Genomic DNA, 55443 nt, shown 5'->3' with positions numbered 1-55443 from the left:
CTGATTCGCGACACCACCTGCCGCCTGTTCGGCTACCATGGCTGCCTTGCCGCCGGTGACAGCGCCTTCAGCCTCGACCATATGTTTGGCTTCTAGAACCGTTCCAATCGCGAACTCCCTTCTGCCGATCACTGCGGGATCAGACCCATGGCCACCACGCACCACACCAAGGTCCTCATCATCGGCGCCGGCCCGGCCGGCTATACCGCCGCCATCTATGCCGCGCGCGCCAATCTGGAACCGCTGATGGTCCAGGGCATGCAGCCGGGCGGCCAGCTGATGATCACCACCGATGTGGAGAACTACCCCGGCTTCGCCGATCCGATCCAGGGCCCCTGGCTGATGGAGCAGATGCAGAAGCAGGCGGAACATGTCGGCACCAAGATGGTGTTCGACCTGATCACCGACGTCGACTTCACCCAGCGCCCCTTCGTCTGCAAGGGCGACAGCGGCGACACCTACACCGCCGACAGCGTCATCATCGCCACCGGCGCCCAGGCGCGCTGGCTCGGCATCTCGACCGAGGAGATCTACCGCGGTTTCGGCGTGTCAGCCTGCGCCACCTGCGACGGCTTCTTCTTCCGCGGCAAGGAGGTCGCGGTGATCGGCGGCGGCAACTCGGCGGTCGAAGAGGCGCTGTACCTGACCAACCATGCCACCAAGGTGACGGTCATCCACCGCCGCGACAGCTTCCGCGCCGAACGCATCATGCAGGACCGCCTGTTCCGCCACCCGAAGATCGAGGTGGTGTGGGACAGCACGGTGGAGGAGATCGTCGGCGAGGGCGACGGCACCATGGGCAACCCGCGCAACGTCACCGGCGTCCGCGTGAAGAACGTCAAGTCGGGTGACGAGCGCGTGATCCCGGTGACCGGCGTCTTCGTCGCCATCGGCCACGAGCCGGCGACCGGCATCTTCAAGGGCAAGGTGAAGATGGACGAGTCGGGCTACATCATCACCGCCCCCGATTCGACCGCCACCGACATCGCGGGCGTCTTCGCCGCCGGCGACGTGAAGGACAAGGTCTATCGTCAGGCGGTCACCGCCGCCGGCATGGGCTGCATGGCCGCGCTGGAGGCCGAACGCTGGCTCGCCCACCACGAGCCGGCCGCCGGCGCCCATGGCGACCCCAGCCCGGCGGGGACTTGGTGAGCTGAGGGTTTAGCGCAAGCGGCGGATGCCCCCTCCCTAACCCTCCCCCACCGTCGGTGGGAGAGGGAACTCCGCCTCTCATTTGCGAATCGTCACGGCACCTAGCATCCAATCCCCTCTCCCGCGGAACGCGGGGGAGGGATAGGGAGGGGGCAAGCGGCGCATCCACAGCACCCACTTCCCTTTCATACCCCCCTATGCCCTTGACGGGCTTTGCACAAAGCCCCGACTGTGATTCCCTAGCGCCTCCAAATCGCGAGGGAGTCCACTTGCCTACGCTGAAACGCGGCCTGACCCTGCTGGTCACGGTCGCCGCCACCCTGCTGGGCCTGCTGCTGGTCACGTTCCTGATCGGCCGCGTCGTGCCGATCGACCCGGTGTTGTCCGCGCTCGGCGACCGGGCGAACGCCGAAAGCTATGCGCAGATGCGCACGCAGCTCGGCCTCGACCTGCCGCTGTGGCAGCAGTTCCTCCGCTATGTCGGCGATGTGCTGCAGGGCGACCTCGGCACCTCGGTGCTGACCTCCCGCCCGGTGCTGGAGGATGTGCTGCGCGTCTTCCCGGCGACGTTGGAGCTGGCGACGGTCGCCGTCGTGCTCGGCGCCCTGCTGGGTGTGCCGGCCGGCGTGTTCGCCGCCACCCACCGCGGGCGCTGGCCCGACCATGCCATCCGCCTGCTCGGCCTGATCGGCCATTCGGTGCCGATCTTCTGGCTCGGGCTGATGGCGCTGCTGCTGTTCTACGCCAAGCTGGACTGGGTGCCGGGACCGGGGCGGGTCGACGTCTTCTACGAGGGCATGGTCGATCCGGTGACCGGCATCGTCACCGTCGACGCCCTGCTGGCTGGCGAGACCGAGATGTTCTGGAACGCCGTCCAGCATCTGGTTCTGCCGTCGGCCATCCTCGGGCTCTACAGCGTCGCCTACATCGCGCGGATGACGCGCGGCTTCATGCTGGACCAGCTGCGTCAGGAATACATCACCACCGCCCGGGTGAAGGGCCTGTCGGAGACCCGCGTGGTCTGGCGCCATGCGCTGGGCAACATCGCGGTGCCGCTGATCACCGTCATCGCCCTGTCCTATGCCAGCCTGCTGGAAGGGTCGGTGCTGACCGAGACGGTGTTCGCCTGGCCCGGCCTCGGGCTCTACATCACCAATTCGCTGCTCAGCGCCGACATGAACGCGGTGCTGGGCGGGACGCTGGTGGTCGGTGCGGTCTTCATCGCGCTGAACCTGCTGTCCGACCTGCTCTATCGCCTTCTGGATCCGCGTGCCCGATGACCGCGCATACCGACACCCGATCCGCCGGCTGGCGGGACTGGCTGACCACCGACACGCCGCAGTCCCGGGCGCAGGCCCGGCTTGGCCGCGCCTGGGCCGGCTGGACCGCCTTCCGCCGCAACCGGCTGGCCGTCGCCGGGCTGCTGATCGTGCTGGCCCTGGTCGTCGTCGCAGCGCTGGCCCCGGTGCTGGCGCCCTACCATCCCTATGCCCAGAATCTGGACAACCGGCTGATGCCGCCGAGCGCGGCCCATTGGCTGGGCACCGACGCCTTCGGCCGCGACATCCTCTCGCGCCTGATCCACGGCGCGCGGCTGACGCTGATGATCGTGGCGCTGGTGGCGGCGACGGCGCCGCTGGCCGGGCTGGTGATCGGCACGGTCGCCGGCTATTTCGGCGGCTGGGTCGACACCGTCCTGATGCGCATCACCGACATCGCGCTGGCCTTCCCCAAACTGATCCTGGCGCTGGCCTTCGTCGCCGCGCTCGGCCCCGGCATCGAGAATGCGGTGATCGCCATCGCCATCACCTCTTGGCCGCCCTATGCCCGCATCGCGCGGGCGGAGACGCTGACCGTCCGCCGCGCCGACTTCATCAGCGCCGCCCGGCTGCAAGGCGCCTCCAGCCTGCGCATCATCCTCGGCCACATCATGCCGCTGTGCGTCGCCTCGCTGATCGTGCGGACGACGCTGGACATGGCCGGCGTGATCCTGACCGCCGCCGGGCTGGGCTTCCTCGGCCTCGGCGCCCAGCCGCCGCTGCCGGAATGGGGGGCGATGATCGCCAGCGGCCGGCAATATGTGCTGGAGCAATGGTGGGTCGCCGCCATGCCGGGCTTCGCCATCTTCATCGTCAGCCTGGGATTCAACCTGCTGGGCGACGGGCTGCGCGACGTGCTCGACCCGAAGGGGGACTGACAATGACCGATAATACCCCCCTGCTCGAAGTCTCCAACCTCCGCGTCGCCTTCCCCACCCGCACCGGCATGGCCGAGGCGGTGCGCGGCGTCTCCTTCACGCTGGGGCGGGAGAAGCTGGGCATCGTCGGCGAATCGGGATCCGGCAAGTCGATGACCGGCCGCTCCATCCTGCGCCTCGTGCCCCCGCCGGGCCGGGTCACCGCCGACCGGCTGGCCTTCAACGGCGAGGATCTGCTGGCGGCCTCGGCCAAGCGCATGCGCGACATCCGCGGCCGGCGCATCGCCATGGTGATGCAGGACCCGAAATACTCCCTCAACCCGGTGATGACCGTCGGCCACCAGATCGCCGAGGCCTACCGCGTCCACAGCAAGGCCGGCGCCGCCGAGGCCAAGCGCCGCGCGCTGGAGATGCTGGCCGCCGTGCGCATCCGCGATCCGGAGCGGGTCTATGACCGCTATCCGCACGAGGTGTCGGGCGGCATGGGCCAGCGCATCATGATCGCGATGATGCTGATCCCCGACCCCGACCTGCTGATCGCCGACGAGCCGACCTCCGCCCTGGACGTCACCGTGCAGATGCAGGTGCTGGCGATCCTCGACGACCTCTGTTCCCAGCGCGGCATGGGCATGATCTTCGTCAGCCACGACCTGAACCTTGTCGCCTCCTTCTGCGACCGCATCCTCATCATGTATGCCGGCCGGGTGGTGGAGAGCTGCCGCGCGTCGGAGCTGCACGCCGCCCAGCACCCCTACACCCGCGGCCTGCTGGCCAGCCTGCCGAAGATCGACGAGCCGCCGGGCGACCTGCCGGTGCTGAGCCGCGACCCCGCCTGGATGGAGGCGTAAGGACGATGATGATCGACATCCAGGACCTGCGGGTCAGTTTCGGCGACGGCGCCGATGCCGTCACCGCGGTGGACGGCGTCACCCTGTCGGTGCGGGAGGGGGAAAGCTTCGGCCTCGTCGGCGAGTCGGGCTCCGGCAAGTCGACCGTCCTGCGCGCGGTCAGCGGCCTGAACGACGACTGGACCGGCCGCATCGCCGTCGCCGGCACGGAGCAGGGACCGAAACGGCAAAAGGGCTTCTACAAGCTCTGCCAGATGGTGTTCCAGGACCCCTACGGCTCGCTGCACCCGCGCCACACGGTGGACCGCATCCTGGCCGAGCCGATCGCCATCCACGGGCTGGGCGACGCCGACGCCCGCATCGACCGGGTGCTGCGCGACGTCGGTCTCGGCCCGGCCTTCCGCTTCCGCTACCCGCACCAGCTGTCGGGCGGCCAGCGCCAGCGCGTTGCCATCGCCCGCGCCCTGGTGCTGGAGCCGCGCGTCCTATTGCTGGACGAGCCGACCTCGGCGCTCGACGTGTCGGTCCAGGCGGAAATCCTGAACCTGCTGCGCCGGCTGCGGGCGGAGCACGGCCTGACCCTGGTGCTGGTCACCCACAACCTCGCCGTCGTCGCTAATCTGTGCGACCGGTTGGCCGTGATGAACCGCGGCCGGCTGGTCGAGGAGATGAGCGTCGAGGAGTTGCGCCGGGGTGCCGCGCGTGAGCCCTACACGCTGCAACTCCTGCGCGCCAGCCTGGGCTACGACCGCGCGACGGCGGAAAGCTTCCGGGATTATGCGTGAGGGAGTTGGGTGCCGTTTTGCCGTCACTCGGCTGCCAGAACCTGGGCGACCATGTCCGGTTCCTTTTCGATGACACGCAGATAGGACGCGACGGCGGCGTCCGGCTCCCGCCGCCCTTGCTCCCATTCCTGGAGCGTGCGTAGCGGAATGCCGAAACGCTCGGCGAACGCCTCCTGCGACAGGCCGGTCGAACGGCGAACCCGCTTCGCCAAGGGCGGATGCCGCATGGCGGCGAGTTGCTGATCGGTGAAGCTATCGTGGTCGCTCATCGGAATCACCATGGGGCTAGGATGCCGTTGCTCAGAAGTTGGCTGTGAAATAGTAAGCCGCCTCGCGTTTGTCGGCCTCCCGCACGGAAATGAACCTTATCCCCTCCGCACGCTCAGTGTAGGTGACTGCGTAGATCCTGCCATTGACCATGCCCAGCGCGTTGAAGCGCTCCTCGCCATAATCCATGGACAGATCGGGCGCTTCGATCAGATTGCGGTCGCGAAGGACCTCGGCCCCAAAGGACAGGTCCAAGCCGTGCTTGCGGCGGTTGAGCAGGTTCTTAACGGGATCGAATGGCTCACCCGTGGAAAGTCATTCTACGTCATTGACGGAGTTCATGCCAGAGGCATGTCAGCTCACCCCAGCCGCACCACGCACAGCTTGTCCTCAGCACCCTTGGCGGCGGCCTTATGGTCGGCGATGGCGGCGTTGACGGCGTCGGGGGTCAGATGGCCGCAGCCGGGCGGGATCACCACGGCCACCCCGCTGGCCGCCAGCAAGGGGAAGCGCCGCAGCGCCCCATAGCGGTCTTTCGCCAAAAACCCGCCGCTGACCCGCGTTTCGGCGTCGTACAGGCTCTCGGCATCCGAACGGAACAGGGCCAGCAGTTCCACCAGCCGGGCCAGCACCTCGCCCTCCTCGCCGCCGCTGACGCCCAGGAAGAAGTCGTCGCCGCCGATATGACCGGCGAAGGCGTCGGCAGTCCTGGCGGCCGTCCCGGCGCTGCCGGCCCAGGCCTTCAGCCGCTCGCTGAACATCAGGATGGCGCGGTCGCCCTGGCGGAAGCCGAAATTGTCGTTGAAGGGTTTGAAGTTGTCGAAATCCAGATAGGCCAGCACATGGCCGCGCCCCGCATCGGCCAGCGCACCTTCGATGTGGCGCAGGATCGCCGCGTTGCCCGGCAGCCGGGTCAGCGGGTTCTGGTCGGTCGCCATCGCCAGATTGCGCTCATGCACCAGCCGCAGCAGGGCACCGCTCGACAGCACGCCGGCATAGGCGCCGCCCTCGACGATCACGATCCCGTCGGCGGCGGATTCGGTGGAGAAGGCCTCGATCACCCGGTCCAGCGGGGTGGAGATGTCGCAGACGGGGGAGCGGATGACCAGATCGTCCAGCCGGTCGCCCAGGCCGCGGTTGCGCAGCAACTCCCCGCCGAAGCGCGAATAGACGTAACGCTTCAGGTCGCGCTCGCGGATCAGGCCGAGCGGCCGGTCATGCTCGTCGGAGATCGGTGCGATGGGGGCGCTGCCGTCGCGGCGGAAATAGTCCAGCAGTTCGGTCTTGCGCGACTCCACCCGCAACGGCGGCAGCCGTTCGATCACCTCCGACAGGCGGCGGTGCGACTCGCTGGGCTGGCGGCGGTCCTGGCGATTGAGATCCTCGACCATCGCGTAGCGGTTGGGCAGCCCGGTCAGATCCACCCGCGGCCGGGCGATCAGGAAGCCCTGTGCGAAGTCGCAGCCCAAATCGCGACAGGTGTAGAACTCGGTCGCGGTCTCCACCCCCTCCGCCACGATCTGGATGCCCAACGCATGGGCGTGGCCGGCCAGCGCCGCCACCAGCGCCCGCTTGCGCGAGTCCGCATCGATGCCGGCGATGAAGAAGCGGTCGATCTTCACATAGTCCGGCCGAGCCTCGTACAGCGTGCGCAGGCCGGAATGGCCGACGCCGAAATCGTCGATGGCGATGCCGACGCCGCTCTGGCGGTAGCGGTCCACCGCCGCATCCACCGCGACGCCGCTGGGCACCGGCCGGCTTTCCGACAGCTCCAGCACGATGCCGCTGTTGCGCGATGCTGCCGGATCACGGGCGAGCCAGGGCGAGTCGGGCCGGCCGATCAGCCGGGCGTCCAGGTTCAGGAACAGCTTCGCCTCGCTCCACCCCGACAGCGCGCGATAGGCGGCGACCGCCTTGGCATGCAGCGCCGTCTCCACCGTGGCCAGCAGGCCGGCGGCCTCGGCGGCGTCCAGCAACTCGCCCGCATTGGCGAAGCCGGTGCGCTCGAACCCGCGCAGCAGCGCCTCATAGCCATGGCAGCGGCCGGACCGCAGCTGGACGATCGGTTGGAAGGCATAGCGCAAGAGCCCGACCGCCGATGCCCAATCGAACGCCGCGGCGGCACCCTCGGCGGAGCGGACGGCGGTCCAGTTCGCGCCATAGGCCCCGGCGGCATCGATTGCCGTCCGCCCGGTTTTGGCCCCGGCTATAGTCGTGGTCAGCACAGTCATCGCTCGGTCCGCCAGCGCCGATCCGGCATGAGATCAGCATCCGCTTGTAACAGAGCTTGTTTGCGGTTTCATGACCGCAGCGTCACGGTGTTGCGCAACGCGCCCTCCCGCCGCAGACGCGGAGGAACGGGCAGGATCTGAATTTCGGTTGATCACGGGCCGGCCACGCACACGGTGCGGTGGAATGCGCATTGCCCGCACCACCATGCATCGCTATGCATGCAATTGTGGGAACCGGGCGGCGGAATGGCCACCGCCCGCGTCCCACCTACCTGGGAGCACAGAGTGGAAAAAGCACTCGTCCTCCTGGTCCTGGTGCTTCAACTGCTCAAGGCAATCCTTGACCTGCTGAAGTAACCGGACCGGACGGGGGGTGCGGTGCCAGCCGCACCCTCCTGTCCGCAACAATATGGGCAAAATCGCTCTCCACCGCAAGACCCGCCCCACCACCGGAGCGCTCATCCGGGCCGTTACCACTCAATCGGGCGGAGAGTGGCTCCCCGTCCGCGGCCCAGCTGTCCCGAATCGAATCCTCGTATCGCCGCGCCCGCCTGCGCTATAGGAAGGCCCCGCCATTTATGGAGGCGGTCCGGGTGAGTGGGAGGCGAGCGGGATGAAGGTCGGCATCGACATGGGGGCGACGAACGCGGGCAGCGCCGCGACGCTCGACCTGGAAGAGCTGCTGGCGACCCGTCTGCTGGTGCAGGGCAATTCCGGCTCGGGCAAGTCGCACCTGCTGCGCCGGCTGATCGAGCAGAGCGCCCAATGGGTGCAGCAGGCGGTGATCGACCCGGAGGGCGACTTCGTCACGCTGGCCGAACGCTTCGGGCATGTGGTGGTCGAGGCCGACGAGCACAGCGAGGCGGCCCTGCAATCGGTCGCCGCCCGCGTTCGCCAGCACCGCGTCTCCGTCGTCCTGAACCTGGAAGGGCTGGACGCGGAAATGCAGATGCGCCACGCCGCCGCCTTCCTGGGCGGGCTGTTCGATGCCGACCGCGATTTCTGGTATCCGATGCTGGTGGTGGTGGACGAGGCGCAGCTGTTCGCCCCCTCGGCCGCCGGCGAGGTGTCGGACGAGGCGCGCAAGGTCTCGCTCGGCGCCATGACCAACCTGATGTGCCGCGGGCGCAAGCGCGGGCTGGCCGGGGTGATCGCCACCCAGCGTCTGGCGAAGTTGGCGAAGAACGTCGCCGCCGAGGCGTCGAACTTCCTGATGGGCCGCACCTTCCTCGACATCGACATGGCGCGCGCCGCCGACCTGCTGGGCATGGAGCGCCGGCAGGCGGAGATGTTCCGCGACCTGGAGCGCGGCCATTTCATCGCGCTCGGCCCCGCTTTGTCGCGCCGGCCGCTGCCGTTGCGCATCGGCGCGGTGGAGACCCAGGGCCGCACCGGCAGCCCGACCCTGATGCCGCCGCCCACCACCCCGGTCGAGGACGCCCGCGACCTGATCTTCACCACCACCGAGCCGGAGCCGCCGCGCTACGTCCGCCGCCCCTCGACCTCGGCCAGCGCCGACCTGATGGCGCAGCTGGCGCGCGTCCGTCCCGCCGCCCCGCCGCCGTCAACCGACGAAAGCGCCGCCGAACAGCCGGCCCTGCTGCCGCTGGAGCCGGAGGAAACGCCTGAGCAGGCCGCCGAGCGCGAGGCCGGTTATGACGAGGTGCTAGCCGAGGTTCTGGCCGATCCGGAAGCGCCCTACCGCTCGCTGGCCGTGCTGTACCAGGATTTTCTGGTGCGCTGCCGGGGCCGCGGGGTGGATGGCGACCGGCTGGCCCTGCCCGCCTTCCGTCGCCGTCTGGCGACCGCCCGCGCCGGGGCCGGCAGCGGCGACGATCCCGCCTGGCAGCGCGCGACGGAGGTCGCCGCCACCCTGGCGGAGGACATCCAGCCGGTCTTCCTGCTGCTGGCCCGCGCCGCGCTGGACCACGCCCCCTGCCCGTCCGACGCCGATGTGGCGCGCGCCTGCGGCAGCCGGTCGAAGGGACGCGGCCGCCGCCTGCTGACCTACATGGAACAGCGCGGCTTCATCACCAGCCGCAGCGGCCTGGGCAACACCCGCGCCATCACCCTGCCGGCACTGGGCTGGGAAACCGCGCTCGGCGACCCCAACGCCGACGACGCGGCCAACGCCCCCGACGAGGGCGGGCTGTTCGCGGCGGGGTGATCCGCCTCAGCTCCCCGCCGTCGGTGCGCTCACCGGCTTGCCGGTCTGGCTCCAGCTGGTGACGAAGTCGTTGACGCCGGGCACCGCCATCATGTGCGAGTCCTTGACGTAGACGAAGCGCTTCGGCCCGAAATCATACTCGGTCAGCGTGATGCCGGCGGCGCGGCAGCGCTTGTATTCGGCGGCGCTGATCGGACGGTCGGAGGCCACCATATCGGGGTGGTCCAGCCCGACCCCGGCGCAGAAGGCGCGGAAGCCGGCGGCGGTGCCGCGGGCGTCGAGATGCGGCTTGGTGTCGGGACCGCCGTTATATTTGGCCGCCGCCTGATCGACGGTGCCGCGCAGGGCCGGACTGCCGACGATCCAGATGCCGCGGGCTTCCGGCGGCGGCTTGGGCACGGCCGGCGGCGGCAGGGCGGCGGTCTGTTGCTGCGGCGGCATGGAACCCGGCATTTGACAACCGGCGAGCAGAGCGGCAGCGGCAAGCGCAAAGACCAAGCTGCCGGCCAGCGCGGAAAAACGGATCATCGGGCGTCTCTCTCCTCAAGCAACGTCAGGCATGCGGGCGGCAAGGCCCGGGGGCTGACAATGAGGACGCTCCCGCCCGGCTTCAACGGCCCGGCCGCCGCTTGTCCCACAGGCCGCCCGGATGCGCCGCTCGCCATCCATGAGTGATCGCGATAGGATGAGCCCCACCAATGACCATCCGGAATGCATCCTCATGTCCCTGCCCGACTTGGAGATCGACGCTCTGCGCGCCTTCGTCACCGTGGCGGAGGCCGGCGGTTTCACCGCGGCGGCCGAACGGCTGGGCCGGACGCAGTCGGCGATCAGCGTCAAGGTCAAGAAACTGGAGGATCTTCTCGGCCGTCGGGTGTTCGAGCGCACCAGCCGGTCGCTGGCGCTGACCCATGACGGCGAACTGCTGATGGGCTATGCCCGTCGCATGCTGGACCTGAACGACGAGACGGTGCGCCGCTTCACCGAACCGGCGGCGGAGGGCGAGCTGCGGCTGGGCGTCGCCGAATATTTCCTGTCCGACCACCTGCCCCATGTGCTGCGCCGCTTCGCCAAGCTGCACCCACGCCTGCACATCGACGTGCGGGTGGGCATGTGCAGCGATCTGGTCTCGGCGCTGGATGGGGGCGATCTCGACCTCGTGATCTCGCGCCGCGATGCCGGCGACGGCCGCGGCCGCGCCATCTGGACCGAGCCGATGCGCTGGATCGCCGCCCCCGGTCTGGAAATCCCGGCCGATGGCCCCCTGCCCTTCTGCGCCCTGCCGGCGCCCTGCGTCTTCCGCAACCGCGGACTGGCGGCGCTGGGCGAGACCGGCCGGTCCTGGCGGGTGGTCTACACCAGCGCCAGCGTCATGGGGGTACAGGCCGCCGTCCGCGCCGGGCTGGGGGTGGCGGTGCTCAGCGAATCCTCGGTGCCCGACGGTGTGCGCCGGCTGGGGGTGGAGGACGGCCTGCCCGAGTTGGGCAATGTCGAAATGGCGATCTTCGGCGAGACGCCGCGCAACCGCCGCCTCGCCGAACCGCTGGTCGGCTTCATCGTGGAGAGCTTGGCGGCGATGCGCCCGGCCCGCCCGCCGCTCGCCCTGGCGGGGTAAAGCGGCGGGGGAGCGGACGGCTCGGATCAGAAACCTTCCAGCACGACCTTGCCGCGCGCCTTGCCCGATTCGATCAGGGCATGGGCCTTGCGCAGGGTGGCGGCGTCGATGCGGCCCAGCGTCTCCGTCAACGTCGTGCGCAGGGTTCCGGCATCGACCAATCGCGACACCTCGGTCAGCAGCTCGTGCTGGGCGATCATGTCGGCGGTCTGGAACAGCGACCGGGTGAACATCAGCTCCCAATGGAGCGAGACGCTCTTGCGCTTCAGCAGGCGGACGTCGATCGGTTCCGGATCGTCGATCAGGCCGATATGGCCCTGCGGCGCCACCAGCTCGACCAGATCCTGGAAATGGCGGTCGGTCGCGTTGGTGGAGAAGACGAAATCGACGCCGGACAGCCCCAGCGCCTTCACCTGCTCCGCCATCGGCCGGCTGTGGTCGATCACGTCGTGGGCGCCCAGCTCGCGCACCCAGTCGGCGGTCTCCGGACGGGACGCGGTGGCCAGCACCCGGACCTTGCTCAGCCGGCGGGCCAGTTGGATGGCGATGGAGCCGACGCCGCCGGCCCCGCCGACGATCAGCAGCGACTTGCCCTCTCCATTATTTTTCTCACTGGCATCACGCGGCAGGCCCAGCCGGTCGAACAGCATCTCCCAGGCGGTGATGGCGGTCAGCGGCAGGGCGGCGGCCTCGGCGACGCTCAGGCTGGCCGGGCGGGCGCCGACGATGCGCTCGTCGACCAGATGATATTCGCTGTTGGTGCCGGGACGGTCGATGGCGCCGGCATAGAACACCGCGTCGCCGGGACGGAACAGGGTCACGTCCGCCCCGACCGCCTCGACGATGCCGGCGGCATCGAAGCCGAGGACGCGCAGGTCACCCTCGGCCGGCGAGGCATTGCGGCGCAGCTTGGTGTCCACCGGGTTGACCGACACCGCCTCCACCCGGACCAGCAGGTCGCGGCCGGTGGCGGCCGGGCGGTCGATCTCGACGTCGATCAGCGCGTCGGCATCGGTGATGGGCTGGGACTTGCGGTAGCCGATGGCTTTCATGATGGCCTCGTCTTCATGCAGTGGAGGAAGTCGAGACACAGGATGACGGCGCCAATCGGATATGTGAAATTCATAGTTCTTGTTTCATCCATCAGAAACCGCGATGGACGATCCGCCGCCGCACCTGCTCCGGACAGGGTGACGCCAAAGAGGTATGGAATAGCCGGCTGGGTTGGGCTGTTTGTACCGATGACCGCTTTCTTCACCGATCCCGGTCCCCGCAAGACAGGAAGCAAGGCCATGAGCACCGTCCGTCCCACCATTCTGCCGAAGATGCTGACCGCCCTGCTTCTGGCCGCGGGTGCCGCCGCGTTGTCCGGCTGTGTCGCCTACGATGGCTACGATCCCTATTATTATCCCACCTACAGCGAGCCGGTGGTGGTGCCGCCGCCCACCGTCTATGCGGTGCCGCCGCCGGTCATCGTGCAGCCCGGTTACCGCTACCGCTCGTGGGATGACGATCACGGCCGGAGGGATCGCGGCCGGGGGGGTCGCGATTGGGGCGATCGTGGCTGGCACCAGCGGGAGCGGGACCACAACGGCGACCCGCATGCCTGGGAACGCCCCGGCGGCCCGCATGGCTGGAGCCGATAAGCCTCGTCAGGCGACCGACGCCGACACCTGATCAGCGCGGTTGCGCAGCACCAGGATGGTGTGGTCGTCGTCGCACACCGCGCCGTCGCGCAGCAGGACCAGCGCCGCCAGCGTCGGGTCGACCGTGCGCAGGTCACGGCGGATGAACAGGGCGGGCAGCCGGGCGCATCCGCCGGTGTAGAGCACGACATGGTCGCCCGGTCCCCACAGCAGATGGACGGCGGCCGGGGCCAGCGGGTTGAAGCCGATCATCGCCCAGCGCGCGCCGAGCGCCGTCAGCTCCTGCGGGCGCACCACCGCCCCGGCCACGGTGCCGAGCGCGGTATAGTCGACGGCCTTGGCGTCGAATCGCAGAACCGCGACGGCGGCCCGTCCGATCTGCACCAGGGTCTTGTCCTCGGAAAGCCCCAGTTCGAGCCGCCCCCTCAAATCGCGCCGGATCGCATTGACCACCATGGGCGCCGGCAGGCCGGGCACCGTGGCGGCAACCACCGTCTCCACCTGCCGGATCACCGCGGGCGTCATCACCGTGGGGGGATAGGGAGGAGGACCATAGACCTCACCTCCCCCGGCATCGGACCCGGCTCCGGCAGCCACGCCTGCTTTGCCGCCGGCCACCGTGTCGCCGTCGATCATCAGCGCGATGCCGCAGGGGCCGTACTCGCCGCGGGCGGGCGCGCAGCCGACGAACCAATGGTCGATGAAAGGGCCGCCCCGCGCGGCCTCGCCCCCGCTCCGCTCGACCATGACGGCCCCGGTCTGCACCATGACATCGGCGGTCGGCGCGTCGTCCGCCCCGGGCCGCAGCACGCGGGCCAGCAGCGCCGAGCCGATGCCCGGCGTCACATGGATGTGGAAGCGGTCGGCCTGCGCCCGAACCGTTTCCAGCGCGATGCCGCCCCCGGCAAGCGAATCAGGCGCCGGCAGTTCGGCGGTGGCGGGATCGCGGTCGTAGGCCAGGCATTCGACACCGGCGCCCGACCGCATCCGCGCGATCAGCAGCGTCCCGTCCGTCCGGCCCAGCGCATGCTCGGCCAGCGCGGCCACCAGCCGGTCCAGCCGGGCCGCCTCGTCGGCCGCCAGAACGCCCTCGGCCCGCTCCGCCGCGATCCGACGCGCCGTGGCGATGTCGTCGGGCGACGCCACGGTGATGCGACGGTGACCATGATCGGGGAACATAGGACCGCTCCTGTCGGCGTTCTGGTTGCTCATCGCCAGAACATTACAATCCTCTTGTGGTCAAGCCCACGTAAAGGACACGTCTCGTCTCATTTTTCGCCCGGCCGGAGCCCGACGAAGCGCAACTTCCAGGATTCCGCCTCGTGCCCTGCGTCAGGATGCTGCCACTTCCATCAGGGCCGGCTGGGCCGGCTGGCGGACGGGAAGCCCATGGAGCAGGTCGCGCCCGCGCAGCATCTCCGCCGCCTCCCACAGGCGGCCCAGCCCGACGATGGACCGGCAGCCGGTCTTTTCCATGATGCGGGCGCGGTGGACCTCCACCGTCTTGATGCTGATGCCCAGTTCCCAGGCGATGGTCTTGCTCTGCTTGCCCTCGACGATCAGTTCCAGAACCTCCGACTCGCGGCGGCTCAGCAGGGCCAGCCGGCGGACGGCGTCGCGGCTGCGGTCGCGCTGCTGGGCCTGGGGATTGCCGGAGGCGAGACAGGCGCGCAGCCGCTCCAGGAAGGCCGGGATGGCGAAGGGATGGGCAATGCAGTCCATGGCGCCTGCCTTCATCGCGGCGACGGCGGCGTCGACGTCGCCCTGCTCGGTCACCACCAGCACCGGCAGGTCATGCCCGTGCAGCGAGGCCTCGGACATGAATTCGATGGCGGTCATGTCCGGCAGGTCGCTGCGCAGGACGATGCAGGAGGACGCGGTGCCCAGCACGGCCAGCGCGTCGGCGGCGGTGCTGTGGACCCGGCAGGCGATGCCGACGGCGCCCAGCGCCCGCGAGAGCGTGCTGCGCGACAGCAGGTCGCCGTCGACGATATGAACCAGGCAGGCGGCTTGCTGGTAAGCGGGCGCGGACATTTGCAGGGGCATCTTGGGACCTCCACCACATCGGACCGGCGAACAGCGCCGGCTCCACATGACGATCGATCCGACACCGAACCGCCGCCATGACCCGCATTTTAGCGGTCGTCCCTTATTGACCGCCGCAGGCGCGAGGGATAGTGGGGGTGTCTAAAAGGATATCGGGGATATTATACGGGCGAACACCCGAACAAGAAGCCCAATCAAGACGCTATCCCGCGGCGCGGGAAAAAACCGGATGGCGAACTTCGCAAGTATATTCGCAAGTTCTTCTCCTGGGCCGATTACCAGCCCGTGGAAAACGCCCTCCCAACTTTGTCCCACGCGAAACAATCAGTTCCGAGTTTTTATTTCGCCAACGCAGTCAGAAAATTTCTCTTTAGCGGTAACTTTATTACCGAGCCGGCCCCGGTTCCCGCCCCCGCTCAGACCCGGCGACGGGTCGCCAGGACGATGCCGGCGGCGATCAGCGCGATGCCGACCCCGTGATACAGATGCGGCTGCTCGCCCAGGAACAGGATGGCCAGCAGGCTGCCGAAAACCGGCACCAGATGGATGGCGAGACCGGCGGTGTTGGGGCCGAGCAGTTCCACCGCCCGGTTGAAGCACAGATAGGCGGCGATGGACGGGAACAGCACGGTATAGCCGACCGCCAGCAACGTGATGCCGCTGGCCTGCACCGGATGGCCGCTGACGCTCTCCCAGATGTAGAAGGGCAGCAGTTCCACCGCGCCGATGGCGAAGGTGACGACGACGAAGCTCAGGCCATGGATCGCCGGCCGGCGGCGCAGCAGCGTGGTATAGGCGGCATAGATCACCACCGCTGCCAGCATCCAGACGTCGCCGGCATTCAGCTCCAGCCCCAGCAGGGTCGCCGGATCGCCGTGCGAGATCAGCGTCGTCGCGCCGACCAGGGACACGGCGATTCCCACCCCCTGCATCGCCCCGATCCGGTCGCGGAACAGGACGAGGCTCATCAGCACGATCATCACCGGCATCGACGACTGCAGCATCACGCAGTTCAGCGCGGTCGTCGTGTTCAGCGCGATGTATTGGAAAGTGTTGTAGATGCCGATGCCCAGCGTGCCCAGCAGCAGGACGCTCTTCCACCGCGCCAGGATCGGCGTGATGTCGTGGCGCAGATGCGGCCAGGCGAAGGGCAGCACCACCAGCATGCCCAGGCACCAGCGCCAGAAGGCCAGCCCGATGGGCGGCACCGCCCCGGCGACCGCGCGCCCCAGGACCGCGTTGCCGGCCCAGAACAGGGGAGGCAGCATCATCAGCAGCCAGGCCTGATCGGCCAGACGGGAACCTTTGGCGGAGACGACGCGGTCGGCGGGCATCGGGCTGTCCGTGCGTTAGATCGGATTGCGTAAAATCGGCATCGATTTGAAGCGTGAATCCGATCGCCAAACATAAGGCTGGAGCTTCCTGCGTTTCATACTGAACGCAGGAAGCTCTAGCTGCGGCGGCGGGGCGAGGCGAAGACGCTGGACGCGGACAGGGCGCCGGCGCGGTCGCTGCTGTCTTCGGCGCGGAAGACGCTGGGGCGGGATTCGCGGCGGGGATGGCGCGGGGCGTCTTCACGGCCCTCACCACCACGACCCTCGCGGCCTTCGCGGCCCTCACGACCTTCGCGGGGCGGCTTGGCGGGCTGGCGCAGTTCGGCGTCGAGTTCGGCGATGCGCTTGACCAACGCGTCACGGATGGCGGGGGCCGCGTGGGCTTTCAGCGTCGCCAGCTGCTCCTTGAGCTGAACCAGCTGGCGCTGCTTCTGCTCGCGGGTGCGCTTGATGGCGACGTTGTCGGAATGCTGGCCCTCGAAGGAGCGCATGGAACAGGCCCTCGTTAAAATATACGGAAGTCAGGAGGCCGGCGCCCCACGCTGGGGCACCCGGCAAGAGAGGGGCGGATTATTGGGAGGCGACCGCGGCAAAGCAAGGCGGAGTTCGCCTTGACATTTCTAGGTTGGGGCTTTTCGCGACGGCCGCGAATGGGCGCGACCTGCTCCCCCGCATCACTCCGGGCAAAAGAAAAGGGCGCCCCCTTGCGGAGGCGCCCCTTTCCGAACCGACCGACAGCCGGACAGTGGGCTATTAGAAGCCCATGTCGTCCATGCCGCCCATGCCACCCGGCATGCCGCCCGGAGCAGCCTTCTTCTCCGGCTTCTCGGCGATCATCGCCTCGGTGGTGATCAGCAGGCCGGCGATCGAGGCCGCGTCCTGCAGGGCGGTGCGAACCACCTTCACCGGATCGATGATGCCGGCGGCGACCAGATCGGTGAACTCACCCTTCTGGGCGTCGTAGCCGAAGTTGGCGTCGTTCTGGTCCAGCAGCTTGCCGACCACGATCGAACCGTCGGTGCCCGCGTTGTAGGCGATCTGACGGACCGGGGCCTGCAGGGCGCGGCGGATGATGTCGATGCCGACGCGCTGCTCGTCGTTGGCCGGGACCAGCTTGTCCAGAGCCTTGCCGGCGTACAGCAGGGCCGAACCGCCACCGGCGACCACGCCCTCTTCCACCGCGGCGCGGGTGGCGTGCATGGCGTCGTCAACGCGGTCCTTGCGCTCCTTCACCTCGACCTCGGTCGCACCGCCGACGCGGATGACCGCGACGCCGCCGGCCAGCTTGGCCAGACGCTCCTGCAGCTTCTCGCGGTCGTAGTCCGAGGTGGTCTCCTCGGCCTGGGCGCGGATCTGGCCGCAACGGGCTTCGATGTCGGCCTTCTCGCCGGCGCCGTCGACGATCGTGGTGGTCTCCTTGGAGATCACGACCTTCTTGGCGGTGCCCAGCATGTCGAGGGTGACGTTCTCGAGCTTGATGCCGAGGTCTTCCGAGATGACCTGGCCGCCGGTCAGGATGGCCATGTCCTCCAGCATCGCCTTGCGGCGATCACCGAAGCCCGGGGCCTTCACGGCAGCGATCTTCAGGCCGCCGCGCAGCTTGTTGACGACCAGGGTGGCCAGAGCCTCGCCCTCGATGTCCTCGGCGATGATCAGCAGCGGACGCGACGACTGCACGACCGACTCCAGAACCGGCAGCAGCGGCTGCAGACCCGACAGCTTCTTCTCGTGCAGCAGGATGTACGGATTCTCGAGATCCGCGATCATCTTGTCGGCGTTGGTGATGAAGTACGGCGACAGGTAGCCGCGGTCGAACTGCATGCCCTCGACGACGTCCAGCTCGGTGTCCAGGCTCTTGGCCTCTTCCACCGTGATGACGCCCTCGTTGCCGACGCGCTCCATCGCCTGGGCGATCATCTTGCCGATCTCGGCTTCGCCGTTGGCGGAGATGGTGCCGACCTGGGCGATCTCGTCGTTGGTCGTGACCTTCTTGGCGCGGGCCTGGATGTCGGCGACGACGGCGGCGACGGCGATGTCGATGCCGCGCTTCAGGTCCATCGGGTTCAGGCCGGCGGCGACCTTCGTCACGCCTTCGCGGACGATGGCCTGGGCCAGGACGGTGGCGGTGGTGGTGCCGTCACCGGCCAGATCGTTGGTCTTCGAGGCGACCTCGCGGACCATCTGGGCGCCCATGTTCTCGAACTTGTCCGACAGTTCGATTTCCTTGGCGACCGACACACCGTCCTTGGTGATGCGCGGAGCGCCGAAGGACTTCTCGATCACGACGTTGCGGCCCTTCGGGCCCAGCGTGACCTTCACGGCGTCGGCGAGGATGTCAACGCCACGCAGCAGCTTTTCGCGCGCGGTGGGGCCGAACTTGACGTCTTTGGCAGCCATGTCTCGATTCCTTTAACTTGTAAATTTCGAAGGATACGGGCGGAGGACTTAGGCCTCGATCACGCCCATGATGTCCGATTCCTTCATGATCAGGTAATCGACGCCTTCGATCTTCACTTCCGTGCCCGACCACTTGCCGAACAGGATACGGTCGCCGGCCTTGACGTCCAGCGCCACGACCTTGCCCGACTCGTCACGGGCGCCGGGGCCGACGGCGATGATCTCGCCTTCCTGCGGCTTTTCCTTGGCCGTGTCGGGGATGATGATCCCACCCTTGGTCTTGGTGTCGGACTCCAGACGCTTGACGACGACGCGGTCGTGCAGCGGGCGGAACTTCATGGAATGCCTCCTTGGATCAAGGCTTGGTTCTGACTGACGTGAATTGGCGCGGGCGGCGGCTGTTAGCACTCCCACCCGGCGAGTGCCAGACAGCTAATAGAAGCGGTTTGGGGATTCAAGAGGCTCATTTCGGAATTTGTCGCGAATGTTGGCAGCACTCACCGAAACATGCTGCTAACACACTGAAAGAACTTGATATTTTCCGTTGCGCCCCGCCCCGCTCCGCGGCAAGATTTCTTCAAACGGTCACGAAGGACCCGACCGTTCCGGCGCCTGCCTTCCTGCCGGGACGGCACCGGGAGGAACCGGACACCGCCAGACCCACCCGATCCCCCAACCGAACGGGAGACCGCGCATGGCCGATCTCAGCCTCCAGCTCCGCGATTTCCGCCTGACCACCGCCGAGATTCTCTATCATATGCCGGACCATCCCGGCCTGCTGCAGTGCTACCTGTGGCAGGAACTGGACCAGGCGCCGAACTATCCGGTGCTGCGCCGCTTCCTCGATTTCTGGCAGCGCAATCTGGACGGCAAGCTGCATTCGGTGCGGCTGGCGAGCCAGACTCTGATCACCCCCGGCGAGCTTCGCCACGCCGCCGCCGATTTCCGCCTTCACTGATCCCGGCCAACGCCCTTCCCTCCTGTGACTGTCGTCACAGCACCACGCTCCGGTATTCGCTAAAATTTTAGCGAATACCGGAGCTGCAGAGGTGGAGGGGACGATGGCGGCGAAGCGGAAGGCGGTGGACTGGCGGAATCGCGAGAGCCGGCTGGTGGAGGCGCTGCTGGAGGTCACGACCATTGCCGGGCTGTTCGCGCTGCTGTTCGCCCTGTTCGTGCTGTTCGGCGCCGCGCAGACGCTGACACCCTGACTCTCCGGGACTCTCCGGCAGCCCATCCGGTGGGCTTTCGCCGAATTACGACAATTTGCATTCTATCCTTCCCGTTAAGCGCGTATCTCGCATAGGATCGCTCCCGTTGCGGGCGGAGGGTGTCCGCCCGGCGCGCCAACCGGGAGTTAGCATCCATGACCACCAAGCCGGTCTGCCAAGCCGCGGTCGATCTCGTGAAGCATTTCGAGGGCCTGTACCTCAACGCCTATCTCTGCCCGGCCGGCGTTCCCACCATCGGTTACGGCCACACCGCCGGGGTGAAGATGGGCCAGACCATCACTGCCGAGCAGGCCGACGCCTTTCTCGCCTCCGACCTGACCGAGGCGGCGGGCCGCGTCGACGGGCTGGTGAAGGTGGCGCTGAACGACGACCAGCGCGGCGCCCTGTCCTCCTTCGTCTTCAACCTGGGCGCCGGCAGCCTGCAAAGCTCGACCCTGCTGAAGCTGCTGAATGCCGGCGATTACGCCGGGGCCGCCGACCAGTTCGGCCGCTGGGTCTATGCCACGGTGAACGGCAAGCCGACCAAGCTGGCCGGCCTCGTCGCCCGCCGCGCGGCGGAAGAGGCACTGTTCCAGGGCCAGACCGCCCAGCCCCAGACCGGGGTGACCACCGCCGACGGCACCGTCTGATCCGCCGCCCGGCGGGCCCCGGACGAAGGCGCCGGGCAAGAGGAGTTTGACGGGACGGGATGTTCGCACCACATTGGCGAACATCCCACCGCCGTGCTCCGGAATGCCGCCTTGACCGCCTTCGCCTCCGACAGCTTCGCCGCCTCCCCCCGCCCGAATCCGAACCGGCCGATCGCCGTCTGGCTTCTGGTCTGCGCCGCCATGGTGCTGGCCATGGCCGTGATCGGCGCCATCACCCGGCTGACGGAATCCGGTCTGTCGATGGTGGAGTGGAAGCCGCTGATCGGCATCCTGCCGCCGCTGTCCTCGGCGGAATGGAACCGCGTCTTCGACCTGTACAAGGCGACGCCGGAATTCCGCATCTACAACAGCCACATGGATCTGGCCGGCTTCCAGTCGATCTTCTGGTGGGAGTGGTTCCACCGGCTTTGGGGCCAGCTGATCGGCTTCGTCTTCCTGATCCCCTTCCTGCGCTTCTGGATGCAGGGCCGCATCTCGGCAGAGCTTTGGCCGAAGCTGGCCGGCCTGTTCCTGCTGGGCGGGCTGCAGGGCGGCATCGGCTGGTTCATGGTGAAGAGCGGGCTGGTCGATTCGCCGAACGTCAGCCATTACCGGCTGGCCCTGCATCTCAGCACCGCGATCCTGATCTATGCCCTGCTGCTGCGCACGGCGTTCGGCCTGCTCGATCCGCTGCCGCTGGCCGGCTGGCGGCCGGAATCGGCGCCGTTGCGTCGCCATGCCCGCTGGGCGCTGGGGCTGGTCGCCGTCACCATCGTCTGGGGCGCCTTCGTCGCCGGATCGGATGCCGGCTTCGCCTACAACACCTTCCCGCTGATGGCCGGCCACTGGATCCCGCCGGAGGTCGACACGCTGACCCCCTGGTGGATCAACCCGTTCGAGAACACCGCGGCGATCCAGCTGATCCACCGCGTGCTGGCGATCCTGACCGGCGTGGTGGTGCTGGTGCTGACCGCCCGTGTCCTCAATGCCCGCCTACCCGGCCGCGCCGGCCGCGCCGCTCTGGCGTCGGGTGCGATGGTCCTGCTGCAGATCGCCATGGGCATCGCCACGCTTCTGACCGTCGTGTGGATTCCCATCGCCGCCGCCCATCAGGCCGGCGCCATCCTCGTGGTGTCGATGCTGGTGTGGCTGCTGTTCGAACTGCGGTCCGTGGACTGACCGCTCCGCGTTACGCCCCTTCGGCCAGATCGTACATCGCGTCGAGGTCGGCGATCAGGACCTTGTTGCCTTCCTGCAGCGAGATCACCCCGGCCGTCTTCAGCTGGGTGAAGGTGCGGCTGACGGTTTCGGTGGTCAGGCCGAGATAGTCGGCGATGTCGGCGCGGCTCATCGGCACGAAGACCGGGTTTTCCTTGTGGCCGCGGCGGGCGGCGCGCTGCGACAGCATCAGCAGGAAGGAGCAGATCTTCTCCTTCGCCGTCTTGCGGCCGAGCAGTAGCATCTGGTCCTGCGCGGCGGCCAGCTCGTTCGACGCCATGGAGAACAGGCGCCGCTGCATCTTGGGGAATTCCTCCAGCAGCGCGTCGATCTTCTTGCGCGGGAAGCGGCAGAGCGAGGCGCTGGTCACCGATTCGGCGGTGTAGGCATAGCTGTCGTTGACGGCCAGCCCCAGGAAATCGCCGGTCACCAGGAAGCCGGTGATCTGGCGGCGCCCGTCCGGCAGCAGCTTGTACAGCTTCACCGTGCCCGAGGTGACGTTGTAGAGCGCGTCGGCGGCGTCACCCTCGGCGAACAGGGTGTGGCCGGCATCGATGCGCACATTCTGCAGAATGTCGGCAAGACGGCGCAATTCCTCGGGTTCCAGCGCGGCGCACACCGTCAGGCTGCGCACGGGACAGGCCCCGCAGGGATTCATTTCCGTCGCAGCGCTCTTATCGCGAGCGCGAACCATATCGAAGGGTGGCATGGACGAACCCAGCCTTTCATTCCGCATGCGCTCATATTGGTGGCAATCGCTCGGAATCGCAACCTCGCACGCATACGTCCCTTTCATTGCCCACACAGAATGTGGGCTTATTGCCCCCGCCCGGCCTCCGCCGGCTTGGCAGCCTCATGTCCGGCGCGGGCGGGCGGCGGCAGATCGTCGTCGAACAGCACGCGGTGGGCCGCCCCGTCCAGATCGTCGAACTGGCCGGACTTAAGCGCCCACAGAAAGGCCCCCAGCCCCAGACCGCCCAGGCTCAGCGCGATCGCGATCAGATAGAGAAGCTCGTCCATCACCCGAATCCTTACCCGAGGCTTCCCGCGCAGCGTTGTCCCGCACGGGAAGATCCTTGACGACGGCGCCGCGGGCCAGCCGCAACGCGTTGAGAATGACGATCAGCGACGAGGACGACATGGCCAGCGCCGCCAGCAGCGGCGTCAGCAGCCCTCCCATCGCGAGCGGCACGGCGCACAGGTTATACACCAGGGCGATGCCGAAATTCTGCTTCACCAGCCGGCCGGACCGACGGGAAACCTCCACCGTCTCGACGATCGGGCGCAGCAGCCGGCCCTGGAACACCACGTCGGCGGCGGTCTGGCTGACATCCACTGCGGTGGAGGGCGACATCGACACCGCGGCGGCGGCCAGCGCCGGGGCATCGTTCAGCCCGTCACCGACCATCAGCACGGTGCGGCCCTGCGCCGCCATGTCGGCCAGCGCCGCGGTCTTGTCGGCCGGCGTCTGCTCGGCCCGCCAATCGGCGATGCCCAGCCGCTCCGCCACCGCCGCCACCGCGCCCTTGCGGTCGCCCGACAGCAGCTTCACCTCCAGCCCGCGCGCCTTCAGCGCCGTCACCACCGCGGCGGCATCCGGACGCGGGGCGTCGAGGAAGACGATCCGGCGCGGCTCCTCGCCCGGACGCGCCAGCCACAGCTCCGGACCGGCGGCATCCTCGGCATCCGACGGCGCGCCGGTGAAGCGGCGGCTGCCAAGCCGCACCTCGCCGTCCGCCGTCTGCAAGGACAGGCCGGCGCCGGCGATCTCGCGCACACCGGCGGCCACCGGCACCTCCGGAGCGACGGCGGCCAGCGCGCGGGCCAGCGGATGGCGGCTGGCCGCGGCGAGCGAGGCCGCGAGAGCCAGATCCTCCGCCGGCAATCCGTCGAGCTGCGGCACCGGGCGCCCCTCGGTCAAAGTGCCGGTCTTGTCGAACACCACCGTATCGATGGCGGCAAGCCGTTCCAGCGCGGTCGGGCTTTTCAGCAGGGTGCCCTGCCGCATCAGCCGGCCACTGGCGATCACCTGCACCACCGGCACGGCCAGCGCCAGCGCGCAGGGGCAGGTGATGATCAGCACGGCGATGGCGTTCATCAGCGCGTCCTGCCACACCACCCCGCCCAGCAGCATCCAGGCGGCGAAGGTGGTCAGCGCGGTCAGATGCACGACGGGGGCGTAGAGGCGCGACACCCGGTCGGCGATGGCGACATATTTGGCGCGGCCCTGCTCCGCCACCTCCATCAGCCGGACGATCTCGGCCAGCAGCGTGCCCTCCCCCACCGCGGTGACGGTCAGGCGCAGCGGCGCGGTCAGGTTCAGGGTGCCGGCGAAGACCTGATCGCCCGGCCGCGCGGTGCCCGGCACCGTCTCGCCGGTGATCAGGGCGGTGTCGAGGTCGGACACGCCGTCGGACACCCGGCCGTCGACGGGGATGCGCTCGCCGGCGGCGACCAGGATGGTGCTGCCGGGGCCGACCTGCTCCGGCGCGACCACGGCGCTGGTGCCGTCCGCGTTCAGGATGGTGACGGCGTTGGCACGCAGGCCCAGCAGCTGTTCCGCCGCCGACCGCGCCCGGCCGCGCGCGCGCTGGTCGAGATAGCGGCCGATCAGCAGGAAGAACAGCAGCATCACCGCGCCGTCGAAATAGGCGTGCTCGCCGCTGTGGATCGTCTCGAACAGGCTCATGCCGGTGGCGAGCAGGACGCCGATGGTGATCGGCACGTCCATGTTGGTGCGGCCATGGCGCAGCGCCGACAGCGCCGAGCGCGCGAAGGGCCGCAGCGCATAGGCGATGGCCGGCATGCAGACCAGCGCCGAAATCCAGTGCATCAGGTCGCGGGTGGCGGCGCCCATGCCCTGGCTGTGACCGGCCCAGACCGACACCGACAGCAGCATGACGTTGCCCATGGCGAAGCCGGCCACCGCCATGGCGCGCAGCAGCTCCTTCTCGCTCTTGGCCTGGGCACCGCCCAGCCGTTCCGGGTCGAAGGGCACGGCGCGGTATCCCAACTGCGCCACGGTGCCGACCACCGCGTTGGCGTCGGTCTCCTCAGGCTTCCAGCGCACAGTCAGCCGGCGCGTGGTCATGTTCATGCGGGCCTGACTGATGCCCGGCTGCCGGCTGAGCGCCGATTCGATCAGCCAGACGCAGGCCGCGCACTGCATGCCGTCGACCATCAGGTGCAGGCTGCGGCTGCCGTCGGACTCCTCGCGCGCATGCGGTTCGTAATCGGCGGCCGGGGTCTCGTCGGGACGCAACGGGCGGGCGGTGGGATCGACGCTGCGGCGCTCGTAATAGCGCTCCAGCCCCAGCCCGCGGACGAGGTCGTAGGCGGCGGCGCAGCCGGTGCAGCAGAAGGGACCGGCGCCGTCACCGGCGGTCACGGCACCGGCGGTCGTCCCGTTCTGCGCGCCTTCGCCCAGCTCTTGTCCGCAATGGAGGCAGACGGTCATCTCAACGTCACCCTGACTGTCCCGGTCGCGGCGGTGTCGCCGCCGTCACTGCACCCAGACGCGCTTCTGGTCCTGATAGTCGCCGGTGGCGTGGGTGATGACGAAGCGCATGTCCCACTGGCCTTCCAGATCCAGCTCCACCGGGGCTCCATAGCGGCCCTCGCCCAGATAGGGCAGCGTCAGGCTCTTGTCGTGCCCTTCCGCGGTCGGGCGGATCATCGTCACGGAGACGGTGGCGTCCTTCAGGACATGACCCTGCTTGTCGCGCGCGGTGATGGAGATCACCGCCTTGCGCGGCTCGGTGCTGGTGAATTGCGGCTCGACCTGCCAGCCGCGCTCCGCCTGGGCGCGGGCGCCGGCGAGATCGTTGTTGTAGCCGAGACCCTTGATGAAGTGGTTCTCGGTCTCCACCCCGGTCCAGCTCGACATCGCGAAATGGACCATCACCCCGTTCACTGCCAGGACGATCATGAAGACGCCGACGAAGATCCAGGGGATGTACCATCCCGGCTGGCGCGGCGCCTTGCCACGCTTCGGGGGGACGGGGCGGTTTCCGGTGGCGGTGCTGATGCTCATGGTCGGTGGCTGCCCTTCGACTGGTCGGCTGCTTTCGATCGGCGGCGTTCGATCGACGATGTGTGTGGCCGGTCGGGAGGCACTATGGCGACCGATTGCCGCAGGTACATTGCGATGGATCAAATGACAGGAAGTTAACGAAGCGGCCGTCCGACCGCCAGTTGCGCATAAGAAAAAGGCGCCGGGGAGTGCCCCCCCGACGCCTTTCCGGTCAGTTCCGAACCGGTTCCCCGGTTGGACGGCTTACTTGCCGCCGCCCAGGTTGTGGACGTAGACCGCCAGCGACTTGATCGTCGCGTCGTCCAGACGCTTGGACCAGGCCGGCATCACGCCGGCGCGGCCGTTGGTCACCGTCTCCATCAGCGTCGCCTTGTCGCCGCCGTAGAGCCAGTTGGCTTGGCGAAGCGGTGGGGCGCCAACGCCGTCGATGCCGGCGGCAACCGCACCCTGGGCCGCGTCGCCGTGGCAGGCGGCGCAGTTCTCGTCATAGACGGTCTTGCCCTTTTCGGCCTTGCCCGCGTCGGCGGTCTTGCCGTTCAGCGACAGAACATAGTCCGTCACCTGATCGATCTGATCGCGGGTGAGGATGCCGTCCTTGCCGAAGGCGGTCATGCCGACGTTCGGGGTGCCGCGGGTGTCGCCGTCATCCGAGCGGATGCCGTGCTGGATGGTCTTGTAGATGTCGGCCGAGGCACCGCCCCACAGCCACACGTCGTCGGCCAGCGTCGGGAAGCCCTTGGCACCCTGGCCGCCGGCACCGTGGCAGGCGGCGCAGTTCTCGTTGAAGTAGGAGCGGCCGCCGGCCATCGCGAAGCCCAGCAGGTCCTTGTCCTTCTGGATTTCGTCGACCGACTTGGCGGCGATGGCGGTCAGGTACTTGGCCTGGCCGGCCTTCGCTTCCGCCAGCTTGGTGTCCAGTTCCTCGCGCTGGGAATAGCCGAGGATGCCCTTCGTGTAGGTCTTGCCCAGCGGCCAGGCCGGGTAGAACACGTAATAGGCCATCGCCCAGGCGATGCAGACGTAGAAGAGATACAGCCACCACTTGGGCAGCGGATTGTTCAGCTCGCGCAGTCCATCCCACTCGTGGCCGGTGGTCTCGACGCCGGACAGCTCGTCCTTGTAATTCTGTGCCATGGTCTAAAGCTCCTGACCATCATCCTTGAGCGGGATCTGGGCGGCGTCGTCGAAGGTGCGGCGGTTGCCGGGCCACATGGCGTAAACCAGGATGCCCGTCAGCAGCAGCATCAACCACACCGTCCAGAAGGACCGAAGCATCACCGTGATCGAATCCAAGTCCATGGATTCCTCCCCCGATTACTGCTGCAGCTGCTTGGACTGGTACTTGGTGAAGTCCACCATGGTGCCCAGCACTTGCAGGTAGGCAACCAGAGCGTCCATTTCGGTGACGGTCTTGCTGCCGGTGAAGTTCGCGACCACGGCCTTCGGGTAGCGCTTCGTCAGGCCGGCGGTGTCGCCGTCCGGGTTCTTCTGCGCTTCCAGGTCGGCCTTGGCGTTGGCGATCTGCTCGTCGGTGTAGGGCACCCCGACGACCTTCAGGGTCTTCAGGTGGTCGGCGATGTCGCCGTAGCTCAGCGGACGGTCCTTCATCCAGCCGTAGGTCGGCATGATCGACTCCGGCACGACAGCGCGCGGGTTCACCAGATGGGCGACCTGCCAGTCGTTGGAGTACTTGCCGCCGACGCGGGCCAGATCGGGACCGGTGCGCTTGGAGCCCCACTGGAACGGATGGTCGTACATCGACTCCGCCGCCAGCGAGTAGTGACCATAGCGTTCGACCTCGTCACGGAACGGACGGATCTGCTGGCTGTGGCAGTTGTAGCAGCCTTCGCGGAAGTAGATGTTCTGCCCGGCCAGCTCGAGCGGGGAGTAGGGACGGACCCCCTCCACCTTCTCGATGGTCGATTCGATCGTGAAGAGCGGGACGATCTGAACCAGACCGCCGATCGACACGGTGATCAGCACGAGCACGATCAGCAGAAGGGTGTTCCGCTCGATCAGGTCGTGGCTGAAGCCCTTTTTATCCTGAGCCATTTCTCGCATCCTTCCCTAGCGTCAGGCCGCGCCGACCGTCGCCTTGTGCGGCGTGGTGACATAGGGCTTCTCGATGCGGACATCGCCCTTCGCCGTGCGCCACAGGTTGTAGACCATGATGAGAGCGCCGGTGACGAACAGGACGCCGCCCATCGCGCGGATCACGTAGAACGGGTGCATCGCCGCGACGGTCTCCACGAAGGAGTACTGCAGGAAGCCCAGGTTGTCGTAAGCGCGCCACATCAGGCCCTGCATGATGCCCGACACCCACATGGCGGTGATGTACAGCACGATGCCGATGGTGGCGGTCCAGAAGTGGTAGCTGACCAGACGCAGGCTGTAGAGCTGCGAGCGCTTCCACAGCACCGGAACCAGATAGTAGATCGCGCCGAAGGAGATGAAGGCGACCCAGCCGAGAGCGCCGGAGTGCACGTGGCCGACGGTCCAGTCGGTGTAGTGCGACAGGGCGTTGACCGGCTTGACCGACATCAGCGGGCCTTCGAAGGTCGACATGCCGTAGAAGGCGACCGAGGTGACCAGGAAACGCAGGACCGGGTCGGTGCGCAGCTTATCCCAGGCGCCCGACAGGGTCATGATGCCGTTGATCATGCCGCCCCAGGACGGCATCCACAGCATGACGGAGAAGGTCATGCCCAGCGTCTGCGCCCAGTCCGGCAGGGAGGTGTAGTGCAGGTGGTGCGGACCGGCCCAGATGTAGAGGAAGATCAGGGTCCAGAAGTGGACGATCGACAGGCGGTAGGAATAGACCGGCCGCTCGGCGCGCTTGGGCACGAAATAGTACATGATGCCCAGGAAGCCGGCGGTCAGGAAGAAGCCGACCGCGTTGTGGCCGTACCACCACTGCACCATCGCGCTCTGCACGCCCGACACGTAGGTGTAGGACTTCATGCCGAACAGCGACACCGGAACGTTGACGTTGTTGCCGATGTGCAGGATGGCGACGGTCAGGATGAACGCCATGAAGAACCAGTTCGCCACATAGATGTGCGACTCGCGCCGCGTCATCACGGTGCCGATGAACTGGACCGCATAGAGCACCCAGACGACCGTCAGGTACAGGTCGAGGATCCATTCGGGCTCGGCGTATTCCTTGCCCTGGGAGAAGCCCAGGACATAGCTCAGCGCCGCGAGCACGATGAAGATGTTGTAGTTCCAGAAGATGAACTTCGCCAGCCCTTCGCCCCCGAAAAGATGCTGGCGGCAAGTCCGCTGGACCGAATAGAGCGAGGTGGCGAGCAGCACGTTGCCGCCGAACGCGAAAATCACGGCCGAGGTGTGGACCGGGCGCAGGCGCCCGAAGCTCGTCCACTCCAGCCCGAGATTCAGCGCCGGGAAGGCCAGCTGCAGAGCGATGAAGGTGCCGGCCAGGAAACCGACCACGCCCCAGAACACTGCAGCGATAACGAAGAGTCGGATGGCGTCCTCATTGTAACGCACGTCTTCCGACACCCGCTGGCTGCCCAGGGTGGCCCCTGAAGTCAGAGTCGCTGATGTCATACAATCTCTCCCGTTTGCCCCGGGCGGCCGTGGGGCCGCGCCTTCTGGGTTGCACCACCACTGGGTACGTACTGTTAAGGAGCGGGACAGGTTGCACTCGGCAATGCCGAAAGGGACGCCGGGCGCGCCTGTCTCCAATGGACGCCACTATGTGTATGGGGGGGTTCAGCAACATTGATCTACGTCAACGACCCTTGCGGCCCGGGGCTGCCATCGTTCAGTGTCCTTGCAATCGGCCGGACTGAAATGGACGACAGTTTCATCGCCAAACCCCTTGGTCGGCGCCAGATCGACCAGGCCTATCCGCTGGTCTGCGCCATCGCGCCGGGCCTGGGGATCGACCAATGGCGCGCATTTGCCGCAGCGCTGCTCGGCAGCGCAACCATGGGCAGCAGCCCCAAGGGCGGGAACGGGGGCGGGGGCGGTGCCGGGACGGACGGCCTGCCCGCAGCCAGGGGCATCATGACCGTGCAGAACGCGCAAGGGTACATGCACGGCCTGTTCTCCTACGCGGTCGAACCGCAGCTCCTCCATGGCCGGACGCTGTGCGTCGACAACTTCGTCGTGCTCGACCTGTTCGACATCGCCGGCCCCGCCGAGACTCTGCTGCAGGCGATGGAAGGGCTGGCCCGGCAGCTCGGCTGCACCGCCATCCACACCACCCTGCCGGAGCGCTACCTGCCCCGGGACTCCCGCCGCAACCCGATCCCCGACTGCTTCCACAGCGAAGGCCACCGGCAGGAGACCGTCCGCTTCTGCAAGGATCTGGTCGTGGTCAACGACAATGCCCCCGACCTGCCGGGCGGCGCGGTTGGAGCGGAATAGCGGCGCCGGCGGGCAAGCTCCATGCGGCCATTGCGCGCCGGCGAATTGCCGCTAGGATGCGGCCATGAGCGACACCGGCACCAAACCCGTCAAGAAATACCCGCCGATCCATTTGCAGGCCGGCCGCCAGCGGCGCGTCATGCATGGACATCCCTGGGTCTATTCCAACGAAGTCCAGATGGACAGCATCGCCAAGGCGGTGCCGCCCGGCAGCCCGGTGCGGCTTCTGGACCCCGGCGGGACGCCGCTGGGCATCTACACCTTCAATCCGCACACGCTGATCGCCGCCCGGCTGCTGTCGAACGACCCGGCGACCGTGGTGGACCACGCCTTCATCGCCGGCCGGCTGCGCCGCGCGGTGGAACTGCGCGACCGGCTGTTCTCCCGCCCCTTCTACCGCGTCGTCCATGCCGAGGCCGACGGGCTGCCCGGCCTGATCGTCGACCGGTTCGACGATGTGGTGACGGTCCAGGCCAACTCCGTCTTCATGGACAGCCGGATCGACGACATCCTGGCCGCCATCGACGAGGTGATGGCGCCGCGCGCGGTCATCCTGCGCAACGACGGCAGCCAGCGCGCGCTGGAAGGGCTGAGCGAGGAGACCCGGCTGGCCAAGGGCGAGATCGACGGCCCGATCCGGCTGGAGGAGAACGGCGTCACCTTCTTCGCCAACCCGCTGGAGGGCCAGAAGACCGGCTGGTTCTACGACCAGCGCGACAACCGCGCCTTCATCGCCTCGCTGGCCAAGGGCGGCCGGGCCATCGACTTCTACAGCTACAACGGCGGTTTCGGCATCCAGTGCGCGGTGGCCGGCGCCACCCATGTGGTCGCGGTCGACCGCTCCGCCCTAGCCCTGGAGAACGCCACCCGCGCCGCCGAGGCGAACGGCGTCGCCGACCGCTTCGAGGCGCGCAAGGCAGACGCCTTCCAGGAGATGGAACGGCTGGGCGAGGCCGGCGAGACCTTCCAGGTGGTGGTCGCCGATCCGCCGGCTTTCGTGAAGTCGAAGAAGGATCTGGCGGCTGGCACCCGCGCCTACCGCAAGATGGCGCGTCTGGCGGCAAAGATCACGGCGCCGGGCGGCTTTCTGCTCTGCGGGTCGTGCAGCCACAATGTCGATCCGCCGACCTTCGCCGAGCAGGTCGCCCGCGGCCTGCACGACGCCGGCCGCACCGGCCGCATCCTGCGCAGCGCCGGCGCCGGCCCCGACCACCCGGTCCACCCGCACCTGCCGGAGTCGGCCTATCTGAAGGCGATCGTTCTGCAGCTGGATTGATGCGAGGGGGAGGCTGCGACAGCCTCCTCACCGCTCGAACAGGCCGACCAGTTCCACGTGGGCCGACCACAGGAACTGGTCGACCGGCCAGACCTTCACCAAGCGATAGCCGCCATCCACCAGCACCCGCGCGTCGCGGGCGAAGCTGGCGGGATTGCAGGACACGCCCACCACCCGCGGCACCTTGGCTCCGGCAAGCGCCGCCGCCTGGGCCGCTGCTCCGGCGCGCGGCGGGTCGAACACCACCGCGTCGTAACGGTTGAGGTCCTTCACCCCCAGCGGGTTCTCGAACAGGTCGCACCGCTCCACCGTCAGCCGCAGCCCCTGCACCGCGCGGCCAAGCGCCGCCACCGCCGCCTCGTCGCCTTCCACCGCATGAACCGCCGCCTGTTGCGCAAGCGGAATGGAAAAGGTGCCGATGCCGGCGAACAGGTCGGCAATTCGGGACGCCTGCCCGACTCCCTCACGCACCGCGGCGACCAGCGCCGCCTCGCCCTCCGCACTCGCCTGCAGGAAGGCCCCGGGCGGCGGCTGGATCGGAACGCCTGCGAAACGGATGAAGGCCGGACGGCGGTTCGCCACCGGCTCCGCCGCCGCGCGGTCGGTGGGCTGCCAGGCGATGCGGGCGATGCGCTCCGGCTCGAAGGCGACCAGCGCCTCGCGGGCACCGCGATCCAGGCTGCGCGGCCCGACCAGCAGCAGGTCGACCCCGCCCTCCAGGTCGGTCAGCACCACGTCGGCGTCGCCGCCGTCCGGCAGGATCGCCGCCAGCACAGCGCGCAGAGGCTCCACCAGGGCGAACAGGCGGGGCGCCAGGATCGGGCACTCCTCCAGATCAACCAGCCGGTGGCTCTGCCGCTCGTTGAAGCCGAACCAGACGCGCTTGCCACGCTTCAGCGCCGCGAAACGGGCGCGGCGGCGGGCACCGGCGGGCGTACGCGCCAGCGGCTCCAACACGACGTCACCGAGCCCGACCCGCTCCAGTGCGTTGCGCACCATCCCGCTGTTCCAGGCGGCGTACGTCGCATCGTCCATCTGCTGGAGCGTGCAGCCGCCGCAGCGGCCGAAATGGCGGCAGGGCGGGGTCTGGCGGCCGGGGCCAGGCTCAAGAACCTCAAGCAGGTCTGCCCGTACGCCCTCCCCTTTCCCGTCGCCCTCGGCGACACGTACACGCACGCGGTCGCCGGTCACCGTGTAGGGCACGAACAGGCGCAAGCCCTCGGCGAACGCGATCCCGTCGCCGCGCGCACCGACGTCGGCGATGGCGACTTCCATCTCCCGCATCTCGACAGGCGGCTGGGCGGTCTTGCGGGCGGGCGGGCGTCCCTTGGCGAAGGGGCGCTTGCCGGAAGGGCGCTGGGGTGAGCGCGTCATATGTCGGGGTTCCGATGGTACGGGGCTGCGGCGCCTCCCTTTACGCCTCCAGCAGCTTGGCGCGCAACGGTTCCGGGATCGGGGTCGGGCGATGGGCCGCCTTGTCGACGATCACCGCCACCGCTTCCTGGGTGGCGATGCAGAGATCGCCCAGGAAGATGGCGCAGCCCAGCGTGATCGAACTGTTGCCCAGCCGCAGCGTTCGCGCGCCGATCCGGACCGTGTTGGGATAGAGCAGCTCCGCCTTGTATTCGATCACGCTGCGGGCCAGCACGACGGTCCACGGAACCTCGTCGGTGAAGCCGCCGACCTGATGGATCAGGGCGACGCGCGCCTGTTCGAAATAGACGCCGAGGGCATTGTTGTTGACGTGCCCCACCGCGTCGAGGTCGTTGAAGCGCACGCGCTCCTCCCACCAGAAGCGGTAGAGGTCGGGGCTGGTCAGGTCGGGCGTCCCGGTCATGCTGTCTCTCTTGCCGTATAGGTCAATGCATCTCCGGACTGTGGCGTATGGTCCGGGGCGGCGCAAGCCCGGCCTCCCGTTTCGCGGCCCCTATTTGCGGGCGCGACAGCGAATTCCCGCGCCAATCGCCGATTGGGCGTGTTATTGGAGTCGGACCAACCCTCCGCAACGGACCGGACGATGAGCAAGGACACCACCAACCAGACGGCCGAGGCGCTGTTCGAAAAGGCGCTGTCGATCGCCGAAAAGCATCTGGATGAGGCGATCAAGGAAGGTGGCCCGCTCGGCCCCTACATCGCCGTCGCCATGATCGAGGCCGCGGTGAACGCCGCCGTGGACGAGACCAGCCACGAAGACGTCATCGACATGCTGCGCGACCTCGCCGCCCAGATCGAGGCGGATGCCGACGAGGCGGAAGAGGACTGAGGATTACGCTGTTACGGCTCCTGCCTGCCGGCGCGCCTCGCGCCGGCGCAGGATCTCGTAGACCATAGCCCCCAGGACGGTCAGCGCGATCAGCACCAGCGACAGCGCGTTGACCGCCGGGGTCAGGCCGGTGCGCACCTTGGTCGCAATGTAGACGGTCAGGGTGGTGTCCAGCCCGCGCACGAACAGCGTGGTGTTGTAGTTCTCGAAGCTCTGCAGGAAAGCCAGCAGGGCCGCCGACAGGATCGCCGGCATCAGGTACGGCAGCGTGATGCGCCGGAACACCTGCCCATGGGTGGCGCCGAGGTCGAGTGCGGCCTCCTCCAGCGCCAGATCGAACCGCTCCAGCCTTGCCGAGAACAGCAGCATGGCATAGGCGGCGATGAAGCTGGACTGCGCGACCACGGTCAGGAACAGCCCGCCGCTGACCCCGAACCACTCCCGCCAGAACACCAGGGTGGAAATGCCGACGATCACCCCCGGTGTCAGCAGCGGCGACACCATCAGCGCGTAGAGGAAGGTCTTGGCCCGGCTGTGCAGCCGGTCGAGCAGCAGCGCCGCCGCCAGCCCCAGCGGCACGGCCAGCGCGATCACCCCCGCCCCGACGATCAGGCTGGTGCCCAGCGCCGCCCACATGCGCTGGTCCTCCCACAGCGCCTGGAACCAGCTGAGCGTGAAGCCCATCCACGGCGTCACGGTTGGAAAGCGGCTGCTGTTGAAGGTCGCCGCCGCCATGATGCCCAGCGGCAGGAACAGATAGCCGAAGAACAACACCAGATAGGCGCCGGTCAGCAGGCGGCGGAGTCGGGCGGCGGTCATGGGCTTACTTCGCTATATCGGCCAGCCCGACGCGGAACAGCCGCATCGCGCCGAGGATGAAGCCGATGCACAGCACCAGCAGGATGAAGGCGTAGGCCGCCCCCTGGTTCCAGTTCCCGCCCTCGAAGAACCAGTTGTAGATGATCTCGGTGAACCAGCGGCTGTTCGGCCCGCCCAGCAGCGCCGGCACGGCATAGCTGCCGGCGGCCAGCATGAAGGTCATGATGCAGCCGACGGCGATGCCCGGCTTGGCGTGCGGCAGCACGATCCGGCGGTGGATGCGCAGCCAGCCGGCACCCAAATCCCGCGCCGCCTCGATCTGGTTGCGGTCCAGCGATTCGATGGCGTTGTAGAGCGGGAAGACCATGAACAGGATGTAGACATACACCATCCCGACGATCACCCCGCCGTCGCCGCCCAGGAAACGCTGCGGCTCGTCGATGATCCCCAGCCCCAGCAGAATCGCGTTCAGCGGCCCGTTGAACGCCAGGATGATGTACCAGGAGAAGGTGCGCAGAAGCTCGTTGATCCAGAAGGGCACGACCAGCATCAGGATCAGCAGCGGCAATCGCCGTTTCGGCGCCACCTGCGCCAGATAGAAGGCGACCGGATAGCAGACCGCCAGCGTGGTCGCGGTGACCAGGGCGCTGGCCCAGATCGTCTTCAGGAAGATCGACAGATGGATGCTGTTGGTCCACAAGGTCAGGTAATTCCTGACCGTGAACACATCCTCGGGCCCGCCGATCTTGGACGGCGGCAGCGACGGCCGGAAGGAGAAGCCAATCATCATCAACTGCGGCAGCACCACCAGCAGCGCCAGCCACAGCGCCACCGCCAGCAAGATCACTCCGGTCAGAACCGGGCCGTACCGGCGAAGAACCTCCGTCATTCGGGCGCTGCTCCAGCCTGTGGGACCGGTTTGACGCCTAACATGGGGATTCCCGCCGGCGCAAGCGCGGCTATATGACGATGACGTTCAGCCGAATGGCAGACCGCTCAGCCCAGATTGTGCTTGGCCACCACCGCGGCGAAGTCGTCGCCGAAATGCTCGCCGACGCGGATGACGGAGACGCCGTACGGGATCTCCTTCAGCGACGGGTGGTCGAGGTTCAGCGAAGTCAGCAGCGCCATCGGCACATGCTGGGTCACGCTCATGGCACGCAGGCCGCGGATCAGGTCGAGGCCGGACAGCCCGTCCATCACCATAGAGGCGATGACCATGTCCGGCGGCACGCGCACGGCAAGGCTGATCGACTCGATCGGGTCGGTCACCGTCATGGTGCGGAAGCCGCAGGCCGCCAGCTCCGTCCCCAGCTTCTTGGCGACGACCTTGGACGGGGTCACCAGCATGATCTCGACGTTGCGGACATCGACGTCGGTGACCTGGAACTCATAGCGCACCGGCAGGGCGCGGATGATCCGGTTGGTCTCGGCCAGCAGCGGCTGTTCGGCGCGATCGACCAGCTCGGCGATGCGGTCGATGAAGATCTGGGCGTCGACCAGCTGCTTCTCGTCCAGCCGCTTCAGGCCGCTGAGGTAATCCTCCAGCCGGTGGGCGACGAGGCTGACGGTGGGATAGCCGAAGCTGGTGCCCATGCCCTTGAAATTGTGGGCTTCCAGCCGCAGGACGCCGATGGTGTCCGTGTCGCTGCGCTCGCCCTTCACGCGGTCCGCCAACGCCGCGTTCATCAGCTCCAGCCGATCGCGCGCGTCGTCCACGAACTCCATGCGCAAGCGGTCTTCGAGGTCGTCGGTCGACAGGGACGAGGCCATGGAGAGGATTCCGGCTGGGGAAAGGGGTACCCCGAAGGTACACCAAAACCGCACGCCGAAACAGACGCGGCGCGCCCCTATGCGATAAGGACGCGCCGCGCGAAATAAACCCTTAGATCCCGCAGGGAATCAGAGCCGGGAGAGCAGCTCCTGAAACCAGGCCAGACGCTCTTCCGTCTGGGCGATGTCGCGGTCCAGCCAGGAGGCGAAATGGCCGTCGCTGCCGACATCCGCCCGCTTCAGGTCGCCCAGCCGGGCCAGCTCGGTCTCGCTGAGCGCCACGAGATTGTCGATCTGGTCGCGCTGCGACTCGACATCCAGCAGATGCAGGAAGCGCAGCTTCAGCGCGGTGACCAGCTTGTTCAGCCCGTCGGCCGACGGCGCGCGGACATTGGCGCGCATCAGCGTGTCGAACTCCGCCCGGCCGGTTTCGGTCGGACCCAGCAAGGCGTTGTCTTCCATGCCGCTGCCGTCCAGCGCCTCGATCAGCCCCTCGTAGCGCAGCATCTCCAGCGAGGTGCCCATCAGGTCCAGCGACGGACCCATCATGCGATCGAGGAAATGACGGACGGAGCCGGCCAGATCGGCGTAGCGCAACGGACCGCCCTGGATCAGCGTGCCCAGGACGACGAGGCGCACGGCCTCCTTCGGCATCAGCGAGTTGTCACGGTACATGGCGAACCCCCTGGGCGATGCCCTGGATTGAAGGATGGACGGCAAGCACAACGACCGGCCCGCAGCAACGAAGCTGCGAACCGATCGCAACGCTATCCCTCAAAATAGGGGTGCACACGCCATCTGTCCAGAGGACAAAAGGCCCCTATCGCCAAAAGGGTCTTTCCCGGGCTTTCCAGGGGGGTGCGACTCAGGCGGCGAGACGCAGGTCCAGCCGGCTCCAGACGTCCAGCAGCGCCTCGACCAGCATGCCCATCTGCGCGTCGGTGTGCAGCGGGGTCGGGGTGAAGCGCAGCCGCTCCGTCCCGCGCGGGACGGTGGGGTAGTTGATCGGCTGGACGTAGATGTTGTGCCGGTCCAGCAGCTCGTCGGACGCGCGCTTGCAGCGGTGGGCGTCGCCGACCATCAGCGGCACGATGTGGCTGACCGACGGCATCACCGGCAGGCCGGCGTCGGCGAACATCCGCTTCAGCGTGGCGGCGCGTTCCTGGTGCTGGGTCCGCTCGGTCTGGCTGGTCTTCAGGTGACGGATGGAGGCCAGCGCGCCCGCCGCCAGCACCGGCGACAGCGAGGTGGAGAAGATGAAGCCGGCGGCGAAGCTGCGGACGCAGTCGATCAGCGCGGTGGAGCCGGTGATGTAACCGCCCTGCACACCGAAGGCCTTGCCCAGCGTGCCCTCGACGATGGTCAGCCGGTCCATGGCGCCGTCGCGCTCGGCCACGCCGGCACCGCGGGCGCCGTACATGCCGACGGCGTGCACCTCGTCGAGATAGGTCATGGCGCCGTGCTTGTCGGCGACGTCGCACAGGTCATGGATGGGGGCGATGTCGCCGTCCATCGAATAGACGCTTTCGAAGGCCACCACCTTGGGCCGGCCGGGGGCGATGCCCGACAGCAGCTCGTCCAGGTGCTTGGGGTCGTTGTGGCGGAAGATGTGCTTCTCGGCGCCCGAATTGCGGATGCCGGTGATCATCGAGTTGTGGTTCAGCGCGTCCGACAGGATCACGCAGTTGGGCAGGATCTTGCCCAGCGTGGTCAGCGTCGCGTCGTTCGACACATAGCCCGAGGTGAAGAGCAGCGCCGCTTCCTTGCGGTGCAGGTCGGCCAGTTCGCGTTCCAGCAGCACATGGTAGATGTTGGTGCCGGAGATGTTGCGGGTGCCGCCGGCGCCGGCGCCGACCTGATCCAGCGCATCGTGCATCGCCTTCGTGACGCTGGGGTGCTGGCCCATGCCGAGATAATCGTTGGAGCACCAGACCGTGACCGGACGTTCGCGCCCGTTGGAATCGCGGAAGGTCGCCGTCGGGAAATTGCCCGCATGGCGTTCCAGATTGGCGAACACCCGGTAGCGGCCGTCCTGCTTCAGGGTCGCAATCTGGTTGCGGAAGAAAGTTTCGTAATCCATCGCGCGTTCCCGTTCGCGTTCATCCACACGGTCGGCTGCACCGGTTGAAGGCATATGGGCTAGGCCATTCGGTCGGCGCATCGAATAGGATGGCATGATCCTTACCGTCACGCCACCCGGCATTGATCGAAATCAAGCCAATGTCATATGGGACCTTCGCACAAGTGGCAGGCCTCCATGTCCTGCGGATGCCGCATGTCGGCTTCCCGCCGACAGACCATCCGAACGACGATGACTTGACCGAAGCGGCAATTGTATGGGCGGGAACTTTCCGCATAACCATGGCTGCAGTCAGGGAATACGTGCGTATGCCTGCGCCGCTCCCCCGGCGGCCAGAACCGGTTGTAGCGCACGCACCGGAACGTCCCAGGGTTGTGGTATTTTTCAACAAATCCGCTGAAGGAGAAAACTATCACTGCCATCATCTCTCACGGGCATGCCAGCAGGGAGGGCAAGATGGCGAAGCGGATCGTCCTGTGTTTCGATGGCACCTGGAACACGCCGGGCAGCGGCGACAACCCTGATAACAACAGGCAATCGACCAACGTCTGGAAATTCTATAAATCGGTACGGCCCGGCGGCGCCGACGGTACGACGCAATTCAGCTTCTACGACCCCGGCGTCGGCGCCGACGAGAAGGGCAACATCGTCCACGACTGGCTCAACCATATCTTTGGCGGCGCCTTCGGCCTCGGGTTGGACCAGAAGATCAAGGACGGCTACCGTGCCCTCGCGTCCAAGTATGAGGACGGTGACGAGGTCTTCATCCTCGGCTTCTCTCGCGGCGCCTACACCGCCCGCAGCCTGGTCGGCCTGATCCGCAACGCAGGACTGCTGCCGTCCACCAAGCTGGACCTGATCGACGACGCCTATGCCTTATACCGCAAGCGCGACGACGGCCCGGACGTGGAAGAGGCGACACGGTTCCGCGAGGACAACGGTTCGCGGCTGATCAAGATCCATTTCCTCGGCGTCTGGGACACGGTGGGTGCATTGGGCATACCGCTTGGCATCTGCGAACATCTGGACGAGAAGCTTTACGGCTTCCACGACACCGAACTCAGCGGACAGGTCCGCAACGCCTTCCAGGCGCTGGCGATCGACGAGCACCGCAAGACCTTTGCCGCCTCCGTCTGGGACCCGAAGGACAAGCCGCAACAGCGGGTGGAGCAGCGCTGGTTCGTCGGCTGCCATTCGAATGTCGGCGGCGGCTATGCGGACGACCAACTGTCGGACATCGCACTGAAATGGATGATGGAGCGGGCCGCCGAGTGCGGACTGGCGCTTGATCCCGAATGGATGCCCCAGGTAACGCCCGACAATGCGCTGGGCACCATCGTCGACTCCTATGCCCAGTTCCTGGACGGCCTCGGCAAGCTGGCGGAGCCGCGCTATTACCGCCCGGTCTGCGTCCTGCCCTACAGCGAGGAGAACCTGCACGAGTCGGTGCCGCAGCGTGCAACCGGCAACTTGGGCTATGCCCCGCCCAATGTCGGCTTCCGCAAGGCGCTGGTCCAGTTCGGCACCGTACAGGCACAGGAGCCGGCCCCGGCCGGCTGAGCGGAAGTGCCCAACGAAAAACGGGGCGGAGCCGTCCTCCGGCGCCCGCCCCGTTTCCCGGTAGCTCGATCGGTCCTTACTTGGTGCCGAACATGCGGTCGCCGGCGTCGCCCAGGCCGGGGACGATGTAGGCGTCCTCGTTCAGGTGGCTGTCGAGCGCGGCGGTGAAGACCTTCACATCCGGGTGCGACTCGTGGAAGCGGCGCACGCCCTCGGGCGCGGCGACCAGCGCCATGAAGCGGATGTTGTCGTCGTCGACGCCGTGACGGTTCAGCACGTCGCAGGCATGGGCGGCGGAGTTGCCGGTCGCCAGCATCGGATCGACGACGATGAACAGCCGCCCTTCGGCCGGCGGCAGCTTGACCAGATATTCGTGCGGCTGCTTGGTGTCATGGTCGCGATAGAGGCCGATATGCCCCTCGCGCGCCGACGGCACCAGTTCCAGCAGCCCGGCCGACATGCCGAGCCCGGCGCGCAGAACCGGCACGACCGCCAGCTTCTTGCCCAGGATCACCGGCGCGTCCATCGGCTGCAGCGGCGTCTCGATCCGCTCGGTGGTCAGCGGGATGTCGCGCGTCAGCTCATAGCCCATCAGCAGCGAGATCTCGCGCAGCAGGGTACGGAACCCGCCGGTCGATCGTTCCTTGTTCCGCATATGGGTCAGCTTGTGCTGGATCAGCGGATGGTCGAGGACGAACAGGTTGGGAAATTCGGGCAGGGTGCGCATGGAATCCGGATCACGGCTGACGGTAAGGTTATCGCGATCCTAGCGCGTCAGGGGGGCCTGGGCCAAGGGGGCTGACCGGCGGGCGTCGAACCGAACCACCATCGAACGAATCGCCGGCTTTGCCTTTCAGCCTTGCCGCCGCATGAACTCGGCGAAAAGCGGCACGCTGAAATCCAGATATCCATGGTCGGAACTGAAGACCATGCCTTTTGAAATAATGCTTGCCCGGGCCGGTCCCAGGGATTTTTGAGAACGCCCCATCGACTTGGCAATGTCCGCCATTGCGTAGGGACCATCGCCGAGTTGCGCCATCGCCTTGACAAACTGGACCTCAGCCTTCGTCAGGCGATCGATCCGAACCTTGAAGAATCCCTCGTCCAGCCGCGCGAGTGTTTCCCCATAGGAACGCTCGACATCGGCGTCGGTGATTTCCGGCCCCTCCGAATTGTCCCATACGACCGAGGCCAATTCCTGGATGAAGAAGGGATAGCCCTTCGTTCGCTCATAGATAGCCTGCAGTGCTTCCGGTGTGATCGAGGCGTCTTCTTCAAGAACCGGCTTTTCGACGGCTTGGCCGGCGGAGACCGGATCAAGTGCTCCCACCGACGGGTATTGAAACAGCCGTTCCGCGTATGACTTGGCCTCTCCCGCCAAACGGGCGATTTGCGGAAGACCGGCACCGACCATCAGGACGGGCAGGCCATCCTGCGACGTGCGATGCAACGCGACAATGAGCGCAGACAGATCGGCGTCGGACAGGTATTGGACCTCGTCGATCAGAAGCAGCCAGCCACGCCCCGCGGCTTGGGCAGCCTTCCCGATCAAGGTGAACAGGTCCGGCAGATCGTACTGGAGGTCGCCTGTCTCAGCCAGCCCGGGTTCAGGCTCCACCCCCACCTCGACACCGGCCATCTCGATCTTGAAGATCGACGCGAAGTTTCGCAGACCTTTGAGACCGCGTGTCGCAAGATGCTTTGCCGCCTCCACACCCGACAGCGACCTCATGACTTTCCGCATTTCCGGGAAAATCAGGCGGGCGAGGCTTTCCCCTTCCGGAGACTCGGCTCGGGAGACGAGCAACCCCTCCCGTTCGGCAATCCGGCCGATCTCATTGAGCAGCACGGTCTTTCCAACGCCGCGCAGGCCCAGCAGCATGATCGGACGCGCATTTCGTCCGTTCACGGCCCGGCCGCAGGAGATCTTCGCCATATCGAGAATGGCGGATCGGCCAGCAAGTTCCGGAGGACGGCTGCCCGCCCCCGGTGCGAATGGATTGCGATAGGGATCCACTGGGACTCCGCAAAGCATGCGATAGCTAGCGGTTTATAGCGAAGTCTAGCGCCGGGAACTAGACTTTCCTAGTCATCCCTAGACATGTCCGGAGCGCCAAAGCTGAAACCCAGGTGACGGGCGACCCGGACATGCGGGAAATGGCCGAGCTACCCCCGCCCCGCCTTCGCCGCCGCCGGCTTCGGTTCCGGGCGGTCGATGCCGTAGCGGATCACGCGGTTGCGGCCGGAATTCTTCGCCTGATAGAGCGCGCGGTCGGCGCAGACCACCAGATCGTCGACGGTCAGGTCGGACACCGCCTCCACCAGCCCGAAGGACGCGGTGACAGGGATCATCCGGCCGTCGGGCAGCACCACCGGCGAGCGCATCAGGTCGACGCGCAGCCGTTCGATCACCTCATAGCCCTCGTCCAGCCTGGTTTCCTTCAGGCAGACCAGGAACTCCTCGCCGCCCATGCGGAAGGCCTCGTCGAAGCTGCGGACGCCGCGGCTGATGACGGCGGCGGTGGCGGCCAGCACCCGGTCGCCGATGTCGTGGCCGTAGCTGTCGTTGATGCCCTTGAACTTGTCGATGTCGCACAGCGCGACGCAGAAGGGCTGGCCGGTGCGGCGATAACGGTTGTGCTCGCGCTCCAGCGCCTCGCCCATGCCGCGCCGGGTGCGCAGGCCGGTCAGCGGGTCCAGGCCGGAGGCGGCGGCGGCGAAGGCGCGCTCCATCCGGCGCAGGTGCAGCATGAATTCTTCGAACCGGCCGACCACCCCCTCGAACTCGGCCTCGGTCGGCAGCTCGCCGCCGGACGCCTTCAGCAGGATCAGCCGGGCCTGCCGGTGCATCTGCTCGTGCAGGGTCGCCAGCTTCTGCACCGCCGGCTGCTGCAGCAGGTCGTCGCGGCTGGCGGCCTGACACCAGGCCTGGAAGGAGGCCGGGGCCGACGACCGCTCCCCGCCACGCCCCTCACGGTAGAAAACGGCGCGCTGCCACTGGCCGATCCAGCGCAGATGCTCGTCGAGCACGGCGCCGAGCGCCTCGGTTGTGGACGGAGTGGTCGAATCGCTCATGGGCGCATCCTACCCGACGGCGCAAGGTCCCGCCATGCGACCAAGATAAGCCGTAGCATTCGTCTAAAACAGGGTGCTTTCGCCGAAAAACGGCCTCAAAGCGCGGCCACCGCCGACAGGAAGGCACGGACCAGCGCCGGGTCCTTGTGGCCGGGGCGGTCCTCCACGCCGGACGACACGTCGACCTCGCTGGCGCCGGTGACCCGGACCGCCTCGGCGACATTCTCCACCGTCAGCCCGCCCGACAGCATCCAGGGGCGCGGCCAGCTGTGCCCGGCCAGGATCGTCCAGTCGAAGGCGATGCCGTTGCCGCCGGGCAGCGCCGACACCTTGGCCGGCGGCTTGGCGTCGAACAGCAGGCGGTCGGCGACCTCTGCCGCCTCCATCGCCGTGGTCAGATCTTCCGGCCCGCCGATCTTCACCGCCTTCATCACCGGCAGGGCGTAGCGGCCCTTGATCTCGACGATGCGGCGCGGCGTTTCGGCGCCATGCAGCTGGATCAGGTCGAGCGGCACCTGCCCGGTGACATGCTCCAGGAACTCGTCGTCGGGATCGACGAACAGCCCGACGGAGCGCACGCCGGTCGGCAGCAGCCGCGCCAATTCCGCCGCCATCGGCGGGGCGATGGCGCGCGGGCTGCGCGGGTAGAAGACGAAGCCGACATAGCGCGCTCCGCCGGCGACGGCGGCGCGCAGGCTTTCGGGCTCGCTCAGCCCGCAGATCTTGGCGGCGACGGTCATGCGGTCCCCTCAATTTCGGCGACGATGCGGCGGGCGGCGGCGGCCGGATCGGCATCGGCGGTGATCGGCCGGCCGATGACCAGATGGTCGGCGCCGGCGGCCAGCGCCTCCGCCGGGGTCATGATGCGCTTCTGGTCGTTGGTGGCGGCCCAGGCCGGGCGGATGCCGGGCACCATCAGGATGAAGTCCGGACCGCAGGCCGCCCGCACCAGCGCCACCTCGGCCGGCGAGCAGACGACGCCGTCCACCCCCGACGCCTTGGCGAGCTTCGCCAGCCGCACAACTTGCTCCGCCACCGGCACCGACTGGCCGACGGCGCCCAGATCGCCCTCGTCCAGGCTGGTCAGCACGGTGACGGCCAGGATCTTCGGCCGGTCGGCCCCGGCGGTCGCTGCCGTCTCCGCCGCCGCGCGCATCATCGCCGGCCCGCCGGCGCTGTGGATGGTCATGAAGGCCGGCGTCAGCGGCAGCGCCGCGCGCACGCCACCCGCCACCGTGTTGGGGATGTCGTGCAGCTTCAGGTCGAGGAACAGCGGCGGCCCGTCCTCCCCCACCACGGCGCGGACGCCGGCCGGCCCCTGGGCGATGAAGAACTCCAGCCCCAGCTTGATGCCGCCGACGGCCCCCGCCACCTGCCCGGCGATGCGGCGGGCGGCGTCGATCTCGGTGGTGTCGACGGAGCAATAGATGCGCGAGGCTGGCGCGGTCATGGGAATACGGTCTCCAGAACCCGGATGCGAATGGTCCGGCACCCTAGCAAGGGAAGTCGCCGCGCGCCAGTTTCAACCCCTCCGCTCCGCCATCCACTGCTCTGCCGTCCACCGCTCCAGCGCCGCGAACAGCGCGGCGGCGGTGGCGCAGGCGGTGGCGAGGGCGGCGGGGTCGGCAAGCTCCTCCTCCAGCCGCCCCATCAGCGCCTTCCAGGCCCCGGCCATGTCCAGCCCGTCCGACGCCAGGAAACGGGCGCCGCGCCGGGCGTCGTAACCCAGCGCGCGGGTGATCCCCGGCAGCATCGCCCGCCCGCCATGGGCGGAGCCGTCCAGCACATAGCGTGCCGCCAGCCGCGCCGGCGCGCTGTCCAGCGGCGGCAGGTCCGTCATCTCCGCCAGCCTGTCCGGATCGGTGCCGAGAACCCGCAGATCCTCGCGCAGCAGCGCCAGCCGCGCCGCGCCCCGCACCTCCCCCAGCGCCCGCTCGACCGGCGCGTTGAAGCCGTAGAGCACGGCCAGCGCGCGGGCATACTCCTGTTGCGTGATGTCCGGCCGGACCAGCGGCTGCAACACCGCGGCCTTGTCCAGCCGGTCGTGACTCTCCCGCGTCGCAGCGCGCAGCGCCTGCCTTGCCGGTCCCATCAAACGTGCTCCGCGCTTCCGCTCAGGTCGAGGCCAGCACGCCGGACAACGGCGCGGGTCCGCCGGTGGACGCTTGGCTTGCTTCCTGCTGCCGCGTCCACAGGGCGGCGTAGGCGCCGCGGGCGGCCAGCAGGTCGGCATGGTGGCCGCGCTCGATCACCCGGCCGGCCTCCAGCACCAGGATCTCGTCGGCGTCGATGACGGTGGACAGCCGGTGGGCGATCACCAGCGTGGTGCGGCCGCGGCTGACCTCGCGCAGGTTGGCCTGGATTTCGCGCTCGGTGTGGGTGTCGAGCGCGCTGGTCGCCTCGTCGAACAGCAGGATCGCCGGGTCCTTCAGGATGGTGCGGGCGATGGCGACGCGCTGCTTCTCGCCGCCGGACAGCTTCAGCCCGCGTTCGCCCACCGTGGTCTGGTAGCCGTCGGGCAGCGCCATGATGAAGTCGTGGATGTGGGCCAGCCTTGCCGCCCGCTCCACCTCCGCCGGGCTGGCGCCGGGGCGGCCATAGGCGATGTTGTAGAAGACGGTGTCGTTGAACAGCACGGTGTCCTGCGGGACGATGCCGATGGACGCCCGCAGCGAGGACTGGGTGACGTCGCGGATGTCCTGCCCGTCGATCAGCACCCGGCCGCCGTTGACGTCGTAGAAGCGGAACAGCAGCCGGCTGATGGTGGACTTGCCCGCCCCCGACGGGCCGACGATGGCGACCGTCTTGCCGGCCGGCACGGTGAAGCTGACATCCTTCAGGATCGGCCGGCGCGGGTCGTAGCCGAACTCCACCCCCTCGAAGCGCAGTTCCGCGCCATCGACCGCCAGCGGCTTGGCCTCGGGGCCGTCGGCCACCTCGCGATCGACCGCCAGCAGCGTGACCATCGACTCGATGTCGATCAGCGACTGCTTGATCTCGCGATAGACGACGCCGAAGAAGTTCAGCGGCTGGTAGAGCTGCAGCAGATAGGTGTTCACCAGCACGAAGTCGCCCAGCGACATGCTGCCGTCGACGATACCCTTGGCGGCCATGCCCATCACCACCGCCAGCCCCAGCGAGATGATCGCCGACTGCCCGACATTCAGCAGCGACAGGCTCTGCTGGCTGCGCACCGCCGCCTTCTCGTAGCTCTGCAGGGCGCCGTCGTAGCGGCGGGCCTCATGCTCCTCGTTGCCGAAATACTTGACCGTCTCGTAGTTCAGCAGGCTGTCGATCGCCTTGGTGTTGGCCTTGCTGTCGGTGTCGTTCATCAGGCGGCGGAACTTGATGCGCCATTCCGACACGAAGAAGGTGTAGAGGATGTAGCCCATCACCGTGACGAAGGTCGCCAGCGCGAACCAGACGCTGAACAGCTTCCACAGCACGGCGCAGACCAGCGCGATCTCCACCAGCGTCGGCACGATGGAGAACAGCGTGTAGCGCAGCAGCGATTCGATGGCGCGCGTTCCGCGTTCCAGCGAGCGGGTCAGGCCGCCGGTCTGGCGTTCCAGATGGAAGCGCAGAGACAGCGCGTGCAGGTGCCGGAACACCGACAGCGCCACCCGGCGGATGGTCCGCTGCGCCACGGTGGCGAAGACGGCGTCGCGCAGCTCGGCGAAGATCAGCGAGGTCACGCGGGCAAGGCCGTATGCGACGATCAGTCCCAGGGGGATGGTCACCGCCGCGCCCGGCCCGACACTCCCGCCCGCAGAGGCAGGCGTCAGCGCGTCCACCGCATGCTTGTAGAAGATCGGCACATAGACGTTGGCGACCTTGGCGCCGATCAGCAGCAGCATCGCCGCCACCACCCGGATCCGCGTTTCCAGGGAATCGCTGGGCCAGATATAGGGCGCCAGCGAGCGCATCGCGGCGCGCAGGTCGCCGGACGGGCGGGTGAAGGCGCTGTTTTCGGAGGTCGGCGGAAGGCTGCGGCGCATCGGCTTCTTCGGTGGTCTCTGCGGGTTTCGGGAAACCAGCCCAGGGAATGGGCCAGACCATGGCGCCGCCCCGAAATGCTGTTCAGGCGACCTAACCTAGGGACCGGTGCGGCATCGTCAAAGCCCCGCGCCGCGACTTTGACACGATTTTGCCGCGGCCCAGGGACGCTTTCCCTGCATTTCCTTGCGCCATGGCAACGGACTGGAAACCATCTTCCTCTACCCTGCCGGGCGTATCGCGTTCGATCCGCACCGCAGACCAAGGCATTTGACCATGCAGAACGCCAGCTTTGCCGGCCGATTCAAGGTGGGCACCCGCATCCAGGTGGGATTCCTTCTGATCCTCGTCCTCCTCGCCCTGGTGGCAGCACTCGGCGTACGGTCGCTGTCGACGGTGGAGGACGGATTCACCCGCTATGGGTCGGTTTCGGACAACTCGATCCGGATTTCCGACATCGACAGCCTGGTCGCGAACATGCGGCGCAACGTGGTCAACTATTCCTTTTCCGGCAACGACGCGCTGATCGCACCGACCCAGGCGCAACAGAGGACGCTGGGCGAGATGCTGCGTGCCGCCCGCGACGCGACGCTGGACGATGGCCGCCGTGCCAACATCGAGCGGATGATCCAGAAGATCGACGGTTACAGCGCCAATTTCAGCCAGCTGGTCAAGGCGCGCGAACTGCGCGACCGGCTGGTGCCGGAAGAGCTGATGCCGCTGGGCATGAAGGCGCGCGAAGCCTTGAGCCAAGTGATGACCACGGGAATCGCGGCCGGGAACTTCGAAGCCGCCGCCCACGCCGGACAGGCGCAGGAAACGCTGATCCTTGCCCGCCTGGGCTCGCAGCGCTTCCTGACCGAGCCGTCGGCCAAGGCCGCGGACGAGGTGCGCGGCCAGATGGACGGCTTCATCAAGGCCGCCCGCAAACTGGCCGATACCCTCACGGATCCGGCGCACAAGCGCGCTGCCGAAGAGGCTGCCCAGATTGCCGGCCGTTACCTGGAAAGCTTCAACCGCGTCGTCACCGCCGTGAACGAGGCCCAGACGCTGGCCTTCACCACCATGAGCGCGGAGGCGGAGGAGTTCGGCGATCTGGTGACGAAGACCGTCGCCGCCCAAAGCGAAGTCCGCAAGGCGATGCTGACCGGCGCGCAGAACGACATGGAGACCACCACCAAGTTGCTGATCGGCATGGCTGTGGGCGCCTTCGTGCTCGGCATCCTGGTGGCGCTGATCACCGCGCGCTCCATCGTCCGTCCGGTGGTGCAGATGACCGGCACCATGACGGAGCTGGCCGCCGGCAACCTCGCCGTCGACGTGCCCGCCCTGGGGAACCGCGACGAGATCGGCAGCATGGCCAAGGCCGTGCTGGTGTTCAAGGACAACGCCGTCGAGAAGAAGCGGATGGACGAGGCGGAGCGCGAGCGGCTGGAGGCCGAGCGCCGCGCCGCCGAGGCCCAGCGCGCCCGCGAGCAGGCCATCGGCGAGGAGATCGCCGGCCTGATCGACGCCGTGTCGAAGGGCGACCTCGATCGCCGCATCGATCTGGCCGGCAAGGACGGCTTCTACAAGACCATGTCGCAGGGCATCAACCGCCTGACCGACACGGTGGAGGCGGTCATCGCCGACCTGGGCGAGGTGTTGAGCGCGCTGGCCCAGGGCGACCTGAACCGCCGCGTCACCCGCGACTACCAGGGCGCCTTCGAGCGGGTGAAGACCGACGTCAACGCGACCTCCACCCGGCTGGCCGAGATCGTCGGCCAGATCACCCAGGCGGCCGAGACCATCGCGGCCGCCGCCGCCGAGGTGTCGCTGGGATCCTCCGACCTCGCCGACCGCACCGAGCAGCAGGCCTCCTCGCTGGAGGAGACCGCGGCCAGCATGGAAGAGCTGGGGGCGACCGTGCGCTCCAACGCCGAGAACGCCCAGCGCGCCAACGTGATGGCGGCCCAGGCCCGCGGCTCCGCCGAGTCGGGCGGCGGCGTCGCCGGCTCCGCCATCGAGGCGATGCGCCGGATCGAGGAATCGAGCCGCAAGATCACCGACATCATCGGCGTCATCGACGAGATCGCCTTCCAGACCAACCTCTTGGCGCTGAACGCGGCGGTGGAGGCGGCGCGGGCCGGCGACGCCGGGCGCGGCTTCGCCGTGGTGGCGCAGGAGGTGCGGCAGCTCGCCCAGCGCTCCGCCCAGGCGTCGAAGGAGATCAAGGGCCTGATCCTGGACAGCGACGCCCAGGTGAAGGACGGCGTCGATCTGGTCAGCAAGGCCGGCGACGCGCTGCAGGGCATCGTGTCCGGCGTGCAGCAGGTGGCGACCCTGATCGCCGAGATGGCCTCGGCCTCGGCCGAGCAGGCGACGGCGCTGGACGAGATCAACTCGACCGTCGCCAACATGGACGAGATGACCCAGAAGAACGCCGCCCTGGTGGAGGAGACCACCGCCGCCGCCCAGGCGATGAGCGGTCAGGCCGGCGACCTGAAGTCTCTGGTCGGCTTCTTCAAGTTCGAACAGGCGGCCGGCTATGGTTATGCCGCGGCTCCGCGCGCGCCGGTCGCCGTCCATGCCGCTGCCCACACCGCCCAAACGGTCGCCACCACCCGCCGCGCCGCAGCGGCCCCCACCCGCGCCTCCGCCAAGCCGACCGCCAAGCCCGCCGCGCGCGGCAACGGCGCCGCCCACATGGTCGCCACGGCCAAGCCGTCCGCCCGCACCGACTCACCCGCGCGCGGCGCCACCGCCGTTCCGGTCCTGAAGCACAGCAGCGGTGACGACGACGACTGGAAGGAGTTCTGAGCGGCCCGCTTGGGCAGAGCCGGTCTGCGCTTTTTCGCTAAAAGCCCGAGTTAACGTTTCGGTGGGGATTGCGTGCTGCAATCTCCACCGATTTCGTTTCAGCCTGTGGTTTTCAGGAGGACGTCATGTCCCGCCGCCCCACCCCGCGCCGCCTTCTCCCGCTCGCAGCCCTGTTGCTGCTGGGCGCTTCGCTGAGCGGCTGCGGTGCCGTCACCGGCGTGGCCAGCGGCGCCGCCAGCATCGCCGGCACCGCCGTGGATGTCGTCGGCACCGTGGCGGAAACCTCCGTCGACGTGGTGACCTCGCCGCTGCGGTAAGGCTTCGCCTACCCCACCACCATCGCCGCCAGCGTCTCCAGCCGGTCGGCCTCATGCGCCGGCTTGTCCCAGCGGATGCGATGGATGCGGGGGAAGCGCATGGCCAGCCCGCTCTTGTGCCGGGTCGACGGGTGCACGCTGTCGAAGGCGACCTCCAGCACCAGCCCGGCCTCCACCTCGCGCACCGGGCCATAGCGGCGGGTGGTGTGGTTGCGCACCCAGCGGTCCAGCTCGATCAGCTCGGCGTCGGTGAAGCCGGAATAGGCCTTGCCGACCGGCACCAGCTCCTCCCCGCGCCAGACGCCGAAGGTGTAGTCGGAATAATAGCTCGACCGCTTCCCGTGGCCGCGCTGGGCGTACATCATCACGGTGTCGAGCGTCAGCGCCCCACGCTTCCACTTGAACCACGGCCCCTTCGGCCGCCCGGCCAGATAGGCGCTGTCGCGCCGCTTCAGCATCAGCCCCTCGATGCCGTTCTCCCGCGCGCCCTCGCGCAAGGCGACCAACTCGTCCCAGGCCGTGAAGGGCACCATCGGCGACAGATCCATCCGCCGCGGCTGCACCGCCTCGAACCAGCGCTCCAGCCGGGCGCGCCGCTCGACGAAGGACAGCCCGCGCAAATCCTCCTCGCCGTCGAACAGAATGTCGTAAAGCCGCACCCAGGCCGGCCCGTCGCGCAGCATCTGCGCCGTCACCGTCTTGCGGTTGAGGCGCTGCTGCAGGTCGTTGAAGGGCGCCACCACCCCGTCGCGCGCCACCAGCAGCTCGCCGTCCAGCACGGCGTCGAAGCTCATGTGATCGACGATATCGGGAAAAGCCCCCGACACGTCGTCGCCGGTGCGGCTGTAGAGCCGCCGCTCCCCGCCGCGCGCCACCATCTGGACGCGGATGCCGTCCCATTTCCATTCGGCGGCATAGGCGGCGGGATCCAGCCCGGCGCGGTCCTCCTCCTCCAGCGGGTGGGACAGCATCATCGGACGGAAGCCGGCGCCGGCGCCGGTGGCCGGTTGCTCGGCCCGCCCCTCCAGCCAGGCGAACAGCTCTGTGTAAGGGACGGTCAGCCCGTGCCAGACCTCCTCCACGTCATCGACGCTCACCTCCGGCCGGACAAGCCTGCCCCATTCCGCCAGCGCCGTCTTGGCCAGCCGAGCCGACACGCCGATGCGCAGCGCCCCGGTGATGAGCTTCAGCAGGGCGAAGCGCCCCGACGAGTCGAGCGTGTCGAGCCAGCCCTCCACCAGCCCGATCACCTGCCCGCGCTTGGCGGCCCGCAGCCCCTCCACCACCTCGTCCAGGCTCGGCGGCAGGCTGTTGGCTCGCTCGGGCCGCTCCGGCCAGATCAGCGCCACCGTCTCCGCCAGATCGCCGACATAGTCGTAGGACAGCGCCAGCAATTGCGGATCGACCCGCGTCGCCGCCAGTTCGCGGATCGCCGCCGGCTTGGCCTCGCGGAAGCTCAAGGCCCCGGTCAGCGCCGCCAGCGCCCAGCCGCGCTCGGGGTCGGGCGCGGTGGCGAAATGCTCGACCAGCAGGCGGATCTTGCCGTTGCGCGACGGCATGAAGACCAGCGCGTCGATCAGCGCGGCAAAGCGGTTCACGACGCCTCTCCTTCCCCGGCCTTCTCCGAAATCCCTTCCGAATCCTCATCCTCGAAACCGATCAGGGCCAGCGCGCGGGCGCGGATGCCGCGGCTGGTGGCGTAATGGACCAGCGCCTCCTCCCGGCCATGGGTGACCCAGACCTCCGGCGCGCCGACGTCCTCCAGCGTCTGGCACAGCTCATCCCAGTCGGCATGGTCGGAGATGACCAGCGGCAGCTCGACACCGCGCTGGCGGGCACGCTGGCGCACCCGCATCCAGCCCGACGCCACCGCCACCACCGGATCGGCCAGCCGCCGCGCCCAGCGGTCGGCCACCGCCGCCGGCGGAGCCAGCACCAGCGCGCCCTTCAAATCCTCTTTCGCCGCGACGGTGGCCGGCCGCAACTCGCCCAACTCCACCCCCAAACTGCTGTACAGCCGGCACAGCGGCTCCAGCGCGCCATGCAGCCAGATCGGCCGGTCATATCCCGCCGCCCGCAGCAGGGTGATCAGCCGCTGGCATTTGCCGAGCGCATAGACGCCGACGACATGGCTGCGCTCCGGGAACAGCGCCATCGAATGGAGCAGCTTCTGCACCTCCTCCAGGTCGGGCGGATGGCGGAACACCGGCAAGCCGAAGGTCGCCTCGGTCACGAAGACGTCGCAGGGCACCGGCTCGAAAGCTGCGCAGGTGCGGTCGAGCCGGCGCTTGTAGTCGCCCGACACCACCACGCGCGACCCGGCATGCTCCAGCACCACCTGCGCGCTGCCCAGCACATGGCCAGCCGGCACCATCCGCACCCTGACGTCGCCGATGGTCAGCCCCTCGCCATACTCCAGCGGCTGCAGGTTTCCTCCCACCCCCTCCCCCATCCGCTGGCGCATGATGGCGAGCGTGCCGGGAGTCGCCAGCACATGGCGGTTGCCAGGCCTTGCGTGGTCGGAATGGCCGTGGGTGACGACCGCGCGCTCCACCGGGCGCACCGGGTCGATGTAGAAGCCCCCCGGCTCGACATAGAGCCCCTCGGGAAGGACCTTGATCCACCGGTCGGGGTGGGGACGATCTGGATTGGACCCAGCCTGATTGGATTGGTGTGCAGCGGACATGCGTCCTAATATAGGGCGCGACAACCGGAGACCCAGCGCATGCACCCGATCCTGCTGCCGACCCCCGAAATCGCCGACGCGCTTGCCGCGAGCCGCCCGGTGGTGGCGCTGGAATCGACGGTGATCTCCCACGGCATGCCCTATCCGCAGAATCTGGAGACCGCCCGCGCGCTGGAGGCGGAGGTGCGGGCCGCCGGCGCCATCCCCGCCACCATCGCGGTGATGGACGGGCGCATCCGCATCGGGCTGGACGACACGGCGCTGGAACGGCTGGCCACCGCAGGCCACAAGGCGCGCAAGCTGAGCCGCCGCGACCTGCCCATCGCCATCGCCACCGGCGGCATCGGCGCCACCACGGTGGCGGCGACGATGATCGGGGCGCGGCTGGCCGGCATCTCCGTCTTCGCCACCGGCGGCATCGGCGGCGTCCATCGCGGGGCGGAGACCAGCTTCGACATCTCCGCCGACCTCAACGAGCTGGCCCGCACCTCCGTCTGCGTGGTCTGCGCCGGCGCCAAGTCGATTCTCGACCTGCCCAAGACGCTGGAGGTGCTGGAAACCCGCGGAGTCCCGGTCCTGGGCTTCGGCACGGACGAATTTCCCGCCTTCTACAGCCGCCGCAGCGGCCTGCCCGTCGATCATCGCTGTGACAACGTTCAACAGGTGGCAGACATCCTGCGGGCGAAATGGCAGCTTGGCCTGGAAGGCGGCGTGCTGCTCGCCAACCCCATCCCACCGGCCGACGAGCTGGACGCCGACCTGATGGAAGCAGCGGTCACCCAGGCGCTGGCCGATGCGGAAGCCAACAATATCAAGGGGAAGGACATCACCCCCCACCTGCTGGCGGCGCTGGAGCGCATCACCGGCGGGCGCAGCCTGACCGCCAACATCGCGCTGATCCGCAACAACGCGCGGGTCGCGGCGGGGGTCGCCGCCGCCCTTGCCGCTCCCTAGAACCGAACGGATAAGCCTACTCCTGCGGTGGTAAGGCTTTAGCCCCGGGGCCGGCTTAAGACCCCGTTAACCGCCTGCGCGCAAATCTGTCGTCATCGAACGAGCGGAGGCTTCAATGCGCGCACCCAGCAGCACCTCGACCCTGGTTTCCCGGATGATCGCGATGGCCGGCCAAGGCGACGAGGCGGCGGGCGTTGCGGAGATGAAGGAGCCGGCACACGTCAAGCGCATCGTCTGGGCCTCCCAGGCGGCCAAGCTGCGCGTGTCGCTGTCGTCCCGCTCCATCCACGAGATCGAAGCCGCCGTCACCGCCGACCTGGACAGCATGGAACTGCCGGAAGTGTTCTTCACCTCCGTCGAGGTGGGCGGCCATGTGGTGACCTGCGACCTCGACGCCTCCGGCACCGCCTCCATCTTCGGGCTGATCGAAGCCCACGAATATGACGATCTGGTGGAAGAGGCCGGCGACGACGCCCTGTTCGGCGTCGATTGGGACGGCGTCTACATCACCCCGGCCCGCACGCGGCACTGAACGCGACCTCTCCGGTCCGACAAGCCCAGCCTCCGAAAAACGCCCCGCAGCCCGCCTGCGGGGCGTTTTGCGTTTACGGCCGTTCCCCAACTCACGACACCGGCGACGGCGGCCGGGTCGCCGCGGCGCAGGGCATGCCGACCACCACATCGTCGCCGTCGATCAGCGGCAAGTCGGCCCGCCGTTCCTCCCAGGCCGCCAGGAAGGCGTCGATGCGGTCGGCCGGCAGCGGCCGGCTGATGAAATAGCCCTGGATCAGGTCGCAGCCCATCTGCGCAAGCACCTCCCACTGGGCCGCCTCCTCCACCCCTTCGGCCACCACGCTGCGGCTCAGGTCGTGGGCGATGCGCGAGATGGACGACACCATGCTGCGCGCGTCGGGGCGGCGGTGGACGTCGTCGATGAAGGCCTTGTCCAGCTTCAGCGTGTTGATCGGCAGCGTCCGCAGATAGGTCAGCGACGAATAGCCGGTGCCGAAATCGTCCAGCGCGATGTGGATGCCGGCCTGCCGCAGCGCGTTCAGCTTGCCGATGGCGGCGTCGAGCGAGCCGATCATCTGCGACTCGGTGATCTCCAGCTCCAGCCGGTGCGGCGGCAATCCGGTGCGGGCCAGGATCTCCAGCACCCGCGGCACGAAATCATGCTGGGCCAGCTGGACCGCCGACATGTTGACGCTCATCGTCACGTCGCCGGCCCCGCGGCAGGCCAGCCCGACCGCCTCGACGCAGGCGGTCTCCAGCACCCACAGCCCGAGCGGGACGATCAGGCCCGAATCCTCGCACACCGGAATGAAGCGGTCCGGCGACACCGGCCCCAGTTCCGAGTCGGTCCAGCGGACCAGCGCCTCGAAGCCGCGGACCCGGCCGTCGGCCGTCGCGGCCTGGGGCTGGTAATGCAGGCTGAAGGACTGGCGGTCGAAGGCCAGCCGGGCGCGGCTGAGCAGCTGCATGCGCTCCACCACGTTCAGGTTCATGTCGGCGGTGAAGGTGCAGATGCTGCCGCGCCCATTGTCCTTGGCCCGGTACATGGCGGTGTCGGCATTCTGCAGCAGATCGTCGAAACAGCGGCCGTCCCAAGGATAGCGCGCGATGCCGATGCTGCAGGAAACGTAGAAATGCTGC

At 68.0% G+C, this 55443-nt stretch carries 56 protein-coding genes and 1 pseudogene (2 of these 57 running past the window's edge); 21 read left to right on the top strand and 36 right to left on the bottom strand.

Annotated features, from left to right (window positions below; all coding sequences use genetic code 11):
- The 6 genes from M5E06_RS00755 to M5E06_RS00730 all read left to right on the top strand — a co-directional run.
- Positions 1 to 96, top strand: the 3' portion of a protein-coding gene (locus M5E06_RS00755) for a hypothetical protein (protein ID WP_252136811.1). 1833 nt of this gene lie to the left of the window's left edge; the window shows 96 of its 1929 coding nt (coding positions 1834-1929); its start codon lies off the left edge, out of view; its stop codon occupies positions 94 to 96.
- 51 nt (positions 97 to 147) lie between these two features.
- The gene (trxB, locus tag M5E06_RS00750) at positions 148 to 1152 is read left to right on the top strand and encodes a thioredoxin-disulfide reductase (RefSeq protein WP_252136810.1); all 1005 of its coding nucleotides are present in this window, start codon (positions 148 to 150) and stop codon (positions 1150 to 1152) included.
- A 269-nt stretch (positions 1153 to 1421) separates the two neighbouring features.
- Positions 1422 to 2432: an ABC transporter permease gene (locus M5E06_RS00745; protein ID WP_252136809.1), complete on the top strand. Its 1011-nt coding sequence runs from the start codon at positions 1422 to 1424 to the stop codon at positions 2430 to 2432.
- A complete protein-coding gene (nikC, locus tag M5E06_RS00740) occupies positions 2429 to 3349 on the top strand; it encodes a nickel transporter permease (RefSeq protein WP_252136808.1) in 921 nt (306 codons plus the stop codon). The genes M5E06_RS00745 and nikC overlap by 4 nt, the downstream gene beginning before the upstream one ends.
- A gap of 2 nt (positions 3350 to 3351) precedes the next feature.
- Positions 3352 to 4197: an ABC transporter ATP-binding protein gene (locus tag M5E06_RS00735; RefSeq protein WP_252136807.1), complete on the top strand. Its 846-nt coding sequence runs from the start codon at positions 3352 to 3354 to the stop codon at positions 4195 to 4197.
- Positions 4198 to 4202: 5 nt separating this feature from the next.
- Positions 4203 to 4982 (top strand): ABC transporter ATP-binding protein, encoded by a 780-nt coding sequence (locus tag M5E06_RS00730; RefSeq protein ID WP_252136806.1) that lies wholly within the window; start codon positions 4203 to 4205, stop codon positions 4980 to 4982.
- A gap of 23 nt (positions 4983 to 5005) precedes the next feature.
- Here the strand turns inward: M5E06_RS00730 and M5E06_RS00725 are convergent, their stop codons facing one another.
- From M5E06_RS00725 to M5E06_RS00715, 3 genes and pseudogenes are all read right to left on the bottom strand, one after another.
- Positions 5006 to 5251 (bottom strand): helix-turn-helix domain-containing protein, encoded by a 246-nt coding sequence (locus tag M5E06_RS00725; protein ID WP_252136805.1) that lies wholly within the window; start codon positions 5249 to 5251, stop codon positions 5006 to 5008.
- 31 nt (positions 5252 to 5282) lie between these two features.
- Positions 5283 to 5534: pseudogene (locus tag M5E06_RS00720) on the bottom strand (BrnT family toxin); the annotation flags it as partial.
- 74 nt (positions 5535 to 5608) lie between these two features.
- Positions 5609 to 7480, bottom strand: coding sequence for a GGDEF domain-containing protein (locus tag M5E06_RS00715; protein WP_252136803.1), 1872 nt, complete (start codon positions 7478 to 7480; stop codon positions 5609 to 5611).
- 613 nt (positions 7481 to 8093) lie between these two features.
- Here M5E06_RS00715 and M5E06_RS00710 point away from each other — a divergent pair.
- Positions 8094 to 9647: a helicase HerA domain-containing protein gene (locus tag M5E06_RS00710; RefSeq protein WP_252136802.1), complete on the top strand. Its 1554-nt coding sequence runs from the start codon at positions 8094 to 8096 to the stop codon at positions 9645 to 9647.
- Positions 9648 to 9653: 6 nt separating this feature from the next.
- Here M5E06_RS00710 and M5E06_RS00705 read toward each other — a convergent pair whose 3' ends face one another.
- On the bottom strand, positions 9654 to 10175 hold the full coding sequence (locus tag M5E06_RS00705) for a substrate-binding domain-containing protein (RefSeq protein ID WP_252136801.1): 522 nt from the start codon (positions 10173 to 10175) through the stop codon (positions 9654 to 9656).
- Between the two features lie 193 nt (positions 10176 to 10368).
- Between M5E06_RS00705 and M5E06_RS00700 the strand changes: the two genes are divergently transcribed.
- Positions 10369 to 11262 (top strand): LysR substrate-binding domain-containing protein, encoded by an 894-nt coding sequence (locus M5E06_RS00700; protein ID WP_252136800.1) that lies wholly within the window; start codon positions 10369 to 10371, stop codon positions 11260 to 11262.
- Positions 11263 to 11288: 26 nt separating this feature from the next.
- Here M5E06_RS00700 and M5E06_RS00695 read toward each other — a convergent pair whose 3' ends face one another.
- Positions 11289 to 12314, bottom strand: a complete 1026-nt coding sequence (locus M5E06_RS00695; RefSeq protein WP_252136799.1) for a zinc-binding alcohol dehydrogenase family protein — start codon at positions 12312 to 12314, stop codon at positions 11289 to 11291.
- A 240-nt stretch (positions 12315 to 12554) separates the two neighbouring features.
- Between M5E06_RS00695 and M5E06_RS00690 the strand changes: the two genes are divergently transcribed.
- Positions 12555 to 12908 carry a hypothetical protein gene (locus M5E06_RS00690; protein ID WP_252136798.1) on the top strand — a complete coding sequence of 118 codons (354 nt, stop codon included), beginning with the start codon at positions 12555 to 12557 and terminating at the stop codon, positions 12906 to 12908.
- A 6-nt stretch (positions 12909 to 12914) separates the two neighbouring features.
- Here M5E06_RS00690 and M5E06_RS00685 read toward each other — a convergent pair whose 3' ends face one another.
- From M5E06_RS00685 to groES, 6 genes are all read right to left on the bottom strand, one after another.
- Positions 12915 to 14087: a hypothetical protein gene (locus M5E06_RS00685; protein WP_252136797.1), complete on the bottom strand. Its 1173-nt coding sequence runs from the start codon at positions 14085 to 14087 to the stop codon at positions 12915 to 12917.
- A 153-nt stretch (positions 14088 to 14240) separates the two neighbouring features.
- Positions 14241 to 14942: a response regulator transcription factor gene (locus M5E06_RS00680; protein WP_247870582.1), complete on the bottom strand. Its 702-nt coding sequence runs from the start codon at positions 14940 to 14942 to the stop codon at positions 14241 to 14243.
- 428 nt (positions 14943 to 15370) lie between these two features.
- On the bottom strand, positions 15371 to 16288 hold the full coding sequence (locus M5E06_RS00675; protein ID WP_252136796.1) for a DMT family transporter: 918 nt from the start codon (positions 16286 to 16288) through the stop codon (positions 15371 to 15373).
- A 116-nt stretch (positions 16289 to 16404) separates the two neighbouring features.
- The gene (locus tag M5E06_RS00670; RefSeq protein WP_252136795.1) at positions 16405 to 16779 is read right to left on the bottom strand and encodes a hypothetical protein; all 375 of its coding nucleotides are present in this window, start codon (positions 16777 to 16779) and stop codon (positions 16405 to 16407) included.
- A gap of 262 nt (positions 16780 to 17041) precedes the next feature.
- Positions 17042 to 18685: a chaperonin GroEL gene (gene groL, locus M5E06_RS00665; RefSeq protein ID WP_109074319.1), complete on the bottom strand. Its 1644-nt coding sequence runs from the start codon at positions 18683 to 18685 to the stop codon at positions 17042 to 17044.
- Between the two features lie 48 nt (positions 18686 to 18733).
- On the bottom strand, positions 18734 to 19024 hold the full coding sequence (gene groES, locus M5E06_RS00660) for a co-chaperone GroES (RefSeq protein WP_042702035.1): 291 nt from the start codon (positions 19022 to 19024) through the stop codon (positions 18734 to 18736).
- A 355-nt stretch (positions 19025 to 19379) separates the two neighbouring features.
- Here groES and M5E06_RS00655 point away from each other — a divergent pair, with 355 nt between their 5' ends.
- The 4 genes from M5E06_RS00655 (at position 19380) to M5E06_RS00640 (ending at position 21725) form a co-directional block, all read left to right on the top strand.
- Positions 19380 to 19643, top strand: a complete 264-nt coding sequence (locus M5E06_RS00655; protein WP_252136794.1) for an usg protein — start codon at positions 19380 to 19382, stop codon at positions 19641 to 19643.
- Positions 19644 to 19746: 103 nt separating this feature from the next.
- On the top strand, positions 19747 to 19896 hold the full coding sequence (locus tag M5E06_RS00650; protein ID WP_158282350.1) for a hypothetical protein: 150 nt from the start codon (positions 19747 to 19749) through the stop codon (positions 19894 to 19896).
- Positions 19897 to 20051: 155 nt separating this feature from the next.
- The gene (locus tag M5E06_RS00645) at positions 20052 to 20546 is read left to right on the top strand and encodes a lysozyme (protein WP_109074321.1); all 495 of its coding nucleotides are present in this window, start codon (positions 20052 to 20054) and stop codon (positions 20544 to 20546) included.
- Positions 20547 to 20657: 111 nt separating this feature from the next.
- The gene (locus M5E06_RS00640) at positions 20658 to 21725 is read left to right on the top strand and encodes a COX15/CtaA family protein (RefSeq protein ID WP_252136793.1); all 1068 of its coding nucleotides are present in this window, start codon (positions 20658 to 20660) and stop codon (positions 21723 to 21725) included.
- A gap of 10 nt (positions 21726 to 21735) precedes the next feature.
- Here M5E06_RS00640 and M5E06_RS00635 read toward each other — a convergent pair whose 3' ends face one another.
- The 8 genes from M5E06_RS00635 to ccoN all read right to left on the bottom strand — a co-directional run bounded on the left by M5E06_RS00635 (position 21736) and on the right by ccoN (position 29367).
- Entirely contained in the window at positions 21736 to 22422 is a 687-nt protein-coding gene (locus M5E06_RS00635; RefSeq protein ID WP_083897443.1) for a Crp/Fnr family transcriptional regulator, read from the bottom strand.
- A gap of 158 nt (positions 22423 to 22580) precedes the next feature.
- Positions 22581 to 22784 carry a cbb3-type cytochrome oxidase assembly protein CcoS gene (ccoS, locus tag M5E06_RS00630; RefSeq protein ID WP_109074323.1) on the bottom strand — a complete coding sequence of 68 codons (204 nt, stop codon included), beginning with the start codon at positions 22782 to 22784 and terminating at the stop codon, positions 22581 to 22583.
- Positions 22705 to 25221 carry a heavy metal translocating P-type ATPase gene (locus M5E06_RS00625; RefSeq protein WP_252136792.1) on the bottom strand — a complete coding sequence of 839 codons (2517 nt, stop codon included), beginning with the start codon at positions 25219 to 25221 and terminating at the stop codon, positions 22705 to 22707. The genes ccoS and M5E06_RS00625 overlap by 80 nt, the downstream gene beginning before the upstream one ends.
- Before the next feature lie 45 nt (positions 25222 to 25266).
- Positions 25267 to 25797 carry a FixH family protein gene (locus tag M5E06_RS00620; RefSeq protein WP_252136791.1) on the bottom strand — a complete coding sequence of 177 codons (531 nt, stop codon included), beginning with the start codon at positions 25795 to 25797 and terminating at the stop codon, positions 25267 to 25269.
- A gap of 243 nt (positions 25798 to 26040) precedes the next feature.
- The gene (gene ccoP / locus M5E06_RS00615) at positions 26041 to 26931 is read right to left on the bottom strand and encodes a cytochrome-c oxidase, cbb3-type subunit III (RefSeq protein ID WP_109150365.1); all 891 of its coding nucleotides are present in this window, start codon (positions 26929 to 26931) and stop codon (positions 26041 to 26043) included.
- Positions 26932 to 26934: 3 nt separating this feature from the next.
- Positions 26935 to 27096: a cbb3-type cytochrome c oxidase subunit 3 gene (locus tag M5E06_RS00610; protein ID WP_012972963.1), complete on the bottom strand. Its 162-nt coding sequence runs from the start codon at positions 27094 to 27096 to the stop codon at positions 26935 to 26937.
- 15 nt (positions 27097 to 27111) lie between these two features.
- Positions 27112 to 27849, bottom strand: coding sequence for a cytochrome-c oxidase, cbb3-type subunit II (ccoO, locus tag M5E06_RS00605; RefSeq protein WP_252136790.1), 738 nt, complete (start codon positions 27847 to 27849; stop codon positions 27112 to 27114).
- 21 nt (positions 27850 to 27870) lie between these two features.
- A complete protein-coding gene (gene ccoN, locus M5E06_RS00600; RefSeq protein WP_252136789.1) occupies positions 27871 to 29367 on the bottom strand; it encodes a cytochrome-c oxidase, cbb3-type subunit I in 1497 nt (498 codons plus the stop codon).
- 246 nt (positions 29368 to 29613) lie between these two features.
- Between ccoN and M5E06_RS00595 the strand changes: the two genes are divergently transcribed.
- Positions 29614 to 30192, top strand: coding sequence for a hypothetical protein (locus M5E06_RS00595; protein WP_252136788.1), 579 nt, complete (start codon positions 29614 to 29616; stop codon positions 30190 to 30192).
- Between the two features lie 64 nt (positions 30193 to 30256).
- Entirely contained in the window at positions 30257 to 31468 is a 1212-nt protein-coding gene (locus tag M5E06_RS00590; protein WP_252136787.1) for a class I SAM-dependent rRNA methyltransferase, read from the top strand.
- A 27-nt stretch (positions 31469 to 31495) separates the two neighbouring features.
- Here M5E06_RS00590 and M5E06_RS00585 read toward each other — a convergent pair whose 3' ends face one another.
- Positions 31496 to 32842 carry a class I SAM-dependent RNA methyltransferase gene (locus M5E06_RS00585; protein ID WP_252136786.1) on the bottom strand — a complete coding sequence of 449 codons (1347 nt, stop codon included), beginning with the start codon at positions 32840 to 32842 and terminating at the stop codon, positions 31496 to 31498.
- Positions 32843 to 32882: 40 nt separating this feature from the next.
- Positions 32883 to 33305, bottom strand: a complete 423-nt coding sequence (locus M5E06_RS00580) for an acyl-CoA thioesterase (protein WP_109074332.1) — start codon at positions 33303 to 33305, stop codon at positions 32883 to 32885.
- A 180-nt stretch (positions 33306 to 33485) separates the two neighbouring features.
- Between M5E06_RS00580 and M5E06_RS00575 the strand changes: the two genes are divergently transcribed.
- Complete coding sequence (locus tag M5E06_RS00575) at positions 33486 to 33731, top strand: hypothetical protein (protein WP_014248877.1); 246 nt, start codon at positions 33486 to 33488, stop codon at positions 33729 to 33731.
- A 3-nt stretch (positions 33732 to 33734) separates the two neighbouring features.
- Here the strand turns inward: M5E06_RS00575 and M5E06_RS00570 are convergent, their stop codons facing one another.
- From M5E06_RS00570 to hemA, 5 genes are all read right to left on the bottom strand, one after another.
- Positions 33735 to 34550, bottom strand: a complete 816-nt coding sequence (locus M5E06_RS00570) for an ABC transporter permease (protein WP_252136785.1) — start codon at positions 34548 to 34550, stop codon at positions 33735 to 33737.
- Positions 34551 to 34554: 4 nt separating this feature from the next.
- A complete protein-coding gene (locus M5E06_RS00565; protein WP_109150371.1) occupies positions 34555 to 35439 on the bottom strand; it encodes an ABC transporter permease in 885 nt (294 codons plus the stop codon).
- Between the two features lie 107 nt (positions 35440 to 35546).
- Entirely contained in the window at positions 35547 to 36323 is a 777-nt protein-coding gene (locus tag M5E06_RS00560) for an Hpt domain-containing protein (protein WP_109074335.1), read from the bottom strand.
- Positions 36324 to 36452: 129 nt separating this feature from the next.
- Positions 36453 to 36998 (bottom strand): hypothetical protein, encoded by a 546-nt coding sequence (locus M5E06_RS00555; RefSeq protein WP_109074336.1) that lies wholly within the window; start codon positions 36996 to 36998, stop codon positions 36453 to 36455.
- A gap of 190 nt (positions 36999 to 37188) precedes the next feature.
- Positions 37189 to 38403 (bottom strand): 5-aminolevulinate synthase, encoded by a 1215-nt coding sequence (gene hemA, locus M5E06_RS00550; protein ID WP_252136784.1) that lies wholly within the window; start codon positions 38401 to 38403, stop codon positions 37189 to 37191.
- Between the two features lie 456 nt (positions 38404 to 38859).
- On the opposite strand from hemA, the gene M5E06_RS00545 reads away from it, so the two are divergent.
- Positions 38860 to 39963, top strand: a complete 1104-nt coding sequence (locus tag M5E06_RS00545; RefSeq protein WP_252136783.1) for a T6SS phospholipase effector Tle1-like catalytic domain-containing protein — start codon at positions 38860 to 38862, stop codon at positions 39961 to 39963.
- Between the two features lie 76 nt (positions 39964 to 40039).
- On the opposite strand, the gene upp is transcribed toward M5E06_RS00545, so the two are convergent.
- The 7 genes from upp to M5E06_RS00510 form a co-directional block, all read right to left on the bottom strand.
- A complete protein-coding gene (upp, locus tag M5E06_RS00540; protein WP_085087593.1) occupies positions 40040 to 40690 on the bottom strand; it encodes a uracil phosphoribosyltransferase in 651 nt (216 codons plus the stop codon).
- Between the two features lie 126 nt (positions 40691 to 40816).
- Complete coding sequence (locus tag M5E06_RS00535) at positions 40817 to 41980, bottom strand: DUF8462 domain-containing protein (RefSeq protein ID WP_252136782.1); 1164 nt, start codon at positions 41978 to 41980, stop codon at positions 40817 to 40819.
- A 149-nt stretch (positions 41981 to 42129) separates the two neighbouring features.
- The gene (locus M5E06_RS00530) at positions 42130 to 43038 is read right to left on the bottom strand and encodes a diguanylate cyclase (RefSeq protein WP_109150375.1); all 909 of its coding nucleotides are present in this window, start codon (positions 43036 to 43038) and stop codon (positions 42130 to 42132) included.
- 95 nt (positions 43039 to 43133) lie between these two features.
- Positions 43134 to 43778 carry a phosphoribosylanthranilate isomerase gene (locus tag M5E06_RS00525; RefSeq protein ID WP_252136781.1) on the bottom strand — a complete coding sequence of 215 codons (645 nt, stop codon included), beginning with the start codon at positions 43776 to 43778 and terminating at the stop codon, positions 43134 to 43136.
- Entirely contained in the window at positions 43775 to 44488 is a 714-nt protein-coding gene (pyrF, locus tag M5E06_RS00520) for an orotidine-5'-phosphate decarboxylase (protein WP_252136780.1), read from the bottom strand. Before pyrF ends, M5E06_RS00525 begins: the two co-directional genes overlap by 4 nt.
- 72 nt (positions 44489 to 44560) lie before the next feature.
- The gene (locus M5E06_RS00515; protein ID WP_252136779.1) at positions 44561 to 45130 is read right to left on the bottom strand and encodes a biliverdin-producing heme oxygenase; all 570 of its coding nucleotides are present in this window, start codon (positions 45128 to 45130) and stop codon (positions 44561 to 44563) included.
- 22 nt (positions 45131 to 45152) lie between these two features.
- Positions 45153 to 47036 (bottom strand): ABCB family ABC transporter ATP-binding protein/permease, encoded by a 1884-nt coding sequence (locus tag M5E06_RS00510; protein ID WP_252136778.1) that lies wholly within the window; start codon positions 47034 to 47036, stop codon positions 45153 to 45155.
- Between the two features lie 274 nt (positions 47037 to 47310).
- On the opposite strand from M5E06_RS00510, the gene M5E06_RS00505 reads away from it, so the two are divergent.
- A complete protein-coding gene (locus tag M5E06_RS00505; protein ID WP_252136777.1) occupies positions 47311 to 49833 on the top strand; it encodes a methyl-accepting chemotaxis protein in 2523 nt (840 codons plus the stop codon).
- Positions 49834 to 49958: 125 nt separating this feature from the next.
- Positions 49959 to 50150 (top strand): hypothetical protein, encoded by a 192-nt coding sequence (locus M5E06_RS00500; protein ID WP_252136776.1) that lies wholly within the window; start codon positions 49959 to 49961, stop codon positions 50148 to 50150.
- Positions 50151 to 50158: 8 nt separating this feature from the next.
- On the opposite strand, the gene M5E06_RS00495 is transcribed toward M5E06_RS00500, so the two are convergent.
- Positions 50159 to 51748 carry a cisplatin damage response ATP-dependent DNA ligase gene (locus M5E06_RS00495; protein WP_252136775.1) on the bottom strand — a complete coding sequence of 530 codons (1590 nt, stop codon included), beginning with the start codon at positions 51746 to 51748 and terminating at the stop codon, positions 50159 to 50161.
- Positions 51745 to 52836 carry a ligase-associated DNA damage response exonuclease gene (locus tag M5E06_RS00490; protein ID WP_252136774.1) on the bottom strand — a complete coding sequence of 364 codons (1092 nt, stop codon included), beginning with the start codon at positions 52834 to 52836 and terminating at the stop codon, positions 51745 to 51747. Before M5E06_RS00490 ends, M5E06_RS00495 begins: the two co-directional genes overlap by 4 nt.
- A 39-nt stretch (positions 52837 to 52875) precedes the next feature.
- On the opposite strand from M5E06_RS00490, the gene M5E06_RS00485 reads away from it, so the two are divergent.
- Positions 52876 to 53790 (top strand): pseudouridine-5'-phosphate glycosidase, encoded by a 915-nt coding sequence (locus M5E06_RS00485; protein ID WP_252136773.1) that lies wholly within the window; start codon positions 52876 to 52878, stop codon positions 53788 to 53790.
- Positions 53791 to 53905: 115 nt separating this feature from the next.
- Positions 53906 to 54322: a hypothetical protein gene (locus tag M5E06_RS00480; protein ID WP_109150959.1), complete on the top strand. Its 417-nt coding sequence runs from the start codon at positions 53906 to 53908 to the stop codon at positions 54320 to 54322.
- Between the two features lie 91 nt (positions 54323 to 54413).
- On the opposite strand, the gene M5E06_RS00475 is transcribed toward M5E06_RS00480, so the two are convergent.
- Positions 54414 to 55443: the 3' end of an EAL domain-containing protein gene (locus M5E06_RS00475; RefSeq protein ID WP_252136772.1), read on the bottom strand. It continues 1994 nt past the right edge of the window; the window shows 1030 of its 3024 coding nt (coding positions 1995-3024); its start codon lies off the right edge, out of view; its stop codon occupies positions 54414 to 54416.

The organism is Azospirillum sp. A1-3 (assembly GCF_023806445.1).
Lineage (GTDB): Bacteria > Pseudomonadota > Alphaproteobacteria > Azospirillales > Azospirillaceae > Azospirillum.
The sequence above is the reverse complement of the archived record's forward strand: the minus strand, read 5'-3'. Positions and strand labels throughout refer to the sequence as shown.

Excerpts from the sequence above, each read along its gene's own strand:
- trxB (WP_252136810.1), top strand. The coding sequence starts at position 148 with ATGGCCACCACGCACCACACCAAGGTCCTCATCATCGGCGCCGGCCCG.
- nikC (WP_252136808.1), top strand. The coding sequence starts at position 2,429 with ATGACCGCGCATACCGACACCCGATCCGCCGGCTGGCGGGACTGGCTG.
- M5E06_RS00735 (WP_252136807.1), top strand. The coding sequence starts at position 3,352 with ATGACCGATAATACCCCCCTGCTCGAAGTCTCCAACCTCCGCGTCGCC.
- M5E06_RS00730 (WP_252136806.1), top strand. The coding sequence starts at position 4,203 with ATGATGATCGACATCCAGGACCTGCGGGTCAGTTTCGGCGACGGCGCC.
- M5E06_RS00725 (WP_252136805.1), bottom strand. The coding sequence starts at position 5,251 with ATGAGCGACCACGATAGCTTCACCGATCAGCAACTCGCCGCCATGCGG.
- M5E06_RS00715 (WP_252136803.1), bottom strand. The coding sequence starts at position 7,480 with ATGACTGTGCTGACCACGACTATAGCCGGGGCCAAAACCGGGCGGACG.
- M5E06_RS00710 (WP_252136802.1), top strand. The coding sequence starts at position 8,094 with ATGAAGGTCGGCATCGACATGGGGGCGACGAACGCGGGCAGCGCCGCG.
- M5E06_RS00705 (WP_252136801.1), bottom strand. The coding sequence starts at position 10,175 with ATGATCCGTTTTTCCGCGCTGGCCGGCAGCTTGGTCTTTGCGCTTGCC.
- M5E06_RS00700 (WP_252136800.1), top strand. The coding sequence starts at position 10,369 with ATGTCCCTGCCCGACTTGGAGATCGACGCTCTGCGCGCCTTCGTCACC.
- M5E06_RS00695 (WP_252136799.1), bottom strand. The coding sequence starts at position 12,314 with ATGAAAGCCATCGGCTACCGCAAGTCCCAGCCCATCACCGATGCCGAC.
- M5E06_RS00690 (WP_252136798.1), top strand. The coding sequence starts at position 12,555 with ATGAGCACCGTCCGTCCCACCATTCTGCCGAAGATGCTGACCGCCCTG.
- M5E06_RS00685 (WP_252136797.1), bottom strand. The coding sequence starts at position 14,087 with ATGTTCCCCGATCATGGTCACCGTCGCATCACCGTGGCGTCGCCCGAC.
- M5E06_RS00680 (WP_247870582.1), bottom strand. The coding sequence starts at position 14,942 with ATGTCCGCGCCCGCTTACCAGCAAGCCGCCTGCCTGGTTCATATCGTC.
- M5E06_RS00675 (WP_252136796.1), bottom strand. The coding sequence starts at position 16,288 with ATGCCCGCCGACCGCGTCGTCTCCGCCAAAGGTTCCCGTCTGGCCGAT.
- M5E06_RS00670 (WP_252136795.1), bottom strand. The coding sequence starts at position 16,779 with ATGCGCTCCTTCGAGGGCCAGCATTCCGACAACGTCGCCATCAAGCGC.
- groL (WP_109074319.1), bottom strand. The coding sequence starts at position 18,685 with ATGGCTGCCAAAGACGTCAAGTTCGGCCCCACCGCGCGCGAAAAGCTG.
- groES (WP_042702035.1), bottom strand. The coding sequence starts at position 19,024 with ATGAAGTTCCGCCCGCTGCACGACCGCGTCGTCGTCAAGCGTCTGGAG.
- M5E06_RS00655 (WP_252136794.1), top strand. The coding sequence starts at position 19,380 with ATGGCCGATCTCAGCCTCCAGCTCCGCGATTTCCGCCTGACCACCGCC.
- M5E06_RS00650 (WP_158282350.1), top strand. The coding sequence starts at position 19,747 with ATGGCGGCGAAGCGGAAGGCGGTGGACTGGCGGAATCGCGAGAGCCGG.
- M5E06_RS00645 (WP_109074321.1), top strand. The coding sequence starts at position 20,052 with ATGACCACCAAGCCGGTCTGCCAAGCCGCGGTCGATCTCGTGAAGCAT.
- M5E06_RS00635 (WP_083897443.1), bottom strand. The coding sequence starts at position 22,422 with ATGAATCCCTGCGGGGCCTGTCCCGTGCGCAGCCTGACGGTGTGCGCC.
- ccoS (WP_109074323.1), bottom strand. The coding sequence starts at position 22,784 with ATGGACGAGCTTCTCTATCTGATCGCGATCGCGCTGAGCCTGGGCGGT.
- M5E06_RS00625 (WP_252136792.1), bottom strand. The coding sequence starts at position 25,221 with ATGACCGTCTGCCTCCATTGCGGACAAGAGCTGGGCGAAGGCGCGCAG.
- M5E06_RS00620 (WP_252136791.1), bottom strand. The coding sequence starts at position 25,797 with ATGAGCATCAGCACCGCCACCGGAAACCGCCCCGTCCCCCCGAAGCGT.
- ccoP (WP_109150365.1), bottom strand. The coding sequence starts at position 26,931 with ATGGCACAGAATTACAAGGACGAGCTGTCCGGCGTCGAGACCACCGGC.
- M5E06_RS00610 (WP_012972963.1), bottom strand. The coding sequence starts at position 27,096 with ATGGACTTGGATTCGATCACGGTGATGCTTCGGTCCTTCTGGACGGTG.
- ccoO (WP_252136790.1), bottom strand. The coding sequence starts at position 27,849 with ATGGCTCAGGATAAAAAGGGCTTCAGCCACGACCTGATCGAGCGGAAC.
- ccoN (WP_252136789.1), bottom strand. The coding sequence starts at position 29,367 with ATGACATCAGCGACTCTGACTTCAGGGGCCACCCTGGGCAGCCAGCGG.
- M5E06_RS00595 (WP_252136788.1), top strand. The coding sequence starts at position 29,614 with ATGGACGACAGTTTCATCGCCAAACCCCTTGGTCGGCGCCAGATCGAC.
- M5E06_RS00590 (WP_252136787.1), top strand. The coding sequence starts at position 30,257 with ATGAGCGACACCGGCACCAAACCCGTCAAGAAATACCCGCCGATCCAT.
- M5E06_RS00585 (WP_252136786.1), bottom strand. The coding sequence starts at position 32,842 with ATGACGCGCTCACCCCAGCGCCCTTCCGGCAAGCGCCCCTTCGCCAAG.
- M5E06_RS00580 (WP_109074332.1), bottom strand. The coding sequence starts at position 33,305 with ATGACCGGGACGCCCGACCTGACCAGCCCCGACCTCTACCGCTTCTGG.
- M5E06_RS00575 (WP_014248877.1), top strand. The coding sequence starts at position 33,486 with ATGAGCAAGGACACCACCAACCAGACGGCCGAGGCGCTGTTCGAAAAG.
- M5E06_RS00570 (WP_252136785.1), bottom strand. The coding sequence starts at position 34,550 with ATGACCGCCGCCCGACTCCGCCGCCTGCTGACCGGCGCCTATCTGGTG.
- M5E06_RS00565 (WP_109150371.1), bottom strand. The coding sequence starts at position 35,439 with ATGACGGAGGTTCTTCGCCGGTACGGCCCGGTTCTGACCGGAGTGATC.
- M5E06_RS00560 (WP_109074335.1), bottom strand. The coding sequence starts at position 36,323 with ATGGCCTCGTCCCTGTCGACCGACGACCTCGAAGACCGCTTGCGCATG.
- M5E06_RS00555 (WP_109074336.1), bottom strand. The coding sequence starts at position 36,998 with ATGTACCGTGACAACTCGCTGATGCCGAAGGAGGCCGTGCGCCTCGTC.
- hemA (WP_252136784.1), bottom strand. The coding sequence starts at position 38,403 with ATGGATTACGAAACTTTCTTCCGCAACCAGATTGCGACCCTGAAGCAG.
- M5E06_RS00545 (WP_252136783.1), top strand. The coding sequence starts at position 38,860 with ATGGCGAAGCGGATCGTCCTGTGTTTCGATGGCACCTGGAACACGCCG.
- upp (WP_085087593.1), bottom strand. The coding sequence starts at position 40,690 with ATGCGCACCCTGCCCGAATTTCCCAACCTGTTCGTCCTCGACCATCCG.
- M5E06_RS00530 (WP_109150375.1), bottom strand. The coding sequence starts at position 43,038 with ATGAGCGATTCGACCACTCCGTCCACAACCGAGGCGCTCGGCGCCGTG.
- M5E06_RS00525 (WP_252136781.1), bottom strand. The coding sequence starts at position 43,778 with ATGACCGTCGCCGCCAAGATCTGCGGGCTGAGCGAGCCCGAAAGCCTG.
- pyrF (WP_252136780.1), bottom strand. The coding sequence starts at position 44,488 with ATGACCGCGCCAGCCTCGCGCATCTATTGCTCCGTCGACACCACCGAG.
- M5E06_RS00515 (WP_252136779.1), bottom strand. The coding sequence starts at position 45,130 with ATGGGACCGGCAAGGCAGGCGCTGCGCGCTGCGACGCGGGAGAGTCAC.
- M5E06_RS00510 (WP_252136778.1), bottom strand. The coding sequence starts at position 47,036 with ATGCGCCGCAGCCTTCCGCCGACCTCCGAAAACAGCGCCTTCACCCGC.
- M5E06_RS00505 (WP_252136777.1), top strand. The coding sequence starts at position 47,311 with ATGCAGAACGCCAGCTTTGCCGGCCGATTCAAGGTGGGCACCCGCATC.
- M5E06_RS00500 (WP_252136776.1), top strand. The coding sequence starts at position 49,959 with ATGTCCCGCCGCCCCACCCCGCGCCGCCTTCTCCCGCTCGCAGCCCTG.
- M5E06_RS00490 (WP_252136774.1), bottom strand. The coding sequence starts at position 52,836 with ATGTCCGCTGCACACCAATCCAATCAGGCTGGGTCCAATCCAGATCGT.
- M5E06_RS00485 (WP_252136773.1), top strand. The coding sequence starts at position 52,876 with ATGCACCCGATCCTGCTGCCGACCCCCGAAATCGCCGACGCGCTTGCC.
- M5E06_RS00480 (WP_109150959.1), top strand. The coding sequence starts at position 53,906 with ATGCGCGCACCCAGCAGCACCTCGACCCTGGTTTCCCGGATGATCGCG.